Source organism: Domibacillus sp., from assembly GCF_031181085.1.
In the GTDB taxonomy this organism is placed as follows: domain Bacteria; phylum Bacillota; class Bacilli; order Bacillales; family Domibacillaceae; genus Domibacillus.
The window spans coordinates 114,788-172,458 of record NZ_JAPSLE010000007.1 but is presented as its reverse complement, the minus strand read 5'-3'; the positions used below and the strand labels follow the sequence as shown (position 1 = coordinate 172,458).

Sequence of the window (57,671 nt, the reverse complement as noted above, 5' to 3'; positions counted from 1 at the left end):
CAGATAGCACATCATCCAGCAGCAAAATCGGGTATTCACCAATTTCCGATTGAATCAGCTCGATTTCAGCAAGCTTTACAGCAAGCGCTGTTGTCCGCTGCTGCCCTTGTGATCCAAATGTTTGAATATTTTTTCCGTTCACATAAAAAAGGAGATCGTCGCGATGCGGACCGGTTAATGTCACACCCCGGTCTACTTCTCTCGCCCGGCTTCTCTGGAAAAGATCCAGCAAAGCCGATCTTATCTGCTCGTCACTCTGCTCCTCTTTTATCCCAGCTGCCGGCTCATACATAATAGCCAGCTCTTCAACCCCTCTTGAAATACCGGCATGAAGCGGACCAGCCCATTTTTGAAGCAGATGAATAAACTCAAAGCGCTTTTTTGTTACTTTTACCGCCAGCTCAACAAGCTGTTCAGTTAAAACCTCAAGCATCGTCAAGTCAGATGCTTTTTTTGTCTGCAGCTGTTTTAAGTAATGATTCCGCTGCTGCAGCACTTTATGATAAAGGCTTAGGTCATGCAGATACACAGGCGATACTTGACCGATTTCCATGTCAATAAACCGCCTTCTTACTTGCGGACTGCCTTTTACTAATGTTAAGTCTTCCGGAGCAAACATCACGACATTCATGTTGCCGATGTACTGGCTGAGACGCGTCTGCTCCAAATGGTTAACCTTGGCTTTTTTGCCTTTTTTGGAGATCAGAAGCTCAATCGGGAGCGATTGGTGCTTTTTCTGCACTCGTCCCTTTATTTTAGCATACTCCGCTTCCCAGCGAATTAAATCTTTATCATTTGAAGTCCGGTGCGATTTAGCCATAGCCAGCACATAAATGGATTCGATGATATTGGTTTTCCCTTGGGCATTTTCGCCAATGATGACATTTACAGTATTATCAAACTCAACGAGGAGTGATTCATAATTTCGGTAATTCTCTAAAGCCAGTTGTTCAATGTGCATGCAAAAACACCTTTCGACGGCCCTTAATCGCTTTCTTCCTCTGTTCCAAATCCCACTTCATATACGCCGTCTCCAGGAATTTCCACCTCATCCCCTTCATACAGCTTTCTTCCTCTTCGGTCATCAAGCTCTCCGTTGACGTATACCTCGTGTTCACTTAGATACCATTTTGCCTGGCCGCCAGTTTGAATAATGCCAGCCAGTTTCAGAAATTGGCCAAGGGTGATAAATTCCTCGTTTTCAGCTTTTTTTGTCATCATAATGTGGTTTCCTCCGTAAACATCTTAGTACTTTATTTTAACATAAATACAAAAAAAGCGGCGCAAATATGCCCCGCTTTTCCGGAGTTTGAATTAATACGTTCGCACCGGCAGGATCAACTGAAGTGTTGAATCATCGTGAAGCGGACGAATCACAAATGGACGCATTGCGCCTGTAAATTGAATTTCAATTTCGTTCCCCTCAATTGCTTTAAGTGCATCCATCATATATTTTGCGCTGAATGAGATTTTCAATTCCTCTCCCTCAGACGACAAGCTGTTTACCTGCTCGGTTACTTTTCCGATCTCTGGTGAGTTCGATGAAATCTCGACCATTCCGCTGTCCTCGCTGCTCATTTTCACAACGTTGTTCCGCCCTTCCCGCGCTAAGAGAGAAGCACGGTCTACCGCTTGCAGATATTCCTTTGTATTTAAATCAATTTTTGTTTTGTATTCATCAGGAATCAAGCGGGTTGTGTCAGGATAGTTGCCGTCAAGCAGCCGCGAGAAAAACAAAACATGCTTTGAACGGAACAACACTTGGTTTTCTGTCATGACGATTTCGACCGGCTCGTTTGTGTCATCTAAAATTTTGCTTAATTCCGTCAAGCTTTTTCCAGGAATCACGACATTGTATTCTGCTGATGGAAGCCCTTCTGCCGTTGTTTTACGAAGAGCCAGGCGATGGCTGTCTGTAGCGGTGCAAATAAGCGTGCCATTTTCAATTTTCCAGTTTACACCCGTTAAAATCGGCCGCGTTTCTGAAGTAGATACAGCAAATACCGTTTGCCGGATCAATGTTTTAACAAGATCAGCCGGCAGCTTAAAAACATTCTCGTCATCAATTTGCGGCAAATGCGGATATTCATCTGCGTCCTGACCGTTCAAGCTGAATTCCGCATGTCCTGAACGAATGATCGTTTGAAAAGAAGCGGACGTTTCAAATTCGATCGTCGAAGCCGGCAGCTTGCGGACAATCTCATTGAAAAAACGGGCATTTAAAACCACGCCCCCTGTTTGCTCGATCGAGGCAATAGATACATCCCCTTCTTCACTTGGAATAAACGATTCAATCGAAATATCGGAGTCGCTTCCTGTTAAGGTGATCCCCTCATCTGACGCATGAATTTTAATACCGGTCAAAATGGGAATAGTTGTTCTCGAGCTTACTGCCTTTAAGACATCTTGTACGCCGGCAGCAAGCCGGTCTTTTTGTATCGAAAATTTCATGGGGATCCCTCCGAAATTATTTTGATATAGCAATCCGCTTAACTGCGAATTTAATATTTTTATATTAAAAAAATAATAGACGTAGTAGTAGGCGCTGTTGATTTGTGGATAAGTATGCCAAAACGAAGAAATAACAGCCCATCCACATGTGGACAGACTGTTGATGAGCGCCCTTTTTTATTCACAATTTATTAAGCTTTTAAAATGGTGATAATTTCATTTATTTTTTGAGCGGCAGCAGGATCTGTTTCCATGAGCTTTGAAATTTTCTCATGGGCATGAATAACGGTCGTGTGATCACGTCCTCCAAACTCCTCGCCAATTTTAGGCAGTGAAAAATCCGTTAATTCGCGTGACAAATACATGGCTACCTGTCTTGGAAAAGCAACCGATTTTGTCCGCTTTCTGGCTGTAAAATCCTCCAGGCGGATGCCGTATTGCTCCCCGACTACCCGCTGAATATCCGGAATGGTAACAGATTTTGGACGAGCCCCCGGAATAATATCTTTTAAAGCATCTGCTGCTACTGTCGCGTTCACTTCTTTGTTGATTAAAGAAGAGTAAGCAACGACCCGGATCAATGCGCCTTCAAGCTCACGGATATTTGTATCAATTTGATTGGCGATATACAGCATCACTTCATTTGGCACATCAAGGTTTTCAGCGCGGGCTTTTTTGCGCAAAATGGCAATCCGCGTTTCAAGGTCCGGCGGTGTAATGTCTGTAATAAGCCCCCACTCGAACCGGGAGCGAAGTCGATCTTCAAGAGTCGGGATTTCTTTTGGCGGCCGATCGCTGGAAATGATAATCTGCTTGCTTTCTTCATGCAGTGTATTAAATGTGTGGAAAAATTCTTCCTGTGTTTGTTCTTTTCCGGCTAAGAACTGAATATCATCAATAAGCAGGACGTCAACATTGCGGTATTTATTACGGAACTCCACCGCTTTATTGTCTCGAATGGAATTAATGAATTCGTTCGTAAATTTCTCCGAGGACAGATACACCACTTTAGCGTCGGGATTATGCTCAAGAACGTAATGCCCGATTGCATGCATTAAGTGTGTTTTGCCCAATCCTACTCCCCCGTAAATAAACAGTGGATTATACGCTTTGGCCGGTGCTTCTGCTACCGCAAGAGAAGCTGCATGGGCAAACCGGTTGCCGGATCCGATGACAAACGTGTCGAATGTATATTTTGGATTCAGCATACTTTGGATGGTTGATTCCCCGCTTGGCTTTGGCGGTGGAGCCGGCTGTTCAGCCCGATGCGAGGGCGGTACATATGATTCCATGTCGTGAACATCTGGCGAAATAAAGTAAACATCAAGCTTTTCGCCTGTTAATTCATCAATAATTTCGGACGTTAAATGCGTATAATGCCCCTCAAGCCAATCACGATTAAAAAAGTTAGGTGCCGCTATTACAATAGCGTCTCCGTGAAGCGAATGCGCTTTGGTTGACTTCACCCACGTTTCGTAACTTGGCTTGCTAATCCGCGCCTGGATACGCTCCAGCACTTTATTCCATAAATCATCGATGTTCTCCATTGGCCCCTCCTTACTGACTGTCAGTGCAGTTTGTTTAATGTTTGTACAACCCATTTAGTTAAGAATTCATAATTATGCATGACAATGTTTGTGAATAAATATATAATAAGATAAAACTAGTTTTTCGACAAAATCTACAGGCTGTGGATAAAAATAAAAACACCCTGTTTATTGTTTTTCCACATATTATCCACAACTGTGGATAGATAATATGTCGAATTTAGTTATCCAGAGTGAAAACAAAATAATAATAGCAGAAAAAATGAGACTCTGCAATCACTTCAATGAATTATCCACAGGCTTTTTCTCCTTGTGAAAATGTTTGTCCACAGGGTGAGGACTTGTGAAAGAACCATCGAAGAAGTTGTGGATAATCGAAAATGCCGTCGATTGCTGTCCACAGATGGAAAATGGGGCAAGGTATGATACTTTTTGTATAACCTGCATTCCTTATCAAAAAGACAGTGAAATAATTTGGATCTTTGAGGCTTTTAAAAGGTGGTTGACAGGATGGACTCTGGTCCTTATAATTAACAAAGACTGTTTTGAAAATATGAATTCGAAAACCTCAGGGAGGTGTTTTAATATGAAAAGAACGTACCAGCCTAACAAACGTAAAAGAAGCAAAGTTCATGGTTTCCGTGCACGCATGAGTTCTAAAAACGGCCGCCGTGTTTTAGCAAGCCGCCGTGCTAAAGGCAGAAAAGTACTATCTGCATAAGACCACTGACCATTTCAGTGGTCTTTTTTTAGGATTGCTAGAAATGGTCCGCAAAGGCGGCGTGGCAGAAAGTTGTCAAATCCGCCTTTGTTCTATATGAATGAAAAGCCGGCAGGTGGCATAAATGAAAAAATCATTCCGCATCAAAAAAAACAATGATTTTCAAACGGTCTTCAGCAAAGGGAAGTCGTTCGCAAATCGCCAGTTTGTTGTATATATGTATAAAAAAGAGCAGAATGTTCCGTTCCGGATCGGCTTGTCTGTCAGCAAAAAGCTGGGCAATGCTGTGATGCGCAACCGCATTAAGCGCTGCATCAGACAGAGCTTTACGGAATTAAAAGACGAAATTCAGCCTGGCTGGGATTTTATTATTATTGCCCGTAAGCCGGCAGTGGACATGTCCTGCGCAGAAATAAAAACAAGCTTAATACATGTACTAAAACTGGCGCGAGCGCTTCAGCGAAAATAATCCAAATGAATAAGCAGAAATTCAGCCAATGACAGGGGGAGCAACCGCTTGAAGAAAAGAACGCTTTCATTCTTGATCGTGGCTCTTTTTTCCGTCCTGCTGGCAGGATGTACGGAAGTAAACCAAGAAATTACAGCAGAAAGTGAAGGATTCTGGAATGAATACGTCATTTATCCGCTCTCACAATTTATTACCGCTACATCTGACCTCGTAGGCGGCTACGGTCTTGGTATTATCGTTGTTACGATCATTATTCGGATCATTATTTTGCCGCTTATGATTAAGCAGACAAAAAGTGCTAAAGCGATGCAGGAGATTCAGCCTGAAATTAAGAAAATTCAAGAAAAATACAAATCAAAAGACGCGCAGACACAGCAAAAGCTACAGCAGGAAACGATGGCGCTGTTCCAGAAGCATGGGGTAAACCCGCTGGCTGGATGTTTCCCGATTTTAGTGCAAATGCCGATCATCATTGGGCTTTATCAAGCCATTATGCGGACGGGCGAAATTAAAAACCACACTTTTTTATGGTTCGATCTAGGCTCGCCGGATATTATTTTATCTGTTTTAGCTGGTGTTTTTACTTTTTTCCAGCAAAAACTAATGATGGCAGGACCTGCAAGTGATAATCCGCAGATGAAAATGATGCTGTACTTAATGCCGATCATGATCATCGTGTTTGGGATTACGCTGCCGTCGGCACTTGCTTTGTATTGGGTAGTCGGCAGTATTTTTATGATTATTCAAACGTTAATTATTGGCAGAAATAAGCCGGTTCAGGATGCTGGCCTTTAATAATGAGTAGAAGAAAAGACATTGCTAACATCGCAATGTCTTTTTTTATGTAGAAAAAGGGTTATATTTCCATACATAAACGTGCGTTTAAAGAAAAAAGTTATCAACATGTGGATGAACATATACCTTTTTTTCAGTGAACAGCTGTGATATTCTATTTATTTAGGGAATCAAATAAAAGCGAATAGGCAATCACATATATCAACATAAATATGAAAGAGGTGAACAACGTGGAATTTGATACAATAGCAGCTATTTCAACACCGCCGGGAGAAGGGGCTATTGCAATCGTTCGATTAAGCGGCGACCAGGCGATCTCCATTGCGGATAAAGTGTTTCGGGCACCTGGACAAAAGCAGTTGTCCACAGTTCCGAGTCATACAATTCACTATGGCCATTTAGTGGATCCATCCACAGGACGTGTCGCGGAGGAAGTGATGGTTTCTTTAATGAAAGGGCCAAAAACATTCACCCGCGAAGATGTCGTGGAAATTAACTGTCACGGAGGCATTACAGCCGTTAACCGTGTACTGCAGCTTGTTTTAAATGAAGGAGCACGTCTTGCCGAACCCGGTGAATTCACAAAGCGTGCTTTCTTAAATGGCCGTATTGATTTATCACAGGCAGAAGCTGTAATGGACTTGATTCGTGCCAAAACAGACAAGGCGATGAACGTGGCACTAAACCAAGTGGAAGGGCGGCTGTCCCGATTGATTGGGCGGCTTCGCCAGGAGATTCTTGAAACGTTGGCTCATGTGGAAGTGAACATTGATTATCCAGAATATGACGATGTGGAGGAAATGACGCACCGTGTGCTTCTTGAAAAATCACAGTTTGTTCAATCTGAAATTGAACGTCTGCTCCGGACAGCTGAACAAGGTAAAATTTTACGTGAAGGGTTGTCGACAGTTATTATCGGGCGTCCGAATGTCGGTAAATCTTCACTCTTAAATGCGCTCGTACAAGAAAACAAAGCGATTGTCACGGATATTCCTGGCACAACGCGTGATGTAATTGAAGAATACGTGAACGTGCGCGGCGTGCCGCTCCGTCTAGTTGATACGGCGGGTATCCGCGAAACAGAAGATATTGTGGAACGAATTGGTGTGGAGCGCTCAAGAAAAGTACTAAAAGAAGCAGATCTTATCTTGCTTGTATTAAACTATTCTGACGAGCTGACGCCGGAAGATGAAAAGCTGTTTCAAGCAGCAAGCGGCATGGATGTTATTGTCATTGTGAACAAAACGGATCTTGAGCCGAAAATAAATATGGACCGTGTAAAAGAACTGGCTGGCAGCAGCCGTCTTGTGACGACGTCGCTTCTTGAGGAAAAAGGAATTGATGAATTGGAAGAAGCGATTGCCGGTTTATTTTTCTCAGGTGCAGTTGGTGCGCAGGATATGACGTATGTGTCTAATTCCCGGCACATTGCCCTATTAAATCAGGCAAGCCGCTCTATAACAGACGCTATTCATGGAGTAGAAGCAGGCGTGCCAATTGATATTGTTCAAATTGATTTAACAAGAACGTGGGAGCTGCTCGGGGAAATTATCGGCGAAAGCGTCCATGAAAGCTTGATTGATCAGCTGTTTTCACAATTTTGCCTCGGGAAATAATGAACGGAAAGGAAGAAAAACGGCATGAATTACTATGAAGCAGGCGAATATGAAGTCATTGTTATTGGGGCGGGCCATGCCGGAGTAGAAGCAGGGCTTGCTTCTGCACGGACAGGCGCCAAAACGTTAATGATTACCATTAACCTTGATATGATCGCCTACATGCCATGCAACCCGTCTGTCGGCGGACCGGCAAAAGGAATTGTTGTCCGGGAAATCGATGCGCTTGGCGGCGAGATGGCCAAAAATATTGATAAAACACACATTCAAATGAGAATGCTGAATACAGGAAAAGGACCGGCTGTGCGGGCGCTGCGCGCGCAGGCGGATAAAGTGCTGTACCAGCAGGAAATGAAAAAAACGATTGAAAACGAGCCGAATTTAACACTCGTTCAAGGAATGGCAGAGCGGTTAATCGTAGAAGAGGGAGAATGCCGCGGTATCATCACGCAAACAGGTGCCGTTTACCGTTCAAAAGCTGTGATTATTACGAGCGGAACGTTTATGCGCGGTGAAATCATTCTCGGTGATTTAAAATATTCCAGCGGTCCGAACAATCAGCAGCCTTCTGTAAAGCTATCCGAGCATTTAGATGAGCTTGGCTTTGAACTTGTCCGCTTTAAAACAGGGACACCGCCGCGTGTCAACAGCCGGACAATCGACTATTCCAAAACGGAAATTCAGCCGGGTGATGATGTTCCCCGTGCATTCAGCTATGAAACAAAAGAATTTATCATGGATCAGCTGCCATGCTGGCTGACGTATACAAATGAAGAAACACATAATATTATCGGTGAAAACCTGCACCGTTCTCCGATGTACTCTGGCGTCATTAAAGGACGCGGACCGCGTTATTGTCCATCAATCGAAGATAAAGTAGTCCGGTTTAATGATAAGCCGCGCCACCAGATTTTCCTTGAGCCGGAAGGACGGAATACAGAAGAAGTATACGTACAGGGCTTTTCTACAAGCCTGCCGGAAGATGTACAATACCGGATGCTTCGGACAATCCCGGGCCTTGAAAAAGCACAGCTGATGCGTGCGGGCTATGCGATTGAGTATGATGCAGTTGTGCCGACACAGCTATGGCCGACACTGGAAACAAAACGAGTGAAAAACTTGTACACAGCTGGGCAGATTAACGGTACATCCGGTTATGAAGAAGCAGCTGGACAAGGTTTAATGGCCGGTATTAACGCTGCGTGCCGCGTGCTTGGCAAAGAAGAAGTAGTGCTGAGCCGTTCCGACGCTTATATCGGTGTTATGATTGACGATCTTGTCACAAAAGGAACGAGCGAACCATATCGCCTGCTCACTTCCCGTGCGGAATACCGCCTTCTTCTTCGTCATGACAACGCGGATCTTCGCTTAACAGAAATCGGCTATAAAATCGGCACGATTTCTGAAGAACGCTACGCAGCTTTCCTGGCGAAAAAAGAAGCGATTGCGGCTGAAATCGACCGGTTGAAAGCAACGATTATTAAACCGGACGAAAAAACACAGACGCTTATTCGTGAAGCGGGTGGAAGCGAGCTGAAAGACGGCATTCGAGGAGCAGACCTTCTTCGCCGTCCGGAAATGACGTATGAGGCAATCAAGCAGCTTATCCCAGCAGATGCTCCGCTTGATGAAGAAGTGGAAGAGCAAGTGGAAATTCAAATTAAATATGAAGGATACATTGAAAAGTCCCTTCAACAGGTGGACCGGATGAAGAAGATGGAAAACAAAAAAATTCCGGCTGACATTGATTACGATGCAGTGAGCGGTATCGCCAATGAAGCACGGACAAACTTAAAAGAAGTCCGTCCGCTTTCCATCGCACAGGCCTCACGTATTTCAGGCGTGAACCCGGCCGATATTTCCATTTTGCTTGTTTACATTGAGCAGGGCCGTATTGCACGGACCGTCAGCGAATAAGAAAGGAACGAAAACATGAAAATCGACCAATTTCAATCCGAACTTGCCAAAAACGGCATTGAGCTGTCTGAAGAACAGCTTGGCCAGTTTCAGCGCTACTATGAACTGCTTGTAGAATGGAACGAAAAAATGAATCTCACTGCGATTACCGAGCAGGAAGAAGTGTATATGAAGCACTTTTACGATTCACTTACAGCTGGCATCTATACCGATTTAACAAAACCAGCCCGGATTTGTGATGTCGGCGCCGGCGCCGGCTTTCCAAGCATCCCATTAAAAATTGCTTTTCCGAATTTGGATGTTACCATTATTGATTCATTAAACAAACGTATTACGTTTTTGAATCATCTGGCATCCGAGCTGAAGCTTGAACATGTTCAATTTGTTCACGGACGTGCAGAAGAAATGGGACGGAACCCGGAGCATCGCGAGCAGTATGACATCGTAACGGCACGTGCCGTTGCCCGCATGTCTGTCCTGTCTGAGCTGTGCCTGCCGTTTGTGAAAAAGGGCGGTACATTTGTTGCCATGAAAGCAGCGAGTGCGGCGGATGAAATGGAAACAGCTGCAAAAGCAATCGGAACACTTGGCGGTCAAACGGAAGAGGTTTTCTCTTTCCGCCTGCCGATTGAAAACAGTGAGCGGACGATTATCGTGATTCGAAAGAAAAAAGAAACGCCGAAAAAGTACCCGCGAAAGCCGGGCACACCGAATAAAACACCAATTGAATAGTTCTTAAGCAGGAACAGGGCGCCTCATGGCGAATACTATCAGAATGGAGAATGAAAAGGTGGTGTAAACATGAAGCGTCCTTTTTCCCGTCTGTTTGGCGGAAAAAGTGAAACAGCCATGATGTTTCCCGTAGATGAAGTCAAAGAAATACCGGTAGACTCTCTGGAACCGAACCAATTTCAGCCGCGTTTTATCTTTCAAGAAGAAAAAATAGCAGAACTTGCGTCAACTATTGCCGTTCATGGCATTATTCAGCCAATTGTTGTCCGGGAGATCGAGGAAGAAAAATATGAAATTATAGCAGGGGAGCGCCGTTTTCGGGCAGCCAAAAGCCTTGGGCATGAAACGGTACCCGTTATTGTCCGTCAGTTTACGGACGAGCAGACCGCTTCAGCAGCGCTGATTGAAAATATACAGCGGGAAGAGCTGTCTCCAATTGAAGAAGCAAGCGCTTATCAAAGCCTTCTTCATATAAATAATACAACCCAGCAGTCTCTTGCCCAAATGGTCGGAAAAAGCCAGTCGTTTGTTGCGAATAAGCTGAGGCTGTTAAAGCTGCCAGATGAAGTGCAGCAGGCGGTTGCTGAAAAAAAAATTACCGAACGTCATGCTCGGGCGCTGCTGCCGCTGAAAAAGCCTGAATGGCAGTGTGAGCTTCTGCGTATTGTGCTCGATAAAGGATTGAATGTAAAACAAACAGAAGACCGCGTGGTCAAAATGCTTGAAAAAGAACCGCCTCGCCCGCGCACAAAAGCGGTCAGCCGTGATATTCGCATTGCGTTAAATACGATTCGCCAGTCTCTTGTGCTTGTAGAGAAAAGCGGTATCCACGTGGAACAAGATGAAGAAGACCATGAAGATTTCTATCGGATTACGATTCAAATTCCGAAAAAACCAAAGCAATCATAAACAATGCCGTTTTGATAAAAAACGGTTCAGGCTGCCTACAAACGTCCGCGTTCGGCGTCACTTGCCGTCTGCGAATGCTCATAACCTAAAAAAGGTCACTCCGCTTCTCAGCCGGCGGCGTTCATGGAAAGAGCAGGCGTTTTCAATCAGCCTGCTTTCTTACTTTGTCTACACTCTCAGCCGTTTTGATAAAAAGCGGCTTTTTTTTTACGGCGTAAAAGCCAAAACGCGCCAATTTTGATAAAATAAAAAACAGATAACACCGACAGACGAAAGCAGGTGGCTTCTTTTGGGAAAAGTAATTGCGGTCGCCAATCAAAAAGGCGGCGTTGGAAAAACAACAACATCAGTAAATTTAGGGGCATCACTCGCCTCTCTTGACAAGAAGGTGCTTCTTCTTGATATTGATCCGCAGGGAAACGCAACAAGCGGTGCCGGCATTGAAAAAAAAAGCGTAGATCAATGCATTTATGACGTCATTGTGGATGATGTGGAACTGACTGATGTCATTAAGCCTACAACAGCGGAAGGCATGTTTGTCGCACCGGCAACCATTGCTCTCGCGGGTGCTGAAATTGAACTTGTATCTGCCATTTCCCGCGAGCTTCGAATGAAAAGGGCACTCGAGCCGCTCCGTGAAAGCTTTGATTATATTATTATCGACTGTCCGCCATCGCTTGGTTTGTTAACGATCAATGCGCTGACGGCAGCGGACTCTGTTTTAATTCCAGTTCAATGTGAATATTATGCGCTTGAAGGATTAAATCAGCTGTTAAATACAATACGGCTCGTTCAAAAGCATTTAAATAAAGACCTTTACATAGAAGGTGTTCTATTAACCATGTTTGATGCCCGGACCAATTTAAGTATTCAAGTGGCAGAAGAAGTGAAAAAGTATTTTCATGACAAGGTGTACCAATCTGTCATACCGCGTAACGTCCGATTAAGTGAAGCACCGAGCCACGGCAAACCGGTTTTACTGTATGATGCCCGTTCACGCGGTGCAGAAGTGTATCTTGATTTTGCGAAAGAGGTGGCAGCACATGGCTAAAGGGCTCGGCAGAGGTTTGGATGCACTTTTTAAAGATTTGGGCGCTGATGATAAAAACAGCACTGTGCAGGATATTTCCGTTAAAGAGATTCGCCCGAATCCGCATCAGCCGCGGAAAAAGTTTAAAGAAGAAGCAATTGAAGAATTAAAGCAGTCTATACAGTCACACGGCATCCTGCAGCCAATCGTGCTTCGAAAAAGCATAAAAGGATACGAGATTGTAGCCGGAGAACGGCGTTACCGGGCTGCTAAAGCGGCTGGCATGAAAGCTGTGCCGGCGATCATTAAAGAATTAACAGAAGCTCAAATGATGGAACTTGCTCTGCTGGAAAACCTTCAGCGCGAGGATTTAACCGTAATGGAAGAAGCGGCAGCTTATCAGCTGATTATGGACAAGCTTAACGTTACACAGGCAGAGCTTGCCACGCGGATCGGCAAAAGCCGTCCTCATATTGCCAACTACGTCCGGCTGCTTGATTTGCCAGGTGAGATTCAAGATATGATTTCAGATGAAAAACTATCGATGGGACATGCCCGGGCGCTGCTCGGTGTAAAGCCGAAAGCAAAGCAGTTAAAGGCAGCTGAAAAAACAGTTTTAGAAAACTGGACCGTCCGCCAGCTTGAAAGTTGGATCCGAGAAGAAAAAGAAAAAGTTTCACGTGAAACAAAGCCGGTTAAAAAAGATATTTTTATTTTAGATCAAGAAGAAGTCCTTCGGGAGCGGTTCGGTACATCCGTGCAAATACGCCAATCTAAAAACGGCAAAAAAGGCAAAATTGAAATTGAATATATGTCTACTGAAGACTTAAACCGCATCTTGGAAATGCTTGATAACAGAGGTTAAACGATGTTTATAACAGGTTCGCTCGTGAATGGAATTGCCATTGGCGCCGGTGCATTGCTCGGCGCCTCTATGGCACGGATTCCAGAAGGAATAAAAGGAACAGTCATGCACGCGATTGGGCTGGCGGTAGTAGTGCTTGGCTTACAAATGGGATTGAAGGGCGAAAATTTTCTGCTCGTGATTCTGAGTCTTACAGCTGGCGCTGTACTGGGCGAGCTGCTTAAAATTGATGAACGGCTGAATGATCTTGGCAATTGGCTTGAGCAAAAAGTAGGGTCAAAAGGAAGCGGCAGCATTTCACAGGGGTTTGTAACGGCGACCCTTATTTTTGTCATTGGGGCAATGGGTGTTATTGGCGCGCTTGACAGCGGCATCCGGGGAAATCATGAAGTGCTGTTTACAAAATCACTGATCGATGGGATAACGGCTCTTATTTTAACGACTACACTTGGCATCGGTGTTTTATTTTCCGCTGTCCCTGTTCTCCTATATGAAGGGCTTATTGCCCTGTTTGCGACGCAAATTGACCGTTTTGTTTCGCAGGAATGGATGGATGCCTTTATTCTAGAAATGACGGCAGCCGGGGGGATTATGATTTTTGCCATCGGTCTGAACTTGCTTCAAATTACCAATATACGCATTGCCAATCTGCTGCCAGCAATTGCCTTCGTCGCCTTGTTTGTAACGATTTGGCCGTAAGCTTCTCTTCGGAGGAGCTTTTTTCATTTTTCAAAAAACTCATTGACACCTGCTCCTTCCCATGTAATAATCCTAGTTATTACATAAGAATTATAAGGTTATTGAAATGGAAGGGGGCAGCACAGGATAGTCTGTGCGGATTCAATGAAGTTAAAACAAACATTAGGCCTTTCGGCTGTAGCGCTTTCACTTTTTCTAGCAGGCTGCGGCGGCGAAAATGCTTCATCAGGCGGAAACCATACACCTGTTGAAAACGTACCCGAGCAGGTAAACGGAGAAGATCCGGTTAAAATTAAAGTAATCCGCAAAATTGGCGGTGACGACCATACGGCCCAGTTTTTAGCGGGCGCACAAAAAGAAGGCGAATCGCTTGGATTTCAAGTAGACACATTCACCGCTAACGGTGACTCTGCTAAATTCCATGATGCGATTAATCAAGGGCTCACACAGGATTACGACGGCTTTATTATTTCACACGGAGATGATGCAGCAACAGTCAGCGAAGTGAAAAAGCTTGTGGAAGCAGGAAAAAGCGTCGTTACATTTGATTCCAATGAGGAACTAAAAAATGTGAAAGGCGTGACCCTGACATCCCAGGATGACGAAGCACTGGCAACACTGGCTCTTGACCAATTGATTAAAGATACAAAGGGCAAGGCAAACATTGCTTATTTATGGGTGGACGGGTTCCCGCCAATGGTACGCCGCAATGCCGTATACGAGCAAAAGCTAAGCGAAAACCCAGGTATTAAGGAAGTGGACCGTTTCGGTGTAGCCGCTGCTGATACGACGGTTCAAACACAAAATGCCGTGCAGGCCATGCTGAAAAAATATCCAGAAGGCAAACTCGATGCTATTTTTGCAACATGGGATGCTTTCGCTATCGGTGCCGCACGCGCCGTGCAAGAAGCAGGACGGGATGATGTAAAGATTTATGGTATTGACGTTTCCAATGCAGATTTGCAGGAAATTCAAGATCCAAAAAGCCCTTGGCAGTACACAGCTGCCGTAGACCCGGCACTAATTGGTTCAATCGATATGCGTATTCTGGCGAAAAAGATCGCTGGTGAAGAAACACCACAGGAATATGCGCTTGAGCCATCGCTTATTTCAAAAGAGCAGCTTCAATCCGCTGATGGCGCAGTGAACATGGAAAGCCTGTCCGATGTTGTGGAAGGCTGGGGACAGTCGGATGAATTCACAGAAGACTGGATGAAAACGTTAAAAGAACATTATGCAAAATAAGAACAGAACCCGAGGAAATCTCTTTAAAAGAGATTTCCTCCTTTTCTGTCATCGAAAGGAGGATACAAGATGACTACAACACTTGATATGAAAAATGTTTCGATTTCCTTTCCCGGTGTAAAAGCGCTGAACAGAGTGGATTTTCAGGCGCAGACAGGGAAAGTTCACGCATTAATCGGCGCAAACGGAGCCGGGAAATCAACGCTTATGAAAATTTTATCCGGTGCCTACGGCCATTACGAAGGAGAGCTGTCGATAAACGGAGAGCTTATTCATGTCCGTCAGCCGGCTGATGCAAAAAAGTATGGTATTCAAATGGTTTATCAGGAAGTAGATACAGCACTTATTCCTCATTTAACCGTTGGTGAAAATATTATGATGGATCAGCTTGTAAACGGCAAAGGGGAAAGCGGATGGATCCACTGGAGGAAGCTCCGGGAAAAGTCCGCTGCGCTGCTGGAAAGAATGAACCTTTCTCTTTCTCCAAAAAAGCAGGTAAGTGAGCTGACACTGGCAGAAAAGCAGATGGTGCTGATTGCCCGGGCCATTTCAAATGACTGCCGCTTTTTAATTTTAGATGAGCCGACCGCTCCGCTCAGTCAGGCAGAAACTGATGAATTATTCCGGCTTGTGCGGCAGCTCAAGCAAGAGGATGTAAGCATCATTTTTATTTCACACCGCCTTCCAGAATTGTTTGAAATCTGCGACGACATTACGATTATGCGCAACGGGGAGCTTGTTTCAAAAAAACGCATAACAGACACGACGCAAAATGAAGTAGTCGAAAACATGCTGGGCCGGAAAATGGACGAGCAGTTTCCAGTCCGCAAATCTGACAAAGGAATGGTACTGCTTCAAGCATCCAGCCTTTCAGCAGCCGGTGTAAACGGTGTGAATATAACCGTTCACGCCGGAGAAGTGGTCGGTTTAACGGGGCTTGTCGGTGCCGGCAAATCGGAGATATGCAAAGCGCTGTTTGGGGAATCCAAAGTGGAAGCGGGAAACATTCAAGTAAAAGGAAAGCCGGCATCGCTTCGTTCGCCTTACGATGCAGTCCGCAGCGGCCTTGTACTTGTGCCGGAGGAACGGCGCCGTGAAGGTGTATTTGTGTCAGAATCCGTACGCTCAAACATCACCGTCACCACGCTGAAGTCGATGCTGAGAGCGGGTGCCTGGATTGATTTTAAAAAAGAAAAAGAAACGGCTGTTTCTGTTATCGAGCGCCTGGATGTGCGGACACCGTCTCCTGAAACGAAGGTCCGCCACCTGTCAGGCGGAAACCAGCAAAAAATTGCGATTGGAAAATGGCTGCTTGCCGAAGCGGATGTATATATCTTTGACGAGCCGACAAAAGGCATTGATGTCGGGGCGAAGCGGGAAATTTTTGACTTAATCGCCGAGCTTGCCGCGCGCGGAAAAGGCATTTTGTACGCATCAAGTGAACTGCCTGAAATATTCGGTATGACAGACCGGCTGTATGTGATTTACGATGGACAGGCCGTGATGGAAAAAGAAACCGCGCTTACGGCAGAAGAAGAAGTTATGTATTATTCAACAGGAGGAAAATAAAGTGTTTCAGAAAAAACCGTTTCAGTTATTTGATTTTTTTTATAAATACGGCACGATCTTAACCATTATTGTGTTAATTGCTGTTTTTACCGCCCTAAATCCTGCTTTTATAAGCAGCGACAATGTTTTGAATATTTTACGCTCGATTTCCATTGTCACGATTATTGCTGTAGGGGTTACAGTGTCACTTTCGATAAATGGATTTGATTTATCGGTCGGCTCATCCGCTTCCCTGGCAAGTGCTGTGGTGATCTCTATGTTTGTCTGGTTTTCGCAGAGCTTTGTGGTGGCGCTGCTGGCAGCCCTTCTCGGTGCTGTGCTCATCGGTATATTAAACTCTATTATGATCGTTAAACTGAAAATTCCAGATATGCTGGCTACATTGGCGATGATGTTTATTATTCAAGGCGTGGCTCTAACATATACAAAAGGAGCAACCATTTCTGAAAATATGGTTATGGCTGATGGATCTTATGCAGAAGGCGTGATCAGCCCTGTTTTTGCCAAGCTTGGACAGCTTCCCTGGATTATCGTCATCATGGTCGTAGTCGTTTTAGCCGTTCAAGGATTTCTTTCACTGACAAAGCACGGCCGGTTTATGTATATGATCGGCGGCAATCAAGAAGCTGCTCGCTTGTCCGGCATTCCTGTGAACAAGTACAAAGTAGCCGCTTATATTTTGTCAGCACTTTTAGCCGCGCTTGGCGGTATTGTATTAGCATCCCGCGTGATGACGGCTGAAATTAACGCAGGCGGCCCTTACTTAATGGATGCGGTAGCCGCTGCGTTCATTGGATTATCCGTTCTCGGTGCCGGTAAGCCGAACGCGCTCGGCACCTTTGTTGGTGCGGTATTAATCGGTATTTTGCAAAATGGGCTCGTGATGATGTCTGTCCCTTATTATGCGATGGATATTGTAAAAGGGTCCGTTCTTGCTTTTGCCCTGGCGCTCACTTACTATAAGCGGACACACGCATAATTCAATTTTCTGTGAAAAAGTGTTTTCTCCTGTTAAAATGGAAACGACTTATGTAAACCAGCAGAAGGAGGGCTTTTTTTGGACGATCAATCATTATCAACCTATCAGCGCGCCCTCGAATCGTTGTGGAGAAAGTTTACCAATGAAGAAACGTGGCTTGCGTTCGGAGAAGGCGCTATTAAAATTATCCTGACGATTCTGGTGGCGTGGTTTATTGTAAAAGTTGGGAAAATCGCCATCCGCAATTTTTTTGCTCTTCGCTCAAAAGCACCATTGACGTTTTCTGAGCGGCGGGAAAACACATTGCTCAAATTGATTGAAAATGTGCTGGCTTATGTGGTGTACTTTATCGCGCTTGTGAATATACTTGGGGTTCTAACCTTTGATGTAAAAGGACTCATCGCTGGAGCCGGGGTGCTCGGGCTTGCGATTGGTTTTGGCGCTCAAAGCTTGGTAAAAGATGTGATCACGGGCTTTTTTATCATTTTTGAAGACCAGTTTTCAGTAGGAGATTTTGTCCGAATCGGCCAGTTTGAAGGAACCGTTGAGGAAATTGGCCTGCGCACAACAAAGCTGAAGGTATGGACGGGTGAAATTCATATCTTGCCAAACGGAAGCATTATAGAAGTCACGAACTTCTCTCTTCATAATAGCGTGGCCGTCGTTGACATCAGTATTGCCTATGAGGAAAATGTGGAAAAAGCCGAGAAGGTGATTAACGAGCTTCTTAAGACATTAAAAGACAAGTATCCTGAAATTGTCGATACACCGAAGCTGCTCGGCATTCAAATGCTGGGACCGTCAGATGTGACTCTTCGGATTACAGCGGAAACAACGCCGATGAATCACTGGTATGTGGCTCGAATGATGCGCAAAGATATCAAGGAATGTCTGGATGCGAACGGAATTGAAATTCCATATCCGCGCATGGTGATGTACTCAAGAACGGAGCAGGAAGCACAAGCAGGCTCAAAACAGGCAAAAAGCGGGGGAACGGCATAAATGGAAGAGAAACAGTTTGCGTTGCACGATGTGGTAGAAATGAAAAAAGCCCATCCTTGCGGAACAAACCGCTGGAAAATCATTCGTCTTGGCATGGACATTCGAATCAAGTGTGAAGGGTGCGGACACAGTGTCATGCTGCCGCGGCGTGAATTTGTGAAAAAAATGAAAAAAGTAGTAACCGAGAGCGGCGAGTAAGCCGCTCTTTCTTTTGGAGCAAAAAGACGTTTTAGAATAGAAGATGTTTCCCCTGATATTTCGTCCTGACCTTGGGCTTGCGCTTTTCTTACGTTGCCTTTTTCCGCCTTAGTCCATATAATGGGGAAAGGTTTAGAATACTATGTACGTGTTTACAGAAAACAAGGAGTGAACCAATTATATGGCATTAACAGCAGGAATCGTCGGTCTTCCAAACGTGGGAAAATCGACTTTGTTTAACGCAATTACAAAAGCAGGTGCCGAATCAGCCAACTATCCATTCTGTACAATTGATCCGAATGTCGGCATCGTGGAAGTACCGGATGAGCGTCTGGCGAAACTAACGGAAATGGTAACACCGAAAAAAACCATTCCAACGGCGTTTGAATTTACGGATATCGCCGGGATCGTAAAAGGTGCCAGCAAAGGTGAAGGTTTAGGAAACAAGTTTTTGTCCCACATCCGTGAAGTAGACGCGATCTGTCAGGTCGTACGCTGCTTTGATGATGAAAACATCACGCACGTATCTGGAAAAGTAGACCCGATTGATGATATTGAGGTTATTAACCTTGAGCTTATTTTGGCAGATCTTGAATCGGTGGACAAACGTCTTACGCGCGTGGCAAAGCTTGCTAAGCAAAAAGATAAAGATGCTGTTGCCGAGCATGACGTGCTTGTCTTGGTGAAAGAAGCGCTTGAGTCTGACAAGCCTGCCCGTTCTGTGGAATTCACTGAAGAGCAGCAAAAAATCGTTAAGCAGCTTCACTTGTTAACAGCTAAACCAATGTTGTATGTGGCCAATGTGAGCGAGGAAGAAATCGCGGACCCATCAGGCAATGAGCATGTACAAAAAGTGCGTGAATACGCGGCTGGTGAAGGCTCGGAAGTCATTGTGATCAGCGCGAAGGTAGAAGAAGAAATCGCCGAGCTTGACGATGATGAAAAAGCCATGTTCCTTGAAGAGCTTGGCATTGAACAATCCGGCCTGGATCAATTGATTACAGCTGCGTACTCGCTTTTAGGGCTTGCAACGTACTTTACAGCGGGCGTGCAGGAAGTACGTGCCTGGACGTTCCGTAAAGGCATGAAGGCACCACAGTGTGCCGGCATTATCCATTCGGATTTTGAGCGGGGCTTTATCCGTGCTGAGACGGTTTCGTACGATGACCTTGTTGAGAACGGCTCGATGACCGCGGCGAAAGAAGCCGGCAAAGTCCGTCTTGAAGGAAAAGAATACGTCATGAAAGACGGAGATGTTGTTCACTTCCGTTTTAACGTTTAAGCGATAAGCAAAAGCGTTTGGAAGGAGCGCGGCATGTAAAAGCCAGACAGGTTTATCATCCCGCAGGCCTAAAACATCTGCAGCTAGATAAGTACAATGACTCCACCAGATAACCGGTGGAGTTTTTTTGTAGGAGGTGTTTGGATTGAAAGATATCAGTTATGCAGCCCTGCTGGCCGCTTTTTTATTTATGCTTATTCCGTTTTGGCTTTCGTACAAACAAAAACTTGGTATTTCAAAAGAAATGATGATGGCCTCGGTTCGGGCTTTTGTTCAGCTGACGGTGATCGGGTATATCATTACATTTGTTTTCTCGATTGAAAACCCGGTTTTGTTTTTATTTATTACTTTTATTATGATTGTCATTGCCTCCCGGACATCCGCCAAGCGGGGGGATGCCTTTGAACGTTCCCTCTGGATTGCCTTCGCTGCGTTAGTAGCATCGGAAGCGGCTTCTGTTGCAATCTGGGTAACATTTGATATTGTAGATTTTGAAGCCCAGTACATTCTGCCGATGAGCGGGATGATTATCGGCAGTTCTATGGTGGCTGTCAGTCTCGTATTTGACAGGCTGAAGCGGGAATTTGATTCGACGAAAGAATTGATCATGGGAAAGCTGGCGCTGGGTGCTACGCGCCGCCAGGCATCACAGGAATTGATTGAGGCAACAGTCAGAGCCGCTTTGATTCCGAGCATGGAAGGAATGAAAACCATCGGCCTTGTGCAGCTTCCAGGCATGATGACAGGAGCCATTATCGCCGGTGCTTCACCTGTTGTCGCTGTAAAGTATCAGCTTGTCATTGCCTTAACCACATTTGGCAACACAGCGATTACGGCTATGATTGTTTCTTTTCTTGCATACCCTGCTTTTTTCAAGCAAAGAATGTTTTAAACTTGCACATTTCGAACATACATTCTATAATAGGGGAGTATCACCTGAATCGCCATAAGTCCCTTTTTGTTTTATTGTATTGCGAAAAATATTGCGCTGTTGAGAGATGCATGTTATAATTTCAACTTGTGAGTAATGAAAATTTGCTCCTTGCTGTCGAGCCCGTAAAGGGAAGGCGACAGCCGCATAGTCCACGAGGAGGTGAACAAAGATGAGAAAGTACGAATTCATGTACATTATCCGCCCGAACATTGAAGATGAGGCGAAAAAAGCGCTAGTTGAGCGTTTTGACAACATCCTTACTTCAAACGGTGCTGAAATCATCGATTCAAAAGAATGGGGTAAACGCCGTTTAGCGTACGAAATCAACGATTTCCGCGAAGGTTTCTACCAACTTATTCATGCTAACGCTGAAGATGCAGCTGCAGTAAATGAATTTGACCGTCTTGCGAAAATCAGCGATGACATTATCCGTCATATCATTGTTAAAGAAGAAGCAAAGTAATTGAAACGCACTAAATATACATCTTTTTCATCATGTTTCAAGCTGAAACATTTTAAAAGAAAAGGAGTTGATTCTGATGATAAACCGAGTGGTTTTAGTGGGCCGTTTAACGAAAGATCCTGAACTTCGCTATACGCCAGCTGGTGCAGCTGTTGCAACGTTTACGCTCGCGGTGAACCGCGCGTACACGAATCAGCAAGGCGACCGGGAAGCGGATTTTATTAATTGCGTGATTTGGCGTCGTCCGGCTGAAAACGTGGCAAATTTCCTCAAAAAAGGAAGCCTTGCCGGCGTAGAAGGGCGCATTCAAACACGCAGTTATGAAGGCCAGGACGGAAAGCGTGTATACGTGACAGAAGTCCAGGCAGACAGTGTCCAATTTCTTGAACCAAAATCCGGAGGTGGTGGAGGCGGCCAGCAGTATGGCAATGCTCCCCAGCAGCAAGGTGGCGGTTATGGCGGCCAGCAAAGCAATCAGGACTTTCCATTTGGTCAGCCACAGCAGAATCAACAGCGCGGCAATAACAATGCCGGTTATTCTAAAATGAATGAAGATCCGTTTGCAGATAACGGACAGCCGATCGATATTTCAGACGACGATCTTCCATTCTAATTCAAGCAAGGAGGGGAAACTCATGGCAGGACGCAGAGGTGGACGTAAGCGTAAAAAGGTTTGCTATTTCACATCTAACGGTATTACACATATCGACTATAAAGATGTTGATTTACTTAAAAAGTTCGTATCTGAACGTGGAAAAATTCTTCCACGCCGTGTAACAGGTACAAGTGCTAAATACCAACGCCGTTTGACAATTGCAATCAAACGTGCGCGTCAGGTAGCACTTCTTCCATTCGTTGGAGATGAAAGATAAGATCTTTTATATAAGAAAAAGCACAGTTCTGATTATTCAGGATTGTGCTTTTTTTGTGTATGAATATGGAATAAATAGGAAGAAAATATTATTTTTTAATGAAATAAAATAAAAGTCTAGATATTTATTCATTAATAGGTAAAATAAGCATAGGGTATTTTTACTATAGAAGGAGGCATAAAGTTGAAAGGCATTCAATCTATTCGCACGAAACTGCTCATTCCTATTATTGCGGCGCTTGTTTTGGCGTTTGCTTTTATCATTATATTTATCAGCTGGCAAACAGAAAACAGTGTGGAAAAAAGCGTGATCGATCAAAGCGAAGGCACAGTAGAAAGTTTATCGGGTACGGTAAAGTCATTTTTGGACCAACATGAAAAAAGCATTGATTTGCTTGTTTTCGATGATACGATTCAATCTTACGGAAAAAATGAATTAGCCCAAGACAAAGCGAGCCGCCAGTCAATAGAAAATCTTTTTACTAATTACCTGGATACGTATCAGGATGTGTCGAGTATTTATTTTGGTTCAGCAGATGGAACGACTATTATTTCCCCGGTAATTGAGCTTCCTTCAGATTTCGATCCCCGGGAAAGAGACTGGTATACACAAGCTGAAAATAAAAAAGCGGCGGTTTGGAGCGAACCGTATGAAGACCAGGCCACCGGTTCTTCTGTCGTAACGGTGTCGAGAGCCCTTTATGACAATAATGACCGGTTCCTTGGCGTGATTGGGGCTGATATTGATTTAACCGTCCTAACAGAACGGGTCAAACAAACAGATCTTGGCTATCAGGGCTACCCCGTTGTGTTTTCAGCAGCAGGCATGGGTATTGTTCATCCGGATAGACAGGGAGAAGATTTAACGAAGATTCCGGTTATTAAAAGTATTATTGATGGTTCCTCTCCATCCGGCAGGAAGTACTATCAGCTGGACGGGGAAAACCGTATTATCGTGTTTAACAATGTGCCCGGTGTGAATTGGACGACAGCAGCCATTTACAACCAGGCCGACTTACTCGGTTTGTCTCAATCCATTGGTAAGTCTCTGCTTTGGACCGGCATTGTGCTGCTTTTGTTGATCAGTGCCGTAATGCTGTTTGTAATCTCAAAAATCGTGAACCCGCTCCGCTATTTGGAACGATCTGCTTCTCAAATCGCTGAAGGTGACTTGACGGTGCAGGTGCCGGTCACAACGAGGGATGAAGTGGGACAGCTATCCGAAGCATTTAATAAAATGACCGCCAACATGCGGAACATTTTACAAAAAGTAAATGACTCGGTACAGGATGTAAAAGCATCTGCTGAAAGCTTAAGTGCGGTGTCAGAAGAAACAAGTGCATCCAGTGAACAAATGACCCATGCGATCAATGAAATTACCTTGGGGGTTTCCCGTTCGGCAGAAGATTCTGCTGAGGCGACTGAGCGCTCAAACAGCTTAGGCAGCCAAATCGATGTGATTACCGGCCAGGCAGGAGACATGGCGCACGCCGCTTCCCAGGCTGAGCAGGCAAACCAAAAAGGAGCCGGGCAAATTGAACAGCTTCGCGCTTCAAACAATGAAACGAAAACATACATTTCCGGTATGCAAATGGTGATTGAAGAGCTGGAATCGAAAATGAACTCGATCGAGGCTGTGATTGGAGCCATTACCGACATTTCTGCGCAGACGAATCTGCTGGCGCTCAATGCGTCGATTGAAGCGGCAAGAGCTGGCGAGCACGGCAAAGGATTTGCTGTGGTGGCAGAAGAAGTCCGTAAGCTGGCAGAGCAGTCCAGTGAAGCAGCAGATGAAGTAAGACGAACGATTCTCGACATTCAATCCGGTTCTCGTACAGCCGTTGAGCAAATGAAAAAAACACGCAGCAATTTCGATGAGCAAACGGAAGCGGTAGAAGAAACAAGCAAGGTTTTCCACCAGCTTTCGTCTCTTGTCAGTACGATTGATTCGTCCATTGCCACAATCAATGAGGAAATCAAAGAAGTAGGAGTCACAAAGGATGAAATGATCCATACGATGACCGGCATTGCCGCGGCCAGCCAGCAGTCTGCCGCTGCAAGTGAAGAAGTCAGCGCCTCGGCCGAAGAGCAATTAAGAGCGGTTCGAACTGTGACCGATTCCTCTGAGCAGCTGATGGAGTTAAGTGCGGAATTAAAAGGAATTGTAGATCAATTTAAACTGTAAAAGGGATGCCGGCTAGTACCGGCGTCCTTTTTTTAATAAATTTTTTACATTACCTTAACACTGTGTTAGGACTATGAAACTATAATGGGGGTTGTACATAGGGAGAAAGGTGTAGTGAAATGAAATCGATTCGAATGAAATTTATGCTTCCCATTGCGATTATTCTAATCAGTGCCTTTACTTTTGTTATTTTTTTTACTGGGTTAAAAACAGAACAGCGGATTGAAAAAAATGCAGCCGCCCAAACAAAAGAGTTTGTAAAAGAATTAAACAATTCTGCGGATGCCTTTTTGCAAAAGTACGAAGAAAGTACTCTGCTTTTATCCGAAAGCGCACAAGTACTCGAATATGCCCAGCTGGCACAGTCGGATAAACAGCCGGACGGTGAAGCAGACAGGGAGCTGCAGGCTGTGTTTAACCGGTACACCGATATTTATAAAGAAACACTAAGCGTTTACTACACATCAGCAGCCGGAACCTTTAAAATGGCACCTGCCGCATCGCTTCCAAAAGATTTTAACCCGTTAGAGGAGCCCTCCTATAAGCAGGCAGCCAAAAGCGGGCAGCCGGTGTGGAGCGAACCGTATCAAAGCGAAACAGGGGACGATATTATTACAGTTTCCAAAGCTATTATGAGCGGCTCAGAGGTGCTCGGCGTCATTGGGATTGATATTAACTTAACGAGCATGACCAATCGAATGAACAAGCTGAACGTCGGCTACGAAGGGTACCCGGTTGTCCTATCCGAGCAAGGAAGGGCACTTGTTCACCCATCTCAAAAAGGCAAAGATGTATCAAAAGATGCGCTGATGGGAGCGATGTTAGCTGGTGAAAAAAGCGGCATTTTAGAAAAAGAAAACCAGCTGGTTGTTTACGATACAGCTGCACAGACCGGCTGGAAAATCGGGGCGGTCTACGAAAAGAGCCATTTGTTCAGCGTTTCAGACGAAATGAAAAAAATTCTGGCCCTTACAGCGCTGCCGGCACTTGCGATTGTGATGCTTGTTGTGTTTTGGCTGACATCAACCATTACAAAGCCGCTTCAAACATTGAAAGCCTCTGTAAAACAAGTGGCAGAAGGCAACTTGCAAACACATGTTTATGTTTCAGGAAGGGATGAAACAGCGGAACTAAGCCGCAATTTTAATGAAATGGTCGTGAAAATGCGCAGCATTGTCGGAGTTACAGAAGATGCAGCGAAAAATGTAAGGGAATCCATTGAGAATTTAAATATTGCCGTACAGGAAATCAATGAATCCGGAACAGCGGCAGCGTCTGCGCTGGATGAATTAACTCATGGAACGGAAAGATCCGCAAACGGCTCGCAAAAAGCGGCGGATCGTTCACGGGAGCTGGGCACGTTAATCAGCTCCATATCAGGTGAAGCAGATGCCATGACCCAGCTTGCTGGCACGGCAGCCCAGGCAGCTGAAACAGGAGCAAGGCATGTGACGGTGATGGCAGAATCTATGAGTGCTTCTGCTGAAAGAATGGACGCAGCGTTGAAGTCTATTAGCATACTGGCAGAGGACATTAAACGCATTGAAGATATTGTGCATGTGATTGAAGAGATATCCGCTCAGACAAACCTGCTCGCGCTTAATGCATCGATTGAAGCAGCGCGGGCAGGCAGCCACGGCAAAGGCTTCGCAGTGGTTGCCCAGGAAGTGAGAAAGCTTGCTGAGCAGTCGGGCAAGGCGGCCGGTGAGATACATAAAAAAATTGCGGCGGTACAGGAAGGGTCCGTTCAGGCGATCCAGACGGTAACGGAAGCAGGCGGATACATTACCGCGCAAACAGAAGCGGTACAGGAAACCGAGGGAGTATTTGTTCATCAGGAAGAAGTTGTGCAGAAAATGAAGGCAGCGATTGCCGAAATGGTCAAAGGGATTCATACAGCCGATCAGGAAAAAGATACAGTTGTGTACACGGCCGGTCAGCTGGCGGAAGAAGCCAAAGTTTCAGCTTTTTCCTGTGAGGAAGCCCAGGAAAGAACGCGGACGCAGCTGTTGGCCATTGAGGGCGTAGCGGCAGCTTCTGAACAGCTGTCTTTGCTTAATGAAGAATTGATTCAAGCGATACGCCAATTTCAAATATGAAAAATAAGTGAAAAAGTCCGATCTTTTGTTCGGACTTTTTTGTTTTAAAGTTGAATGGGGGACTAAAGGAATGTAGAATAAGGGGGGAGAATGCCGAAATGCTTGGTAAATGAACGGAGTGTTAAAGTGGAAAGAACAAAAGTCATAACAGAAGGAGCAAGGATGCTCGCCATCTTTGCAATTCTACTGGCGGTCTCCGTCTACGTACCGATTATCTCTATTGTCGGCGCGCTTTTTTTACTGCTTCCTTTTTTGATATACAGTGCTAAATATCCGGCCGGGCCGGCTTTTGGGCTGCTTGCTTGTGCGGTAGCACTGTCCTTTATAATAGGAGGCGTAATCTCTGTGCCTCTGGCGATTATGTACGGAACAACCGGCTTGATGATGGGGGCACTCATCCGCAGGCAGTCAGATGGCTGGATTGTTTATATGGGCGGAAGTCTCGTGTTTTTATTAAATTTGATTGTGCAGTATGCGGCAGCCATGTGGCTTTTTGATATTTCGTTTGCAGACGAATTCAGTAAAGCCTTTAAGGAGTCAGCAGCCGAAACAAGCCGCGTGCTCGGACAGGAAGTGCCTTACACAGACGAGGAAATCAATACGCTGATTGACTATATGAACGCTATTTTACCAGCGATTCTCACAGCGCTGGCTTTTCTTACGGTGCTGCTTTTAAGAACGGTGAATTACCCGATTGCCAAACGGCTCGGCGTCAAAATAAAACCGCTTCAGCCATTCCGGACAGTACGTCTGCCCCGGACAATCCTTTGGTATTATCTCCTTTTAATGGCAGGAGCTATTTTTGTTCAGCCGGAGCCCGGTACAAGCTGGTATGATATTTATGTGAACGTGCTGTTTATTTTGCAGGCATGCTTGTATATACAAGGTTTGTCTTTTGTTTTTTTCTTTGCCCACAGCAAAAAATGGCCAAAAGCCATCCCGGTTTTAGCGGCCCTTTTATCAATTCCTCTAATTCCGCTTCTTTATCTTATCCGATTATTAGGTATAATTGATTTAGGGTTCGACTTAAGACAACGGATGCAAAAAAAGCGGTAAGATGCTTTTTAAAATTGGCTCCATCGGGCACAAAAGGTGGAGCTTTAGAACGAGGAGCTGAAGCGAATGCTTTCGTATTATAACAGGCGGATGATTCAAGTACCGATCATTGTCATTACGCTTGTGCTTGTGGCCGCGTCGGCCTGGCTGTTCTCCTACAATTGGGCTGCCGGCGCCGGCTTGCTTACATTGACGATTTTTCTGCTCCTCTTTTTATATTTGGCAGAAAGAAAAATGCATGAAGATGTACAGAAGTATGTGGCCACTTTATCGTACCGCCTTCAAAAAGTCGGTGAAGAAACGCTTCAGGAGCTGCCGATTGGCATTCTGCTTTATAATAAGGAGTATACAATTGAATGGGCGAACGCTTTTTTAACCTCTTACTTTCAAGAGGAGAACCTTGTTGGCGAATCGCTTTATGAAGTAGCGGAACCTTTGCTTTCGGCTATTAAAAGCGGCAAAGAAGCCATGCTTAATTTAAACGACAAAACCTTTCGTGTGGCGTCAAAACCAGATGAACGGCTTCTTTACTTTTTTGATGTGACCGAGGAAGAACGGATCGCACGCCAGTTTAGGGAAGAAAAAACCACACTCAGCATCATCTTTCTCGATAACTATGATGATTTAACACAGGGGATGGATGATCAAACAAAAAGCAGCTTAAACAGCTTGGTTACTTCTATGCTCAATGGCTGGGCGAAAAAACATGGCATGTTTTTAAAACGTGTGTCGTCCGAGCGCTTTTTTACTGTGATGAACGAGCGCATTTTAGCCAAGCTTGAAGAAGATAAGTTTTCCATTTTGGACGAAGTGCGTGAAGAGACGGCTAAGCATTATGCCCCGCTGACATTGAGCATTGGGATCGGACAGGGAGTTGTTCCGCTGCCGGAATTGGGCGATCTCGCTCAATCAAGTTTAGATCTGGCTCTTGGACGCGGCGGTGACCAGGCTGCCATCAAGCAGGGAGACGGGAAAGTAAAGTTTTACGGGGGGAAAACAAATCCAACCGAGAAACGGACACGGGTGCGTGCCCGCGTGATTTCACACGCGCTTCGTGACATCGTAACTGAGAGTGACAAAGTGATCGTGATGGGCCACAAGTATCCAGATATGGATGCAGTCGGTGCTTCAATGGGGATTCGCCATGTTGCAGAATTAAATGGGCGGGAAGGTTATATTGTCGTTGATCCCGCACAAATTGATACGGCAGTGAAACGACTGCTTAACGAGCTGAAAGAACAGAATCCTGAACTTCATTCAAGAATTATTACACCAGAAGAAGCGCTTGAAATTGCAACGAATCGAACCTTGCTTGTTGTGGTGGATACCCATAAGCCGTCGCTTGTCATTGAAGGAAGGCTGCTTTCCAGAGCGGAACGAGTTGTCGTGATCGATCACCATCGGCGCGGAGAAGAATTTATTAAAAACCCGCTTCTTGTTTATATGGAGCCCTATGCTTCTTCTACGGCAGAGCTTGTCACAGAGCTGTTGGAATATCAGCCGAAAACAAAAAAAATATCGATGCTTGAGTCAACGGCCCTGCTTGCTGGTATAATTGTCGATACAAAAAGTTTTTCACTGCGGACTGGAGCCCGCACGTTTGACGCAGCTGCTTATTTACGTACGAACGGTGCGGATACGATTTTAGTTCAAAAATTTTTAAAAGAAGATATTGGCACCTACATTCAGCGCAGCCAGCTGATTGAAACGGTTTATTTTTATAAAGACGGCCTGGCGATTGCCAAAGGCAGTGATGATTATGTATATGATTCTGTCTTGATTGCTCAGGCAGCGGATACGATTTTGACCATGAACGGAGTCCAGGCATCGTTTGTGATTGCCCGCCGGTCCGAAGAAACGGTCGGGATCAGTGCCCGCTCACTTGGCGAAGTCAATGTACAGATCATTATGGAGCAGTTGAACGGAGGCGGCCATTTAACAAATGCTGCAACGCAAATTCGGGACGCTTCTGTAGAAGACGCTGAAATGGAGCTGTGCCGCGTTATTGATGAAGTCACTGAAGGAGGAAATGAAGAATGAAGGTAATCTTTTTAAAGGACGTAAAAGGCAAAGGCAAAAAAGGCGATATTAAAAATGTAGCCGACGGCTATGCACACAACTTTTTAATTAAAAACGGTTATGCAGTTGAAGCAACATCGGGCAACCAAAACGCGCTTGATGCTCAAAAGAAAAAACAAGCAGCTCTTGCAGCAGAAGAGCTGGAGGAAGCAAAGCGCCTGAAAGAAACGATCGAAGCACTGACTGTTGAATTACACGCTAAAACAGGTGCAGGCGGCCGGCTTTTCGGTTCTGTAACAGCTAAACAAGTGGCAGATCAATTAAACAAAACACATAAAATTAAGATTGATAAACGGAAGATCGATCTTCCGGACGGCATCCGCGGTCTTGGCTACACAAACGTACCGGTTAAGTTGCATAATGAAGTCACAGCTACACTTAAGGTACATGTAACAGAAGAAAAATAATAGAAAAACATGTGGTCGGAGTTCTCTGATCACATGTTTTTTTCGCGAGGAGGGTAACAATGAGCGATGTATTAACGGACCGTGTACCGCCGCAAAATATTGAAGCAGAACAGGCTGTGCTGGGGGCGATCTTTTTGGAGCCGTCCGCGTTAACAGTCGCTTCGGAAATATTAATTCCGGAAGACTTTTACCGGAATGCCCACCAGCAGATTTATTTAACGATGCTGAAGCTCAGCGACCACGGAAAAGCAGTGGACGTGGTGACGGTCACCGAAGACCTGGCCGCTCATAAATTGATTGAAGATGTCGGCGGTATTTCGTATTTGAGTGAATTAGCGGCAGCCGTCCCAACAGCGGCTAATATTGAATATTATGCTCGCATCGTAGAAGAAAAATCGCTTCTGCGCCGATTGATCCGCACGGCGACTACCATCGCCACGGACGGGTACGAGCGTGAGAATGAAGTGGAAGGCTTGCTGAGCGAAGCGGAAAAAAGCATTATGGAAGTGGCCCAGCGAAAAAATGCGGGTGCCTTTCACAATATTAAAGACGTGCTTGTGCGCACGTATGATAATATTGAGCTTCTTCACAACCGAAAAGGTGATGTAACCGGCATTCCAACCGGATTTGCCGAGCTGGACCGGATGACCGCAGGATTCCAGCGAAATGATTTAATTATTGTTGCTGCACGTCCGTCTGTCGGGAAAACGGCATTTGCTCTTAATATTGCACAAAACGTCGCAACGAATACGGACGAAACGGTTGCGATCTTTAGTCTTGAGATGGGGGCAGAGCAGCTGGTTATGCGGATGCTCTGCGCAGAAGGAAATATTAATGCACAAAGCTTGCGGACAGGCACCCTGACAGACGAAGACTGGCGCAAGCTGACAATGGCAATGGGCAGCTTGTCTAATTCAGGTATCTATATTGATGATACGCCGGGTGTACGCATTGGAGAAATCCGCTCCAAATGCCGTCGGCTGAAGCAGGAGCAGGGACTGGGCATGATTTTGATCGACTACCTGCAGCTCATTCAAGGGAATGGGCGCTCCGGCGAAAACCGCCAGCAGGAAGTATCGGAAATTTCCCGTTCCTTAAAAGCGCTCGCCCGTGAGCTGGAAGTGCCGGTTATTGCGCTCTCTCAGCTTTCCCGTGGCGTGGAGCAGCGGCAGGACAAGCGTCCAATGATGTCCGATATCCGGGAATCTGGATCGATTGAGCAGGATGCCGATATTGTAGCTTTCTTGTACCGGGATGATTATTACGATAAAGAAACCGAAAACAAAAATATGATCGAGATCATTATTGCCAAGCAGCGGAACGGCCCGACTGGAACAGTCGAGCTCGCTTTCGTGAAGGAATACAATAAATTCGTAAATGTGGAACGGCGAATGGATGAAATGGGAGCGCCGCCCGGAGCATAAAAAAGCCAGCGATTGCTGGCTTTTTTGTTTTTATGCGTTTTCAAGCATTCTCTCACTTGAAGCAACCGGTACTTTTGGAATAAAAACGAATAAAAAAATCTGATTAAGTTTAAAATGTTCGTCTTTTAGTTTGACGGCTCCGTTTTCTGCTGGTAAAATAAACGTGTTTGATAAAACGTTTTTCATGAACCTTCGGAGGTGCAAAAAATGTCATCAGTAGTTGTAGTAGGAACGCAATGGGGCGATGAAGGAAAAGGGAAAGTAACCGATTTTCTTTCTGAAAACGCAGAAGTCGTAGCCCGTTACCAAGGCGGTAACAACGCAGGTCATACAATTAAATTTAACGGTGTTACATACAAACTTCACTTGATTCCATCTGGTATTTTTTATTCGGATAAAATTTGTGTAATCGGCAACGGTATGGTTGTAGATCCAAAAGCGCTTGTCCAAGAGCTGGAATATCTGCATGGACATGGCGTGTCAACAGATAACCTGCGCATTTCAAACCGTGCGCACGTGATTTTGCCATACCACTTGAAAATTGATGAAGTGGAAGAAGAGCGCAAAGGCGCCAATAAAATCGGTACAACAAAAAAAGGCATCGGCCCTGCTTACATGGATAAAGCTGCACGGATGGGAATCCGCATGGCTGACCTTTTGGATCGCGAAACATTTGAAGAAAAGCTGACGCATAACATTGCAGAAAAAAATCGCCTGCTTGAGCGCTTCTACGAAACAGAAGGCTTTAAAGTGGAAGATATTCTGGACGAATATTATGAGTACGGACAGCAAATCAAAGACCTTGTCTGTGATACATCCGTTGTCCTGAACGATGCGCTTGATGAAGGCCGCCGCGTTCTATTTGAAGGCGCCCAGGGCGTTATGCTTGATATCGACCAGGGAACATACCCGTTTGTTACTTCTTCGAATCCAGTTGCCGGCGGTGTAACAATTGGTTCGGGTGTCGGCCCATCTAAAATTACACACGTTGTTGGCGTATCCAAAGCTTATACAACTCGTGTCGGCGATGGTCCGTTCCCAACGGAGCTGAACAACGAAATCGGAGATCAAATTCGTGAAGTGGGCCGTGAGTACGGTACAACAACAGGCCGTCCGCGCCGTGTTGGCTGGTTTGACAGTGTTGTTGTACGCCATGCGCGCCGCGTGAGCGGAATCACAGATCTTTCATTGAACTCAATCGACGTACTAACAGGAATTGAAACGTTGAAAATTTGTACAGCGTACCGTTACAAAGACGAGCTAATTACAGAATACCCAGCGAACCTTCGCGTACTTGCAGAGTGTGAGCCGGTATATGAAGAGCTTCCAGGCTGGACAGAAGATATTACAGGTGTGAAAGATTTAAGTGAGCTTCCGGCAAATGCACGTCATTACATCGAGCGTGTGTCGCAGCTGACTGGTATCCCATTGTCTGTTTTCTCAGTAGGCCCAGACCGCAACCAGACAAATATAGTCCGCAGTGTGTGGAGTTAAATAATAAAAAAAAGCTGTCTTAAGATAGGGCAGCTTGAGACTGACGACTTTATCGTCAGTCTTTTTTTATGAAAGTTTTCGCCGCTGAAAATGGGCAGGACACTATCATTTCTAAAAAAAAGGGCCGATAGGGAAGCTGCAAAGTGCACTTTTACCGCTTTGGTGATAGGGCATGTGTTCTATTAACCTGTGCCGCCTTACCGGCTCTCATCTGAACTGCCGCACTTCTTGGGAAAAAGAAACAAAGAGATACTTTGCTAAAAGATTTTATTTTTCTAAGTTTTATCCTGTTTTTTTCTATCTATCTATGTCAATGGTCCTCCCGCAAATCCTCCCTATATAAGATAAAAATGTATGATTTTGTATTCATTTCCTTAGAATGTTTGGGAAAAGGCATGAAATTGTCGAAATTTCACTATTTTGTTCGTTTTTTTCGACAAATATGGTGAAAATGTATTGTCACCCTTCCCCCCATATGATACTATTAACAACGTTGCTGGGAAACAGCACTCAAAGTGGTCCGGTAGTTCAGCTGGTTAGAATGCCTGCCTGTCACGCAGGAGGTCGCGGGTTCGAGTCCCGTCCGGACCGCCATTTTTACTTTACTTTAACCTATCTATCGTTATGTTCTTGATGGCGGCCGTCCGCATCTTTGAATTGTCCTTCACGAAAAAACGGCCGCTGTGTTTTTTGAAAATTTAGTCTTCATGCACTTCTGGCAGTAAAAACGTAATAACCTATGTATAAACATGTTGTTTAACTCCGGCTCAGTAGCTCAGTTGGTAGAGCAAAGGACTGAAAATCCTTGTGTCGGCGGTTCGATTCCGTCCTGAGCCATAGAAAAAGCATCGCGGTGATTTCGCTCCCGTGGTGCTTTTTGTTATTTTTAACGCCTATTGCCGGATGCCGCAGTCTTCCTGGCATGGTAAAGTAAAGAAAAGCGTAAAGGGCGAAAATGTGATAAAATATAGTATTTGAAGCCATCTTTTATTCTGTGAAACTAAAAGTGAGGGACATACATGATGCAAAAGAAAATATTGGTTGTCGATGATGAAAGACCCATTGCAGATATTTTGCAGTTTAATTTAAAAAAAGAAGGATATGACGTGCAATGCGCATACGATGGCGACCAGGCAGTTGAAATGGTGGAGAACATGCAGCCGGATTTGGTGCTGCTTGATATCATGCTTCCGGGCCGTGATGGGATGGAAGTATGCCGGGAAGTGCGCAAAAAATACGAAATGCCGATTATCATGCTGACAGCGAAGGATTCCGAGATTGATAAAGTGCTTGGACTGGAACTCGGAGCGGATGATTATGTGACAAAGCCGTTTTCTACACGTGAACTGATTGCAAGGGTAAAAGCAAATCTTCGCCGCCATCAAGCAGCACCGGCGCCGGAAGAAGAAGAAGTTGATACAAACGAGATTGCGGTAGGGGCTTTAACGATTCATCCGGATGCCTACATCGTTTCAAAACGCGGGGAAACAATTGAGTTAACCCACCGTGAATTTGAACTTCTTCATTACTTGGCCAAGCATATTGGACAGGTAATGACACGCGAGCACCTCCTGCAGACGGTTTGGGGATATGATTACTACGGAGATGTTAGGACAGTAGATGTAACAGTCAGACGCCTTCGTGAAAAGATTGAAGACAATCCGAGCCATCCATCCTGGATCGTAACACGAAGAGGCGTTGGCTACTATTTACGCAACCCTGAACAGGAGTAACGTAAATGAAACGGGTAGGTTTTTTTCGTTCGATACAAATGAAATTCGTGCTGATTTACGTGCTGCTTATTTTATTCGCAATGCAGATTATCAGCGTTTATTTTGTTAATTCTCTTGAAGAAAAATTCACGAATAACTTTAAAGAGTCTTTGGAGCAGCGGGTTGAATTGCTGGAATATAACGTGCGTGAAGAAATATTAAAAGAGCGGGATGAAGAGTCGAAGACGCTCGAGCAGGATGTACGTCGTATTTTAGAGGATTTTTCAGCGGGTGACGTTATTGAAGTGCGAGTGATCGATGTGAACAGCCGCATTATCGGTACGTCTGATACGAATAAACGCGACCTCGTCGGCCAGCGTATGCCGGCGGATATTTCCGTGAAACGGGCACTGTCAGCAGGAGCCACAGAAGATAAAATGTATGTGGATGAAAACAACGGTAAGCGTGTCTGGGTACGGACCTCACCGATTTTGTCCAACAGCGAAGTGAAAGGTGCCATTTATCTCGTTGCAGATATTGAAACGGTGTACGGCCAGCTCGATGACATTAATGAAATCTTGTTTTCAGCTGCCATTTTGGCACTGGCGATTACTGCTGTTTTAGGGATCACACTAGCACGGACCATTACTCGGCCGATCACCGATATGAGAAGGCAGGCGGTAGCGCTCGGGAAAGGAAACTTCTCCCGTAAAGTAAAAGTGTATGGCCAGGACGAAATTGGTGAACTGGCCGTTACCTTTAATAACTTAACGAAACGGCTTCAGGAAGCCCAGGCTACAACAGAAGGAGAACGCCGCAAGCTGTCATCGGTTCTTTCTTATATGACGGATGGCGTAATCGCGACCGACCGGCGCGGCCGGGTGATTTTAATTAATGAGCCGGCATCCAAAATGCTGAATGTTTCACGTGAAACAGTTATTTCACAGCCGATTGTTTCATTGCTCAATCTGGAAGAGGACTATTCCTTTGATGATTTACTGAATGAGCAGGATTCCGTAATTTTGGACTACAGTACGCACGACCGGCCTTATGTGCTGCGCGCGAACTTTTCTGTCATTCAAAAAGAAACAGGCTTCGTGAACGGGCTTATTACCGTTTTGCATGATATTACCGAGCAGGAAAAAATCGAAATGGAGCGCCGCGAGTTTGTAACGAACGTTTCACATGAATTGCGGACACCGCTGACAACGATGCGAAGCTATCTCGAAGCACTCGCGGAAGGTGCCTGGCAGGACCCGGACATCGCACCGAATTTCCTTGAGGTCACCCAGACGGAGACGGAGCGGATGATTCGGCTTGTGAACGATTTGCTGCAGCTTTCAAAGTTTGACAGCCAGGAATACAATTTAATGAAAAAGGACACTGATTTTATTGAGTTTTTCAATAAAATTATTGACCGCTTTGAGATGACAAAATCTCAGGAAGTAACGTTCCGGCGCAAGCTGCCGCGCTATCCGATTTATGTAACGATCGATCAGGATAAGCTTACCCAGGTGATTGATAATATTATTTCTAACGCGCTGAAATATTCACCGGAAGGCGGCCTTGTTTCTTTTAAAGTAGAGGAACATGGAGATACCATTCAAGTCAGCATCAGTGACCAGGGGATGGGGATTCCGAAAAAAAGTTTGGAGCGTATTTTCGAGCGCTTTTACCGGGTAGACCGGGCTCGTTCAAGAAAAATGGGCGGCACCGGCCTGGGGCTCGCCATTGCGAAAGAACTCATTACCGCGCACGGCGGCCATATTTGGGCGACAAGTATGGAAGGGAAAGGGACGACGATTTTCTTTACACTGCCGGCGGATCTTTCCGAAGAGGATGATTGGGAATGAACTATGAAAAAATCAAATCGGCAGCGCTTGCGCTGCTGGTCTTGATCAGTCTGGCGTTTACATGGGGCATTTGGAACTACCAGCCTTCCTATCAAACTATTACAGATAGTGCGGATAAAAATATCGTAACAGAAGTGAAAATAGGCGAGGAGCGCAAACTTTCCGATTTATTAAAGCCTTCCCGGCTGATCTCCCATCAGGAGGAAAGCCACTATGGAACCATTGCCAAGCAGGATTTGGACTGGGTGATGAAGGAAATGAGGGAATGGACGTTTATGGAGCCCGAAAACATATCCAACTCCTTAAATGAAGCGGAATTTTCGAAGCTCCTGTCGAGTAATTCACATGTGGAACTGTTTTTTTCTTCGTCTATCCCATTCAATACATTTAAAACGATGGTTTCATTTAACGATAAAACCGTTCCGAATGCGGTATTCAACCGGATGGTTATTACGGAAGCAGAGCAAAAAAACAAAGCGTTTGTTTATTTTGTTTCGGTTAAAGAAAGACTTGTGTTCAAAAGCGAGGTTCAAACCGGTTCTTTGCGCGAATTCAAGCAGCGCTACGTAGAAAACCATGATCGTCTGGAGCCATATATCTCTTATCAAGTTCCTGATGGGACTCGTTTATACGTGCGCAAAGAGCCGCCTGTTTTAACCGTTCAAAGCTATTTGCCAGAGCAGATTGACGCAGATACGTTTAAACGGGCGCTTTTTAATGATCCAAGCTACGTACAGCGGAGTTCAAGCGGCGAAGGAGAAGGATATACAACAGACGGAACGAGCTTTATGCGAATCAACAGCAGTACGGGCACAGTACAATATGTAAATCCGTCTGTTGTACCTGAACCAATGCCGCTGGACCAGCTTATTGAAAAAAGCATTGATTTTGTGAATGAGCACCATGGCTGGGTAGACAGCTACCGCCTGTTTCAAACAAAACCAGGGTCAACAGAAATCAGCTATCGTTTGTTTTTGGGAGACTTCCCCGTGTTTAGTCCACAGGAAATGGCCAGCATGACGGAGCTTTCACAAATTTGGGGCCGGGAACGTATTTATCGATACGACCGTTCTTCTTTTATTGTGGAGCTGGACAAACCGTTTCCTTCAGGAACAGGAACTGTAGAACTAAAAAGCGGCCAGGAAGCGCTCAATGAAGTATTAAACCTGGAAACAGTAAACCCGAAGCTGTTGACAGATATGCGGATTGGATATGAAATGACTGTAAAACAGGAATCACCAAAAGTAGTGGTGGCATTCGAACCGTTCTGGTACTACCAGTATGATGGGACTTGGCAAAAGCTTGTCACGGATGAAGGGAGACGAGTGAATGGATTGGAGTAAAACAAAAACCATTTTTATCGCCGTGTTTCTCGTCCTGGATATTTTTCTGGCCGTGATGTTTTTTAATAAGTACAGTACTTCCCGGTTTGAAGTGATCAAAAAAACATCCATTGAACAAAAGCTGCAAGAAGATGGGGTTAAACATGAAGAAATGCCTGATGACTCAGGTGAACGCTCCATGATCGTCGCGAAGCCAAAAACATTTACAGAGAAAGAGCTGTTTTTTATAACGAAACAAAAATGGACGATTGAAAAAAATGGAACGGAAATTGTCAGCCTGCTCGAAGAACCATATGAAACCGATGGAGCAGCACGCAGCAAATTAAATGCCTTTGTGAAAAACAATGTGCTGCATGGCGGGGAATACGCTTATTGGAAACGAAATCAAGAAGCCAACACCGTTATCTACTATCAAAAGATTGCCGGGAAAAAACTGTTTGAAAATGCAGCCGGCATGCTGACTGTGCAGCTTAATAACGATAAAGATATTGTGAGTTATTCTCAAACGATGCTTTCAAGTGTCGATGAAAATCGGAATAAGGAAACGATCCTGCCTGCCCTGCAGGCCATTGATTCGCTTTATAAAAACGGGCTTGTTCAGCTTGACAGTGAAATCAGCGACGCAGAGCTTGGATACTACACCGTTGTGCGGATTGATGAGTCTCAGCAAATGCAGCTCGACGAATCGAAGGTACAGCAGGTACTGTCACCGACCTGGTATTTTCAGCTTAAAAAGGGTGATAAAATTGAAGAAGTATATGTAAATGCGTTTGACGGGTCGATTAATCCACAGCAAAAAGAATCGTAGCAATCTAACTGGAGTGAATAGCATGACAATGCAATTTAGTGTACTGGCAAGCGGAAGCACCGGCAATGCGGTTTTCGTAGAATCAGAGGGCCATTCCTTTCTTGTGGATGCCGGCTTGTCCGGCAAAAAGATGGAAGAGCTTTTTTCATCGATTGGGCGAAAGATAGCCGATTTATCGGGTATCTTTATAACCCACGAACATAGCGACCACATTAAAGGACTTGGCGTACTGGCGAGAAAATACAAGCTGCCGGTTTACGCCAACCAAAAAACATGGCAGGCGATGGACCGACTGACCGGTACAATTGACGACAGCCAGAAATTTGTCTTTGAAACGGAAACAGTGAAAACATTCGGCGCTGTGGATATTGAATCTTTCGGTGTTTCCCATGACGCGGCCGAGCCGATGTTTTATATTTTCCACAACAACGGCAAAAAGCTTGTTTTAATCACGGATACAGGGTACGTAAGTGATCGGATGAAAGGTCTGATTTCCAATGCCGATGCATACGTTTTTGAAAGCAACCATGATGTTGGAATGCTTCGGATGGGCCGCTATCCCTGGAGTGTTAAGCAGCGCATTTTAAGCGATGTAGGACACGTATCAAACGAAGATGCGGCGCTTGCGATGACAGATGTAATCGGCCCGCAGACAAAGCGTATTTATCTAGCACATTTAAGTGCAGATAATAATATGAAGGAACTTGCAAAAATGAGTGTCACGCAGACGCTTGAACAAAAAGACACAGGAGTCGGCCATCAGTTTCACCTGTATGACACGGACCCGAAAGTGCCAACACCGCTTGCGGTTATTTAACCCACACCCGTGGCAGACAGCTGCGGGCTTTTTTCTGCCGGCTTTTGATTTCTTTCAACCTTTTCTATTTGCCTGTCTTACGCAGCAGGCGGCATATGAGTTGCCCTTCTTTTTGGCAAAAGCGTATAATTTTTTAGAATAGATGAAAGAAATGGTGAAACAATAAGTTGGCAGAAAGGATGAATCGTATTGGGCTATTATGATGAAGGGCGCACAGGAAGAAACAAGCGAAGCGGCAAAGGCGGCTACTTTTTATCAGGACTTGCCGGTGTGGTGATCGGGGCTGGTCTTGTAGTCGGCACACTTCCATCTATTGTGGAGTATCAAAACAAAGAAGGCGTTTCTGTTTCTGAGAATGATTCTGTCCAAAATGAAAACGCTGAGCAGGTATCACTTGATGTAACAACGGACGTAACGAAGGCTGTGGATAAAGCCAAAGACACGGTAGTCGGGATCACCAATATCCAGGCTTCTATGGACTTTTTCGGATCAGAATCTGGTCCTCAGGAAGCTGGAAGCGGCAGTGGTGTCATTTATAAAAAAAGCGATGATACGGCTTTTATCGTGACGAACTATCACGTTATCGAAGGTGCCCAGCAGCTTGAAGTAACCTTGGCGGATGGTACAAAAGAACCGGCGGAACTGCTTGGTGGCGACGTATGGACGGATCTTGCCGTTTTAACAATTAAAGGCGCCAATGTGAAAAAAACAGCCGAATTCGGGGATTCGGGAGCGCTAAAAATCGGTGAACCAGTCATTGCGATTGGGAATCCGCTTGGACTTGAATTTTCCGGGTCTGTTACACAAGGGGTTGTGTCAGGACTGGAGCGGGCTATTCCCGTTGATTTAAATGGAGACATGGTGAATGACTGGCAGGCAGAAGTCCTGCAGACAGATGCAGCGATTAATCCAGGCAACAGCGGCGGCGCGCTGGTTAATATTGCAGGCCAGGTTATTGGGATCAACTCTATGAAAATTGCCGAGAGTGCAGTAGAAGGCATTGGCTTGTCCATTCCGATTGATACGGCTTTGCCTATTATCAAAGACCTTGAATCATATGGCGAAGTAAAGCGTCCGGCAATGGGTGTTACCCTGCAGAATGTAAGCGAACTGCCATCTTATCATCAGGAAGAAACATTAAAGCTGCCTAAGGATATTAAAGAAGGCGTCATTATTGAGCAGGTGTTAACAAACTCTCCGGCAGCAAAAGCGGGCATGCAGGAGTATGATGTAATCACAGCTCTTGACGGCAAGCCTGTTCAGGATGTTATTGCCCTGCGCAAATATATGTACAACAATAAACAAGAGGGCGACACTGTGAACGTAACCTACTATCGTGATGGAAAGCAGCGGGAAACAAAGATGACGCTCGTTGCGGAGAGTGATTTGTAATGGAGAAAAAAGAAATAACATGCTGTCTGGAGCACGTAGAACTGGCGCTTGATATAGCCGTGGATGAATGGGAAACGGCGCCGGTTATGCAAGAAGCAGAAGAACCTGCATTCTGCGAATTTTGTCAAAACGTGGCTCTATATGTTGTGGGCAACTAATCATTTCCTTCAAAATGTGGATTAATTCTGTGGGTATGTGGATAAAGTCAGAAAATTCCCGTTATCAACATGTTGATAACGGGAATTTTTTCTTTATTTTACCACTAATTCAATTGGCTGGGAGACAATTCGCCATTCTTGTCCAAGCATGTTAAATGTATGCTGGGCAAAAACGTAAAAAGTGCCCGTTTGTACCGCTTGAATGGTATTTCTGCTAATGATTACGCCATCATGTGGAGAAAAAAGAGTAGTTTCAATATTTTCCTTCTTCTCTGTACGGTAATTAAGAAAGGCTTTTGCTTGAATTTCTGTAGTCTGTCCGACACGCAAATGTCGTTTTTGAATCGGTGTTTCAATCCGAATCGGTGCATCGGTCAGCCACTGTGTATAATCCGTAATCGGTCCAATCATGCCGTTTTGCAGCTGGCTGCCAAAATCTGCTTCATTGCGGAATGTCCAATGAAAACTGATCATGCCGCGCTGGCGAAGATAAGATGTAAATTCCGGCGATAAGCTGCTGTAGCTGGCGTTAAGCGTTGCATTGATACGCGAAGCATATTGAAGCATGCTCCGGGCATCATTAAGCCGTGCTGCTTCCCCGCCCGGAACAGATGAAGAGTACAAGTAGCCCGATGGTATATGCGGTGCAGAAGCCACTGACTGGGTAACGCTGTTTAAATGAAAACTTTGCAGGACAACTTGATCCGCCATTCCCTCTTCGTTAATGATCCGAATCGTATCTTCCGCAATGCCATCTGCTTTTAGCTCCACTAAAAGAATGACATTTTTCCCCTTAAACTCCTGAAGGAATTCACGGAAGGCCGGCACGCGTTCACCAGCAAATTGGCTGCTAAAATAAGAGCCCGCATCAAGAGACTGAATTTCTTTCAAGGTCAAATCTTTTACATTACCTGTTCCGTTCGTCGTCCGGTCGACTGTATAGTCGTGCATAATGACGATTTCGCCGTCTTTCGTTTTCTGCACATCTGTTTCAATTAAATCCGCGCCAAGTTCATACGCCATTCGGTAGCCGGCCATTGTATTTTCTGGGGCTAATGACGGGATACCGCGATGCGCTGCAACAATGGGGCGCTGAACGAGCGTGTTTTCCGGGTAACGGCTGAATGCAGCCGTTACCGGTGTGGTATCACCCGCAATCATGCCGTCGACTCCTGCATGAATAAGGGCATGTGCAGCCAGCTCTGATGCACCTTCCATCTCTCCCCAAACCGCCACAGCACGGCGGTGAAACTCATGAACAAGGTCCGCTGAAAGCAGTTTTTGCGGCAATACCGCTGTTTTAGCGCCAGACGTGTGAATGGACTGAATAAAGCGGTTCACGTCGTGATTATTAAGCGAAGACCGGTTATAAAGGAGTGCGCCGCGTGTAGACGGAACTGTTTCTCGAACGACTTTTAACACATCTGGCTGACTAGAAAGAATATGTACGTCCTGGATGGACAACTCCTGAAGCAATTCGGCTGTTTTCTCAGCCGTTTCGGCTTTTTCCAGTCGAATGACCGGAATCGTTTCGCCTGCCATTTCTTCTAAGTAAGTGCGAAGTGGTATATCCTTCACCTTCAAATCAGCTCCTGGCTGAAGCAGCATAGATGAAACACCCTCGATTTGTTGGAGCTGAGGCACTGACGAAATCACGGTCGGTGCATTAAGCAGGTTGGTTTCCGGCTGATCACCAAGAAAAGCACCGCTTTCGGCCAAAGAAGGAAGCTCTTCCGTTTGTTCAGTAATGCGGATGTGATCAAATTGAACAGTGGCACCCGATGCCTGAAAACCGATTCGGCCGTTTTGAAGCGCTGTTGCCGAATCTGTGTCAATAACGAGCTGGCCATTTATAAATTGCTGCACGCGGTTTCCTTTTGAAATGATTTTCAGCTTGTACGTTTCGTTGTAAGCAAAAGCCTCGCTGTAAGGGGTTTTGTTCAGCACAGACCATTGATTGTTTTCATTACGAAGGGCAAATTCAACGCCATTTAGCGCCTGGGCACCGCGGCGGACAGCCATTTGATAATAAGGATAGTCATTGCCCTGTGCACGATACATAATCGATGCCCAGCGCGTATCTTCAACAGCGGATAAAAACATCATATCGGCTTCAATCACATAGTCACCGCCAGAAACAGACGAAGGTGCAAGCACACGAGCGGGCTTTGAAGAAGAAGGGGATGATAAAACAAGAGCACCGTTTTGAACAGAAGCTTGCCCCTGAATCACTTCCCAGCCAGCGGGCAGTGAAGATGTATCGAAGGATTCCTGTAAAACAGGCTCTGCTGCCAGCGTGTGGACAGGTGCCCCTCCATTTGCGCTTAATAAAAAACCAGAAGCTAAAAACAATGGGACCATTTTTTTCTTTTTCATCCTAATCCCTCCTCAAATAAACTGCTTCTTTATTTTGTCAGGGGATTATTAACAGAGTGTGAAGGAAAAAATAAGTTATCAAAAAAGACGAAAAATTCGTTCTTTTTTCCTGGTAAATAAAAAAAGAAACGCCGTAGGAAAAGATATTCACATGTGGATAGTATGATAAAATAAGGGTGAGCAAAAGGAATGTTAATATGTGGATAACTTCTGTGGATAAGCTGTTTGTAAATTGTTTGTAAGGTGGGGTCAAATTGTGAATATCTCGATTATAACAGTAGGAAAACTAAAAGAGAAGTACTTGAAGCAAGGCATAGATGAATATGTGAAACGATTATCTGCTTATGCAAAAATCGATATCATCGAAGTTTCGGATGAAAAAGCGCCGGAAATATTAAGTGACGCGGAAATGAAACAGGTGAAAGAAAAAGAAAGTGAGCGCATTCTTGCCAAAATCGGCCAGGACACCTACGTGATCGCCTTGGCCATCAATGGAAAAATGAAATCTTCTGAACAGCTTGCTGCCGATCTTGATAAGCTCGCCACTTATGGCAAAAGCAAGATTGCTTTCGTGATCGGCGGGTCGCTCGGACTGAGTGATGCCGTTTTAAAACGGGCAGATGACAAGCTGTCATTTTCTCCGATGACTTTTCCACATCAGCTTATGAGACTCGTTTTGGTTGAGCAGGTATACCGGAGTTTTCGGATAAACCGCGGTGAACCATATCACAAATGATAGTAAGCGGAATGCAGGAGTTACATTCGACAACGAGCTGCTGTAAAGGTTTTATACTGGAACCACAGCTTACAGAGGCTATTTTGATGCTGGCAGCACAATATAACGAGAATAAAAAATGCTTGGATAACTGTTCCAAGCATTTTTTATTCTAATCAATAACAAACCATGAGTAAACCATTTTCGATATAATTGTTCTTTTTAGAGGCAGAAATAAAATCCTTGCTTCATTATGTAGTTAATTTTTATTTAAGTAAGAAGGTCGCAACAGATCATTGGCTTGAATCAATGATACAAATGATGCTGACATTTAAAATGAGATACAGCAGTTAGAAGAGTGGAGAACCCTGCCATAAATAAAAACAAAATAGATAAACAGGATGAAACAAAAAAGCTGGCTCTTTCAGGCCAGCTTTTTTATTACGGTGTATAAATTAAAATGTACTCACCCGGCCCGATTAAAGCGACGCCAATGGCTGCTGCAATCAAAACGAGATTGTATTTAAATCCGCCGTTTGTTATCCAGTAGCCGTTTTTGCCATGAAACGCAAAAATGGCATCAATCATTACAATGACAATCATAATTGCGCCGAGCCGGGAGGAAAGCCGGCAGCAAACAGCAGACCGCCAATGAATTCAAACAGCCTTGCCAGGGTAGCCCACACTTTTGCGCCCTCTTTGATGCCATTTGACTCGAGCCAGCTTCCCGTTCCGGTAACCGTACCTCCGAACCAGCCAAACAGCTTTTGGGCACCATGTCCGACAAAAGTTAATCCAATCACAAGTCGAATGATTAATAGTCCAAGACCTGCCGCTATACTTCTTCCTTCTTCCGATGAATATATTTGTAAATTAATTTTCTTATTTTCACAAGAAATATATATATCGCTTATGCAGGAAAATAAAAATGTTTTATTCTGAATGAACTAAAAAAGAAAACTGGGTCATACATGATGATAAGGCAGAAAGGCGAAATATCAAACCGCTTGAAAGATCCCTCCTCAAGCGGTTTAGTTCATGTAAGATCAGCCTTTTTTAGTCAATCCACTGAACAATATCCTTCATGTCTTTTCTAGTTTTTGGACGCGGCTCGTTCTTGCGGTAGCCGAATGCGACCATAACAGAAATCGCTAAATGATCATCTTCAAGCAGATTTTCCTCTTTAAGCAGCTTCTGTACTTTTTCAAAATGGAAACCTTCAATCGGACATGAATCAATGCCAATCAAAGCGGCAGTCGTCATCATATTGGCCATCGCAATATACGTTTGTTTCCCAGCCCAGTCCAGCATGGTGCGCTCGTTTTCTAAAAGGTTAAGATCTTCTTCCTGAAAAGATTTGTACCGTTCTTTAATTTTGTCAAAGAGCTCAGGCGGAAATTTCTTTACGTTCAGCATTTGATTCTTCACATAGTCTGAATCATACTTTGTATCTTTGATCGTTCTTGCCAAAATCACGACAAAGTGGCTTGCGGTCGGCAGCTGCCCTTGTGCCCCCCAGGAAACTTCACGCAGTCTTTCACGCAGCTCTGGATTTTGGATCACTAAAAACTTCCAAGGTTCATAGCCGACAGAGCTTGGAGATAAGCGGGCTGCTTCTAAAATCAGCTCAAAATCTTCTTTCGGTATTTTTTTCGTTGGATCAAATTCTTTTGTGGCATGTCTAAATTCGAAAGCCTTTAAAATGTCCTGGTGTGTAATAGAAGAGTGGCTCATATACTTGAATACTCCTTTTTATAGCATGTTTTTTACCCACATATTGTGCCCGTGGGCGAATGGATTATGACGATGATCAGTATAAATAATGAACGGGCGAAAGGAAAATAGTTTGCTCAAAAGAGAAGGTATGGAAAGGGAGGACGGAGAAAAGAAAAGGAGTGGGCTGTCAGTATCTTTTGGCGTAAATTTCCTTGTGAAAACAAAAGAGAATATAAGTTTATGTCCACAGAAAAGAGGGTAGGTAAAGACAGGCCTGTTTTACTCAATCAAGGACAGGCTTACAAGCGTTATAGACTGAAAAAGGACGTGGAAACGTGTCAGAGACCGATATGTCAAAATACGAGAAAAAAATTATCGTGCGAAATATACGTTATGAAGATATTGATGAAATCATGAAGCTTTGGGGCCGCTGCTTCCCGGGTATGGAGCCATGGAAGCGGGAGCAGCTGGAAAGCCATATCCACATTTTTCCTGAAGGCCAGTTTTGTGTAGAATATGAGGATAAAATTGTGGGATCCTGCTCAAGCTTGATTGTTAATTTTGACGAGTACGATGACCAGCACACGTGGAACACGATTACAGACAATGGATATATTACAAACCATGATCCCAATGGTTTTAACTTATACGGTATTGAAGTGATGGTAGATCCTGAATACCGCCGGATGAAAATCGGGCACCGTCTTTATGAAGCGCGGAAAGAGCTCGCCCGCCAGCTAAATCTTCAAAGTATCATTATCGGAGGGCGAATTCCGAATTATCATAAACACAAAGCGGAGATGACACCGCGTGAGTATGTGGCGGCGGTTGAAAAGCACAGCATTTATGATCCGGTTTTATCTTTCCAGCTTCTTGAAGGATTTACGATTAAGCGTATTAATACGCGATATCTTCCTGACGATGCAGCGTCCGATTCTTTTGCTACATTAATGGAATGGAACAACATTGATTACCTGGCCAAGTCGCGGCGTGTATACCGCGCGTCTTTCCCGGTAAGAATTTGCGCGATTCAATATATGATGAAAAAAATTGATTCCTTCGAGGATTTTGCCCGACAGGTAGAGTACTACGTAGATGTGGCTGCTGATTTCGGGTCTGACTTCGCTGTTTTTCCGGAGCTGTTTACGACACAATTAATGTCGTTTCTCGAAGAAAAGCGGCCGGACCGCGCTGTCCGCCGTCTGGCTACGTACACAGACCAGTACATCGAATTGTTTACGGAACTGGCTGTCCGCTATAACGTAAACATTATTGGCGGCTCCCACTTCGTTGAAAGCGAAGGCAATATTTATAACGTAGCTTATTTATTCCGCCGCGACGGAACCATTGAAAAACAGGAAAAAATTCATGCGACGCCAAATGAGCAAAAGTGGTGGGGAATTGCGGAAGGAAACAAAATTGAGGTATTCGATACGGATTGTGGAAAAATTGCGATTCAAATTTGTTATGATATTGAATTTCCGGAGCTTGCCCGCATTGCCGTCGACCAGGGAGCCAACATTATTTTTGTTCCATTCTGTACAGACGACCGCCAAGGATATCTTCGTGTCCGCTATTGCGCCCAGGCGCGGGCTGTCGAGAACCAGGCCTACATTTGCATCGCCGGAACGGTCGGCAACTTAACGCATGTAGAAAATATGGACATTCAGTACGCACAATCGGCCATTTTCTCCCCTTCTGATTTTGGATTCGCAAGAGATGGGATTGTAGGAGAATGCGACGCGAACGTGGACACGGTCGTCGTTGGAGATGTCGATCTTGAAAAGCTGAGAAGATCTCGGAACGCTGGATCGGTAAGGCAATTACGCGACCGGCGCCGTGACTTGTACCGAATTGAACTGAATCAATTAGAATCAGAATAAGCGTAACAGATATCGCTGCTTATAAAAAGCACTGTTCCTTCAATGAAAAGGAACAGTGCTTTTTTCGTTATAGCGGCTTTTCTCTTTTTTTACGTCGAGAATGCACTATGGAACGTATGTCTTTTAAAAAAGAAACGCTCATTAAAACAATTACAACAGCAAAAGGCAGAGCGGCGATGATAAGCATATTTTGTAAGCCCTGCGTTCCGCCAAAATACATGACAACTGCAGCTATTGCCGATTGAATCAATCCCCATGTAATTTTCACCGAGTTGCCCGGGTTTAAAAGACCATTTGTAGTCAGCATGCCAAGTACGAATGTAGCGGAGTCGGCAGAAGTAATAAAGAAAATAGCAATAACAAAGATCGTCAGAATGGACATAAATGTACTAAGCGGATACTCAGCCAGGACCCCAAATGTGGAGGTCTCCAGTGAAAGTTTAGAAATAGCCGCAATGCCTAGCTGCTCCAGCCGCAGCGCGGAAACACCAAATACGGCAAAAAAGATAAAACATAACAGCGATGGAAGCAGTAATACGCCGAAGAGGAATTCCTTCACCGTTCGTCCTTTTGAAATTCGAGCAATAAAAATGCCAACGAACGGCGCCCAGGAAATCCACCAAGCCCAGTAAAAGATCGTCCAGTTGTTAATCCAGTTCCGGCTTTCTTGATCGAGAGGAGCCAGCCTTAAACTCATGGCAAAGAAGTCCGAGAGATAGCCGCCGAGTGTGTGAGTAAACATATTCAAGATGTACATGGAAGGCCCTAAAATAAACAAGAGAACGAGCAGAAGAGCGGCTAATCCCATGTTAATATTACTCAAATACTTAATGCCACGGCCAATACCAGACCAAGCTGACCAAATAAATAAAACGGTGGCAACAGCGAGTACAATCAGCTGGACAAGGAAATTATTTGGTACATCAAACAAAAAAGAAAGTCCGCCTGTGATTTGGGCGGATCCGAACCCAAGCGTAGCGGCTACGCCAACGACGGTGGCAAAGACGGCCAGCACATCAATCCATTTGCCCAGCGCTCCGCTCATCAGTGAGTGACCGAATAAAGGCGTTAATGTTGCACTAATAAGACCAGGAGCCCCACGGTTAAATTTAAAATAAGCTAAAACCAACCCGACAATTCCGTAAACCGCCCAAGCATGCACCCCCCAATGAAAAAAAGAATATTTCAGTGCGTCCCTTATCGCTGCATCGGTTCCTTCTTCAGCTAAAGGGCTGCTGACAAAAGCATGAGAGATCGGTTCAGCTGTTGTCCAAAAGACTAAGCCCATTCCCATGCCGGCACTAAAAAGCATCGCAAACCAGGACGACCGGCTGAATTCGGGCTTTTCATCTGGCTTCCCTAACTTCATTTGACCGAAGCGGGAGAACATTAAGTACACACAAAAAAGAAGAATAGCGATCACGACAAGTAAATAAAACCATCCAAACGTCATTAAGATGCGGCTGGTTACAGCAGATGTAAAAGCGTTTAAATTTCCTGGAGCAGCCACTCCCCAAATCACAACCATAAATGAAATGGCGAGAGCATACCAAAATACTTGTGTTGTTTGTTTCATGTTTCACCTCTTGGTAGAATGCCTAGTATGTGTGGTGCTTTGTTTTTAGTTAGTGATTTTTGCAATAAATTGTGTAAACAATAAAATGATTTAACTGATGAATAATATGTACGTTATAAGTGTTTGAATGGAGGTCCTGATTCATTCATGCAAAAAGGGGAAATTTAAGTTTCGAGAAGTTTATTTTTAAAAACTTTCAATTTATCTTTTCTGCAAGCGCAGCAAGCTGATCATTGTTCAGTTAGATCTATTGTTTAGCTGAAGCAACCCAGCGATTACAGCTAGAATCACAGATTTGAGTTCCATATAAATACATTTAACCCATCTAATTACCTCCTTCTTCTATCGTTATAATGAATTAGCGTCCTAAAAGATTTCCCTAACTGCGCGATCACTAAACTGGTACTAAAGATACAACTAGTTATTTATCCTTCAAATAAGTAATCATTCCTGCTAATAAATATATTTAATATTGTAAAAAAAGAATGGGATAGAATTAACCATAAAAGGGACCAATTTACTGAATTTTCTATCAAAATTGACTCTGGTAGTTTTTATGATTAGAATAAACAATTATTATATACATTTACATTTACATATGAGTAAAAAAAAGGATAAAAATACTTGGTATACATACAAACTCTTTTTTTTGTGACAGGATTTTGTCTGGAAAAGTCTTTACTGCCTGTTATCAGGCGTAAAAAATAAACAGCCAGGAGGTTCTTTTATGAAAAAGTTGTTTTATGTTCTCTCCGTGTTTCTTTTGTTTTCGCTGCCAAACGGAGCTGCTTCTGCTCAAGCTTTGAATGCAGCAGATCTTCATTTCAGCTCCACCGTTGTGGATGGCCATAATGATACGATGATGAAAGTGGTGGCCCCCGATACATGGCTGCCGGTCACGAATATTCGAAACAGCACAGATTTTCAAGTAGACATTCCTAAAATTCAAGCGGGCGGCTTGGACGTGCCGTTTTTTGCAGCTTATACGTCTGGCTATTATGGAAATACCCCGCGCAGTCTCAGCAGAACGCTGGCGCTCATTAACGCTCTTTACTGGACCCAAAAACAAAACAGCGATGTTATGCACATTACTTCATCTTTCAAGGATATTCAAGCAGCGGTCAAAGGAGGAAAAATTGCGGCTTTCCCTACGATTGAGGGGGCATATTCTCTTGAAGAGAAAAACGCTATTGAATTGCTGCACCAATATTATGATTTGGGAATTCGAGCGGTTGGCTTCACATGGAATTACTCGAACGCGCTCGGAGAAGGAGCCAACAAAGTCTACGGAGATCCAGCCAGAACCCCTTCCTCAGGCGGCTTAACGGAGCTTGGTGAAGAAGTAGCACGGGAAATGAATAAACTTGGTATGATCATCGATGCTTCCCATATGTCTGAAAATACATTCTGGGATGTAATCAAGGTGTCCCAAGCACCGATTATTGCCAGCCATTCCGGTGCTTATTCATTAAGAAATCATCAGCGCAACTTGACGGATGATCAATTAAAGGCGCTGGCCAAAAATGGTGGTGTCGTAGGAGTCGTCCTTTACCCGGAATTTTTAACAGACCGGTACCCGAATGAACCAGCTTCTATTAAAGACTATGTGGATCACATTGACCACGTTGTAAAGGTGGCTGGCATTGATCATGTGGCCCTTGGATCCGATTTTGACGGCGGACCGCTGCCGGCCGATTTAAAAGATTCTTCCGAGTTATCTAAAATCACAGAAGAACTAGTAAGCCGGGGTTATTCCAAGCAGGACCTTCAAAAATTGCTTGGTGAAAATATGCTGCGTGTTTTAAGAGAAGTAGAAAAAGCAGCAGATTATAAGCCGGCAGACGATAGCAAAAACCTGAAATTGGTTCCTTCCCTGCAAATGGGTGAAACCATCGCAAGTAATACGCCTTTGTTAACAGCGAAAGTGGAAGGAAAGCAGCTTGCACAAATGAAGGGAGAAAGCCTGCGGATTGTGGTGGATGGCATTCCATCTACTCCACATTTTGATCCGGAAACATCGACTGTTTCAGTCCAGCTTCAAGAACCACTCAAAGAAAAATTCCATGTGGTAACATTTGAAGTAAAAGCGAGCACGGGGAAAGCCGCAAAAGAAACAAGAATTTTTTATATCAATCAATAAATAACATAGTCCTGGCGATGAAAAACGAAACCTCGAATGACTGGCTTTTGATAAGTCTCATTCGGGGTTTTTTGCTTTTTTATAAACAGGGCTCAAAAAAACTTGTTAGATTTTCTAACATAGAAAGTGACGATTTATCAGAATTTTTATACGATAAATGAAAGAATAACCAGTAGGTGAAGAACGGTGAATGCCTCTTTTAAAAAACAGTTGTCCCAGCTGTACAATGAAGTGAATCAAGAAATTTACAGTACAGGCGTAAGCAAGCAAAAAATAGACGTTGTAGAAAACCGCATTGTCATTTTTGCTCAAACAAAACGTTCGCCTTTGATTTCCGCTTTAGGCAGGCGCTATCCGGAGTTAACACTGTCTGTCGACGGGGCTTTAGCGATGGAATACAAACACAGCTTAAAAGAACGGATTGAAGAACAATTTGGACTGACAGTGACAGCTATTTTTAAAGATTACGACGCGGTAAGCCAGCATGCCTGCACCGTCATTTATGTAAAAGAACCACTTGATACATCCCATAAATAAGGAAACTGCTGGAGAAATTTGATTTATCATTTTTCTTCACCAGCATTCTTTTAAAAAGTCGGAAGCTTACATGTCGTTATACGTCATATAAGAGCCGTAGAAACAGAAGGAGAAGTCTCCTTTTATTTCTACGGCTCTTTTTATAGAAAAGGAGGAGCAACAAATGAATTCAAAAGTCATATCGTTAGGATTTCAGCATGTAATGGCCATGTATGCAGGAGCAATTCTCGTTCCATTGCTGGTCGGAAGAGCGTTAAATCTTTCTTCAGAGCAGCTGGCTTATCTCGTAGCCATCGACTTATTAACGTGCGGCATCGCTACACTGCTGCAGGCATGGAAAAACAAGTATTTTGGAATCGGCCTTCCTGTCGTGCTTGGTGCTTCTTTCGTCGCTCTTTCGCCCATGATTGCCATCGGTTCTGAGTACGGCCTTCAGGCTGTTTATGGATCGATTATAGCGGCAGGCCTTTTTATTCTTCTGTTTGCCCGTTATCTTGGCAAGCTCGTCAAGCTATTTCCACCTGTTGTAACCGGAACAGTGGTAACCATTATCGGTTTGTCACTCATTCCATCCGGCATTCGAAACATGGCGGGCGGTGCAGGAAGCCCGGACTTTGGCAGCCTGGAAAACCTGGTGCTGTCCATGGGTGTTATCGGCGTCATTCTTTTGGCTAACCGCTTTTTAAAAGGCTATCTCCGCTCTCTTTCTGTACTGCTTGGCATTTTGGCAGGCACCATAGCCACAGTTCTTATGGGAAGAGTTCATTTTCAGGAAGTAGCAGAAGCGTCCTGGTTTCACTTACCGCAGCCCTTTTATTTCGGTATGCCTGTCTTTGAAATCGGACCGATTTTGACAATGCTCATTGTCGGCCTGGTCATTATTGTGGAATCAACAGGCGTCTTTTTCGCTTTAGGAAAAATTTGTGATCGACCCGTTACGCAGGAAGACCTTGCCCGGGGATACCGGGCAGAAGGCCTGGCGATTATGATTGGCGGAATCTTTAATGCTTTTCCATACAATACCTTTGCTCAAAATGTAGGGCTTGTACAGCTGTCAAGGAACAAATCAGCAAATGTCGTTGTGGCAGCGGGCTTTATTCTTGTTTTGCTTGGATTAATTCCGAAAGTAGCAGCCCTGGCCACGATTATTCCTGCTCCTGTGCTGGGCGGCGCGACGGTTGTGTTGTTTGGAATGGTCGTCTCCTCCGGCATTAAAATGTTGAGTTCAGTGGATTTTAGCGATCAGCAAAACGGACTGATTGTCGCCTGCTCGATTTCGCTGGGGCTTGGGGCGACGGTTGTACCCGAGTTGTTCAGCCAGCTGCCCAACGTACTGCGCATTCTAGTGAGTGATGGTGTGATAACTGGCAGCCTGTGCGCTATTTTGTTGAATGTGTTTTTTCATTTCCGGAGCGTTTTAGGTTCAGGCGCTGCCCGCCAAGAGGAAGCGGATAAAGCACGCATTTCATAACAAAGAAAAGGACGGTAGGAAGAAATGGTAACCATAGAAGCGTTAAACAACATGTCAAAACGGGTGTTTACCGAAACATTAAAAGACTTGGCTGAGCACTCCCCATGGGTGATTCAAAGAGTCGGAGAGCGTCGGCCGTTTGAATCCCGCGAAGCTCTTTATCAGCAAATCGTGACGATTATTCAAACAGCGGATGAAGAAGAAAAAATAAACTTAATTCAAGCACATCCTCATTTGGGAACACGAAAAAAAATGACCTCGTTTTCCGAAAGTGAGCAAAAAGGCGCCGGGTTAAATGAGCTGTCGGAAGCTGAATACGAGCAGTTGCTGGAATTAAACAAAGCGTATGTTGAGCGGTTTGCTTTTCCTTTTATCCTGGCAGTCCGGGGCAAAAACAAAGAGGAGATTTTTGCCTCTATACAAGAAAGGCTGCAGCATTCAAAGAAACAGGAACGCGACCGGGCACTGGCCGAGATCAGCCACATTATCCGCTTTAGAATAGAAGACCAAATAAAAGAAGAAGGAAGCTGACTCAATGACTGGATTAACCACCCACATACTAGACCTGGCGCATGGCCGCCCTGCTGAGAGTGTAAAGATTGAGCTTTTTGAACTTAACGGCTCCGAAAAGCAGTTTTTAAACTGTGCACAGACCAACTCAGACGGTCGTCTGGATGCTCCGCTTCTTTCCTCGGACAGCATGCGGACAGGAGAATATGAACTGTTGTTTTGGATTGGTGATTATTTTAGAAAAAAAGGGCTCGAGCTGCCGCAGCCTGCTTTTTTGGAAAAGGTCTCCGTGCGAATCGGGCTCGATCATTCATCGCCGCATTATCATGTTCCTCTGCTTGTTTCGCCATGGGGCTATCAAGTGTATCGCGGAAGCTGACGATTTCGTTTTAATTATTTAAAGGAGATGAGAACCATGAGTATAGAAGCGTTGAATAAACGAGTAAAAACAGATCTTTCTTATTTGGCATTTGGCAGAGAGGGCTGGGTGCATCCGTCCCGTCACTCTGAAGGCCACGTGTATGATGTTGTCATTGTGGGCGGCGGGCAAAGCGGGTTAGGGATTGCTTTTGGCCTTTTGCGCGAGCGCATCTCTAATATTTTGATTATCGACGAAAACAAAGAAGGATATGAAGGACCATGGGTCACATATGCGCGGATGATGACACTGCGGACACCGAAACATTTAACATCCATTGACCTTGGCGTTCCTTCTTTAACGTTCCGTTCCTGGTGGGAAGCGCAATTCGGGCCGGAGGGCTGGGAAGCTGTCAATAAAATTCCCCGAAGCGACTGGATGAATTATTTACGCTGGTACCGGAAAGTTTTGCAGCTGCCTGTGATAAACGAAGTCAAGCTTAAGCTCATTGAGCCAATGGAGGAAGGAATTCACCGGATACATATTGAAGGTGCCGGCGCCCCTTCAAGCGCCATGCTCGCGCGCAAAGTTATTTTAGCGACGGGGATTCAAGGAGGCGGTGAGTGGCATGTGCCGCCGATGATTTCTGAGAAGCTGCCCCCTAATCTTTATGCCCATACGTCCCAAATAATTGATTTTAACGCACTGAAAGGAAAGAAAGTAGCCGTTTTAGGAGGCGGTGCTTCTGCTTTTGATAATGCAAACTTTGCTTTGACGGAAGGAGTGGCCGAGGCTCATATATTTGTCCGCCGTAAAGAAATGCCAAGAATTAATCCGATTCGCCAGATGGAGGGGTCCGGGATCATTGAGCGCTTCCATGCGTTATCGGACGAACAAAAGTACGCAGTGATGGCTCATTTTTTCAAGCATAATCAGCCGCCGACCAACGATACATTCCAGCGTGCCGCTTCATGGCCGGGATTTCATTTGCATCTTGAATCACCCTGGCTTGAAGTGGAAAGCAAAGAGAACAAAGCATTGGTCACAACACCGCATGGCACGTTTTCGTTTGATTATTTGATCATCAGCACCGGTCTTGTGACCGATCCGGCGCTGCGCCCGGAGCTGAAGCTCGTTGAAAACGGAATTGCCCGCTGGAGCGATTATTATAAAGCGCCTGCTGAACGCGCAAACCCGCTTATTGATGCGCATCCGTATCTCAGCCCCGGCTTTGCGTTTACGGGACGGGATGAAGAAGCACAAAAAAAGCTGCACGGCCTTTTTGTTTTTAATTATGCAGCGTTAATCAGCTGCGGTATTTCAGCTTCTGCTCTTTCCGGTATGAAATATGGGATTCCTAAAATTATCTCCGCGGTAGCTGATCAGCTTTTTCTTGATGATCAAGACACGATTTTAAAACGCTTTTTTGCTTACGATGAAGTGGAATTTACAGGAGAATGGACCGGAAAAACAGTGCTGGAAGCGTAAACCGCTTAAGGAAATAGAAGAAATGATTTCAAAGCTTCTCTTTTGGGCCGGAAAACGTTCCGGTATGGCCGGATTCTCTTTTTCCGACCATTATCAGCTTAAAATCCGGCCGTAAAAAAGGAGGTCTCAGCAGTCGGTTTTTCCGGCTTAGAGACCTCCTTTTTTGCGTGTTGGTTTAAATTTGAAAAAGCCAGACGACAATTGGCCCAAACAGGGAGCCCAGCACAGCGCTGAGCGTCATAGAGACCGAACTCATGGACACGGCAAGTTCCCCGTATTCAAATGCTTTTGAAGTGCCTAAAGCGTGAGAGGCGCTTCCGAAGGCGATCCCCTTTCCCAACGAACTGCGAATACGCACCCACTTTAAAACCATCGGTCCGAGCAAAACACCGGAAAATCCAGCAATCATCACAAATACAACGGTCATAGATGGCACACCGCCAATTCCGGCGGCAATTTGAATCGCAACGGGTGTGGTAATAGACTTCGGTATAATCGAAAGAATTAAATCACGGTCCACTCCGAGTACCTCGGCAAATAAAAGCCCGCTGATCATTCCTGAAAAAAGTCCGACCAGTACGCCCCCGAAAATGGGAAAGCCGTATTGAAGCAGCACATGACGCTGTTTGTAAAGTGGATACGCAAGGGCCACAATGGCTGGGCCGAGCAGGGAACTAATCCACTGGCCGCCGACCATATAGCCGTTATACGAGATGTGAAACGCTGTCAGCAGCATAATAATCAACACGGTCGTTGTTAGGACTGGGAGAAAAAATGGATAAGGAAACCGCTGATACACCTTCATCATTACTAAATAAGCAGCAACGGTAAGTAAAATGATCAGGACTGCGAGAAAGAATTGCGGCATGTTTTTTTCTCCTTTCGTTTATTGGCCCGCGTTTCCAGCAGCTGGCTGACAATTCCTGCTGCGGCCATGGTAACGATTGTGCTCAGCACTACAACGAAAAGAAGCACAGCGCCGCTTCTGGAAAAAAGAGACGGATAATTGATGACACCCGTCATAGCCGGAATAAACAAAAGAGGAAGAAACGATAACAAAAAACCAGCGCCATTTTCAATCATTTTAACCGGGATAATGTTAAAAATTAAACAAAGAAGCATCAGCACTAAACCAATAATACTTCCTGGAATCGGTATATGAAACAGCTGATGAATGGTTTCCCCGAGTATGGAAAAGACATATAAAATGGCGATCTGCAACACAACTTTTATAGCTTTCAATGTAAGATGCTGCTCTTTAGATGAAGAACAACGTCCTCCTTTCCGGCCGTCCGGGCCTTTGAATTATAATGTGAGAATTTTCTTTACTTTCTGTTTATTTACTTGTACGATACAAATATATATAGTTGCATTATACAACTATATAACACTTTGTCAACGAAGGGAAAGCCTGTATACTCAGGGAGGGAAGTGAAGAAAAGTGGAAAAGCGAAACCCGGTTGAACGCATCGAGTACGAACTGACTACATTTATTCGGCGGGCGGTTTATCTCGATAACTCGGAAAAGAAAATCGGAAACCTGGAGCGGTCTGCTTACTTATTATTAAGGCACTTGGATGAGTTTGGTCCGGCACGTGTAAAAGAGCTGGCAGAATCATTTAAATTAGATATTTCAACCGTTTCAAGGCAGGCAGCGGCTTTAGAAGCAAAGGAGCTGATCATCCGTTTTTCGGATCCTTCAGACGGGAGAGTCAGTTTATTTACGGTTACCAAGCTTGGCAAGCAAAAATTGAAAGCGGATAAAAAAATGCGGCTGAAA

Annotated in this window: 52 protein-coding genes, 2 tRNA genes and 1 pseudogene (2 of these 55 running past the window's edge); 45 read left to right on the top strand and 10 right to left on the bottom strand. The window is 44.8% G+C overall.

What is annotated here, in order from left to right:
* The 4 genes from recF to dnaA form a co-directional block, all read right to left on the bottom strand.
* Positions 1 to 961, bottom strand: the 5' portion of a protein-coding gene (recF, locus tag RIN81_RS12325; protein WP_309090566.1) for a DNA replication/repair protein RecF. Its footprint begins 158 nt before the window's first position; 961 of the gene's 1,119 nt are visible here — the first part of the coding sequence; its start codon is at positions 959 to 961; the stop codon falls past the left edge of the window.
* Positions 962 to 984: 23 nt separating this feature from the next.
* Positions 985 to 1,221 (bottom strand): S4 domain-containing protein YaaA, encoded by a 237-nt coding sequence (gene yaaA, locus RIN81_RS12320; protein ID WP_050180215.1) that lies wholly within the window; start codon positions 1,219 to 1,221, stop codon positions 985 to 987.
* Positions 1,222 to 1,314: 93 nt separating this feature from the next.
* Positions 1,315 to 2,451, bottom strand: a complete 1,137-nt coding sequence (gene dnaN / locus RIN81_RS12315) for a DNA polymerase III subunit beta (protein ID WP_309090563.1) — start codon at positions 2,449 to 2,451, stop codon at positions 1,315 to 1,317.
* Positions 2,452 to 2,642: 191 nt separating this feature from the next.
* Positions 2,643 to 3,998, bottom strand: coding sequence for a chromosomal replication initiator protein DnaA (gene dnaA / locus RIN81_RS12310; RefSeq protein WP_242232475.1), 1,356 nt, complete (start codon positions 3,996 to 3,998; stop codon positions 2,643 to 2,645).
* A gap of 586 nt (positions 3,999 to 4,584) precedes the next feature.
* On the opposite strand from dnaA, the gene rpmH reads away from it, so the two are divergent.
* The 36 genes from rpmH (at position 4,585) to RIN81_RS12130 (ending at position 41,121) form a co-directional block, all read left to right on the top strand.
* A complete protein-coding gene (rpmH, locus tag RIN81_RS12305) occupies positions 4,585 to 4,719 on the top strand; it encodes a 50S ribosomal protein L34 (protein WP_046180646.1) in 135 nt (44 codons plus the stop codon).
* 124 nt (positions 4,720 to 4,843) lie between these two features.
* Positions 4,844 to 5,188 carry a ribonuclease P protein component gene (gene rnpA, locus RIN81_RS12300; protein WP_242232476.1) on the top strand — a complete coding sequence of 115 codons (345 nt, stop codon included), beginning with the start codon at positions 4,844 to 4,846 and terminating at the stop codon, positions 5,186 to 5,188.
* 48 nt (positions 5,189 to 5,236) lie between these two features.
* A complete protein-coding gene (gene spoIIIJ, locus RIN81_RS12295) occupies positions 5,237 to 5,983 on the top strand; it encodes a YidC family membrane integrase SpoIIIJ (RefSeq protein ID WP_242232477.1) in 747 nt (248 codons plus the stop codon).
* Positions 5,984 to 6,213: 230 nt separating this feature from the next.
* Positions 6,214 to 7,599, top strand: a complete 1,386-nt coding sequence (mnmE, locus tag RIN81_RS12290; protein WP_309090559.1) for a tRNA uridine-5-carboxymethylaminomethyl(34) synthesis GTPase MnmE — start codon at positions 6,214 to 6,216, stop codon at positions 7,597 to 7,599.
* Between the two features lie 24 nt (positions 7,600 to 7,623).
* Positions 7,624 to 9,516: a tRNA uridine-5-carboxymethylaminomethyl(34) synthesis enzyme MnmG gene (mnmG, locus tag RIN81_RS12285; protein ID WP_309090557.1), complete on the top strand. Its 1,893-nt coding sequence runs from the start codon at positions 7,624 to 7,626 to the stop codon at positions 9,514 to 9,516.
* 15 nt (positions 9,517 to 9,531) lie between these two features.
* On the top strand, positions 9,532 to 10,248 hold the full coding sequence (gene rsmG, locus RIN81_RS12280; RefSeq protein ID WP_251271146.1) for a 16S rRNA (guanine(527)-N(7))-methyltransferase RsmG: 717 nt from the start codon (positions 9,532 to 9,534) through the stop codon (positions 10,246 to 10,248).
* A gap of 69 nt (positions 10,249 to 10,317) precedes the next feature.
* Positions 10,318 to 11,157 carry a nucleoid occlusion protein gene (noc, locus tag RIN81_RS12275; RefSeq protein ID WP_375164540.1) on the top strand — a complete coding sequence of 280 codons (840 nt, stop codon included), beginning with the start codon at positions 10,318 to 10,320 and terminating at the stop codon, positions 11,155 to 11,157.
* Positions 11,158 to 11,446: 289 nt separating this feature from the next.
* Complete coding sequence (locus tag RIN81_RS12270) at positions 11,447 to 12,208, top strand: ParA family protein (RefSeq protein ID WP_309090555.1); 762 nt, start codon at positions 11,447 to 11,449, stop codon at positions 12,206 to 12,208.
* A complete protein-coding gene (locus RIN81_RS12265; protein ID WP_309090553.1) occupies positions 12,201 to 13,052 on the top strand; it encodes a ParB/RepB/Spo0J family partition protein in 852 nt (283 codons plus the stop codon). The genes RIN81_RS12270 and RIN81_RS12265 overlap by 8 nt, the downstream gene beginning before the upstream one ends.
* A gap of 3 nt (positions 13,053 to 13,055) precedes the next feature.
* Positions 13,056 to 13,751 (top strand): DUF554 domain-containing protein, encoded by a 696-nt coding sequence (locus RIN81_RS12260; protein WP_309090551.1) that lies wholly within the window; start codon positions 13,056 to 13,058, stop codon positions 13,749 to 13,751.
* A 144-nt stretch (positions 13,752 to 13,895) separates the two neighbouring features.
* On the top strand, positions 13,896 to 14,996 hold the full coding sequence (locus RIN81_RS12255) for a sugar ABC transporter substrate-binding protein (RefSeq protein ID WP_309090549.1): 1,101 nt from the start codon (positions 13,896 to 13,898) through the stop codon (positions 14,994 to 14,996).
* A gap of 69 nt (positions 14,997 to 15,065) precedes the next feature.
* Positions 15,066 to 16,565 carry a sugar ABC transporter ATP-binding protein gene (locus RIN81_RS12250; protein WP_309090547.1) on the top strand — a complete coding sequence of 500 codons (1,500 nt, stop codon included), beginning with the start codon at positions 15,066 to 15,068 and terminating at the stop codon, positions 16,563 to 16,565.
* Between the two features lies 1 nt (position 16,566).
* Complete coding sequence (locus RIN81_RS12245) at positions 16,567 to 17,544, top strand: ABC transporter permease (protein WP_309090545.1); 978 nt, start codon at positions 16,567 to 16,569, stop codon at positions 17,542 to 17,544.
* A 78-nt stretch (positions 17,545 to 17,622) separates the two neighbouring features.
* A complete protein-coding gene (locus RIN81_RS12240) occupies positions 17,623 to 18,546 on the top strand; it encodes a mechanosensitive ion channel family protein (protein WP_309090543.1) in 924 nt (307 codons plus the stop codon).
* The gene (locus tag RIN81_RS12235) at positions 18,547 to 18,744 is read left to right on the top strand and encodes a DUF951 domain-containing protein (RefSeq protein WP_309090540.1); all 198 of its coding nucleotides are present in this window, start codon (positions 18,547 to 18,549) and stop codon (positions 18,742 to 18,744) included.
* A 181-nt stretch (positions 18,745 to 18,925) separates the two neighbouring features.
* Positions 18,926 to 20,026, top strand: coding sequence for a redox-regulated ATPase YchF (gene ychF, locus RIN81_RS12230; protein WP_242232489.1), 1,101 nt, complete (start codon positions 18,926 to 18,928; stop codon positions 20,024 to 20,026).
* A gap of 145 nt (positions 20,027 to 20,171) precedes the next feature.
* On the top strand, positions 20,172 to 20,918 hold the full coding sequence (locus RIN81_RS12225; protein ID WP_309090536.1) for an ABC transporter permease: 747 nt from the start codon (positions 20,172 to 20,174) through the stop codon (positions 20,916 to 20,918).
* Between the two features lie 211 nt (positions 20,919 to 21,129).
* On the top strand, positions 21,130 to 21,423 hold the full coding sequence (gene rpsF / locus RIN81_RS12220) for a 30S ribosomal protein S6 (protein ID WP_242232491.1): 294 nt from the start codon (positions 21,130 to 21,132) through the stop codon (positions 21,421 to 21,423).
* A 76-nt stretch (positions 21,424 to 21,499) separates the two neighbouring features.
* Complete coding sequence (ssb, locus tag RIN81_RS12215) at positions 21,500 to 22,036, top strand: single-stranded DNA-binding protein (RefSeq protein ID WP_251271159.1); 537 nt, start codon at positions 21,500 to 21,502, stop codon at positions 22,034 to 22,036.
* A gap of 22 nt (positions 22,037 to 22,058) precedes the next feature.
* On the top strand, positions 22,059 to 22,295 hold the full coding sequence (gene rpsR / locus RIN81_RS12210; protein ID WP_309090534.1) for a 30S ribosomal protein S18: 237 nt from the start codon (positions 22,059 to 22,061) through the stop codon (positions 22,293 to 22,295).
* 183 nt (positions 22,296 to 22,478) lie between these two features.
* Positions 22,479 to 24,479, top strand: a complete 2,001-nt coding sequence (locus tag RIN81_RS12205; RefSeq protein ID WP_309090532.1) for a methyl-accepting chemotaxis protein — start codon at positions 22,479 to 22,481, stop codon at positions 24,477 to 24,479.
* 119 nt (positions 24,480 to 24,598) lie between these two features.
* Positions 24,599 to 26,578 carry a methyl-accepting chemotaxis protein gene (locus tag RIN81_RS12200; protein WP_309090530.1) on the top strand — a complete coding sequence of 660 codons (1,980 nt, stop codon included), beginning with the start codon at positions 24,599 to 24,601 and terminating at the stop codon, positions 26,576 to 26,578.
* A 90-nt stretch (positions 26,579 to 26,668) separates the two neighbouring features.
* Positions 26,669 to 27,634 carry a YybS family protein gene (locus RIN81_RS12195; RefSeq protein WP_309090529.1) on the top strand — a complete coding sequence of 322 codons (966 nt, stop codon included), beginning with the start codon at positions 26,669 to 26,671 and terminating at the stop codon, positions 27,632 to 27,634.
* Positions 27,635 to 27,700: 66 nt separating this feature from the next.
* The gene (locus RIN81_RS12190; RefSeq protein WP_309090527.1) at positions 27,701 to 29,674 is read left to right on the top strand and encodes a DHH family phosphoesterase; all 1,974 of its coding nucleotides are present in this window, start codon (positions 27,701 to 27,703) and stop codon (positions 29,672 to 29,674) included.
* Positions 29,671 to 30,120 (top strand): 50S ribosomal protein L9, encoded by a 450-nt coding sequence (gene rplI, locus RIN81_RS12185; RefSeq protein ID WP_242232497.1) that lies wholly within the window; start codon positions 29,671 to 29,673, stop codon positions 30,118 to 30,120. The genes RIN81_RS12190 and rplI overlap by 4 nt, the downstream gene beginning before the upstream one ends.
* 59 nt (positions 30,121 to 30,179) lie before the next feature.
* Positions 30,180 to 31,544 carry a replicative DNA helicase gene (gene dnaB, locus RIN81_RS12180; protein WP_309090525.1) on the top strand — a complete coding sequence of 455 codons (1,365 nt, stop codon included), beginning with the start codon at positions 30,180 to 30,182 and terminating at the stop codon, positions 31,542 to 31,544.
* A 207-nt stretch (positions 31,545 to 31,751) separates the two neighbouring features.
* Positions 31,752 to 33,038, top strand: a complete 1,287-nt coding sequence (locus RIN81_RS12175) for an adenylosuccinate synthase (protein ID WP_242232499.1) — start codon at positions 31,752 to 31,754, stop codon at positions 33,036 to 33,038.
* 517 nt (positions 33,039 to 33,555) lie between these two features.
* Positions 33,556 to 33,632, top strand: a tRNA-Asp gene (locus tag RIN81_RS12170).
* A gap of 170 nt (positions 33,633 to 33,802) precedes the next feature.
* Positions 33,803 to 33,875, top strand: a tRNA-Phe gene (locus tag RIN81_RS12165).
* Between the two features lie 185 nt (positions 33,876 to 34,060).
* Complete coding sequence (gene yycF, locus RIN81_RS12160; RefSeq protein ID WP_242232813.1) at positions 34,061 to 34,771, top strand: response regulator YycF; 711 nt, start codon at positions 34,061 to 34,063, stop codon at positions 34,769 to 34,771.
* A 5-nt stretch (positions 34,772 to 34,776) separates the two neighbouring features.
* Entirely contained in the window at positions 34,777 to 36,603 is a 1,827-nt protein-coding gene (gene walK, locus RIN81_RS12155) for a cell wall metabolism sensor histidine kinase WalK (protein ID WP_309090522.1), read from the top strand.
* Positions 36,600 to 37,946, top strand: coding sequence for a YycH family regulatory protein (locus tag RIN81_RS12150; RefSeq protein ID WP_309090520.1), 1,347 nt, complete (start codon positions 36,600 to 36,602; stop codon positions 37,944 to 37,946). The genes walK and RIN81_RS12150 overlap by 4 nt, the downstream gene beginning before the upstream one ends.
* Positions 37,933 to 38,754: a two-component system regulatory protein YycI gene (locus RIN81_RS12145; RefSeq protein WP_309090518.1), complete on the top strand. Its 822-nt coding sequence runs from the start codon at positions 37,933 to 37,935 to the stop codon at positions 38,752 to 38,754. Before RIN81_RS12150 ends, RIN81_RS12145 begins: the two co-directional genes overlap by 14 nt.
* A 22-nt stretch (positions 38,755 to 38,776) precedes the next feature.
* Positions 38,777 to 39,571 (top strand): MBL fold metallo-hydrolase, encoded by a 795-nt coding sequence (locus RIN81_RS12140; protein WP_309090516.1) that lies wholly within the window; start codon positions 38,777 to 38,779, stop codon positions 39,569 to 39,571.
* Positions 39,572 to 39,760: 189 nt separating this feature from the next.
* On the top strand, positions 39,761 to 40,963 hold the full coding sequence (locus RIN81_RS12135) for a S1C family serine protease (RefSeq protein ID WP_309090514.1): 1,203 nt from the start codon (positions 39,761 to 39,763) through the stop codon (positions 40,961 to 40,963).
* Positions 40,963 to 41,121 (top strand): CxxH/CxxC protein, encoded by a 159-nt coding sequence (locus RIN81_RS12130; protein WP_309090512.1) that lies wholly within the window; start codon positions 40,963 to 40,965, stop codon positions 41,119 to 41,121. The genes RIN81_RS12135 and RIN81_RS12130 overlap by 1 nt, the downstream gene beginning before the upstream one ends.
* Positions 41,122 to 41,214: 93 nt before the next feature.
* Here RIN81_RS12130 and RIN81_RS12125 read toward each other — a convergent pair whose 3' ends face one another.
* Complete coding sequence (locus tag RIN81_RS12125) at positions 41,215 to 43,497, bottom strand: glycerophosphodiester phosphodiesterase family protein (protein WP_309090510.1); 2,283 nt, start codon at positions 43,495 to 43,497, stop codon at positions 41,215 to 41,217.
* Positions 43,498 to 43,753: 256 nt separating this feature from the next.
* Here RIN81_RS12125 and rlmH point away from each other — a divergent pair, with 256 nt between their 5' ends.
* Entirely contained in the window at positions 43,754 to 44,233 is a 480-nt protein-coding gene (gene rlmH, locus RIN81_RS12120) for a 23S rRNA (pseudouridine(1915)-N(3))-methyltransferase RlmH (protein WP_309090508.1), read from the top strand.
* 420 nt (positions 44,234 to 44,653) lie between these two features.
* Here rlmH and RIN81_RS12115 read toward each other — a convergent pair.
* Positions 44,654 to 45,051, bottom strand: a pseudogene (locus RIN81_RS12115) (DoxX family protein).
* Between the two features lie 217 nt (positions 45,052 to 45,268).
* On the bottom strand, positions 45,269 to 45,946 hold the full coding sequence (locus RIN81_RS12110) for an NAD(P)H-dependent oxidoreductase (RefSeq protein ID WP_309090506.1): 678 nt from the start codon (positions 45,944 to 45,946) through the stop codon (positions 45,269 to 45,271).
* A gap of 317 nt (positions 45,947 to 46,263) precedes the next feature.
* On the opposite strand from RIN81_RS12110, the gene RIN81_RS12105 reads away from it, so the two are divergent.
* Positions 46,264 to 47,811 carry a GNAT family N-acetyltransferase gene (locus tag RIN81_RS12105; RefSeq protein WP_242232517.1) on the top strand — a complete coding sequence of 516 codons (1,548 nt, stop codon included), beginning with the start codon at positions 46,264 to 46,266 and terminating at the stop codon, positions 47,809 to 47,811.
* A gap of 67 nt (positions 47,812 to 47,878) precedes the next feature.
* Here RIN81_RS12105 and RIN81_RS12100 read toward each other — a convergent pair whose 3' ends face one another.
* Positions 47,879 to 49,387 (bottom strand): BCCT family transporter, encoded by a 1,509-nt coding sequence (locus RIN81_RS12100; protein ID WP_309090503.1) that lies wholly within the window; start codon positions 49,385 to 49,387, stop codon positions 47,879 to 47,881.
* Positions 49,388 to 50,114: 727 nt separating this feature from the next.
* Between RIN81_RS12100 and RIN81_RS12095 the strand changes: the two genes are divergently transcribed.
* From RIN81_RS12095 to RIN81_RS12070, 6 genes are all read left to right on the top strand, one after another.
* Positions 50,115 to 51,527 (top strand): dipeptidase, encoded by a 1,413-nt coding sequence (locus tag RIN81_RS12095; protein WP_309090501.1) that lies wholly within the window; start codon positions 50,115 to 50,117, stop codon positions 51,525 to 51,527.
* 186 nt (positions 51,528 to 51,713) lie between these two features.
* A complete protein-coding gene (locus tag RIN81_RS12090) occupies positions 51,714 to 52,064 on the top strand; it encodes a Na-translocating system protein MpsC family protein (RefSeq protein ID WP_309090499.1) in 351 nt (116 codons plus the stop codon).
* Positions 52,065 to 52,227: 163 nt separating this feature from the next.
* A complete protein-coding gene (locus tag RIN81_RS12085) occupies positions 52,228 to 53,535 on the top strand; it encodes a nucleobase:cation symporter-2 family protein (protein ID WP_309090497.1) in 1,308 nt (435 codons plus the stop codon).
* A gap of 24 nt (positions 53,536 to 53,559) precedes the next feature.
* On the top strand, positions 53,560 to 54,066 hold the full coding sequence (gene uraD, locus RIN81_RS12080) for a 2-oxo-4-hydroxy-4-carboxy-5-ureidoimidazoline decarboxylase (protein WP_309090495.1): 507 nt from the start codon (positions 53,560 to 53,562) through the stop codon (positions 54,064 to 54,066).
* Positions 54,067 to 54,070: 4 nt separating this feature from the next.
* A complete protein-coding gene (gene uraH / locus RIN81_RS12075) occupies positions 54,071 to 54,424 on the top strand; it encodes a hydroxyisourate hydrolase (protein WP_309090493.1) in 354 nt (117 codons plus the stop codon).
* A 36-nt stretch (positions 54,425 to 54,460) separates the two neighbouring features.
* Entirely contained in the window at positions 54,461 to 55,891 is a 1,431-nt protein-coding gene (locus tag RIN81_RS12070; RefSeq protein WP_309090491.1) for an NAD(P)/FAD-dependent oxidoreductase, read from the top strand.
* 175 nt (positions 55,892 to 56,066) lie between these two features.
* Here RIN81_RS12070 and RIN81_RS12065 read toward each other — a convergent pair whose 3' ends face one another.
* Both RIN81_RS12065 and RIN81_RS12060 read right to left on the bottom strand, forming a co-directional pair.
* Complete coding sequence (locus tag RIN81_RS12065) at positions 56,067 to 56,759, bottom strand: LrgB family protein (protein WP_309090488.1); 693 nt, start codon at positions 56,757 to 56,759, stop codon at positions 56,067 to 56,069.
* Positions 56,732 to 57,133, bottom strand: a complete 402-nt coding sequence (locus RIN81_RS12060) for a CidA/LrgA family holin-like protein (RefSeq protein WP_309090486.1) — start codon at positions 57,131 to 57,133, stop codon at positions 56,732 to 56,734. Before RIN81_RS12060 ends, RIN81_RS12065 begins: the two co-directional genes overlap by 28 nt.
* Positions 57,134 to 57,332: 199 nt before the next feature.
* On the opposite strand from RIN81_RS12060, the gene RIN81_RS12055 reads away from it, so the two are divergent.
* Positions 57,333 to 57,671: the 5' portion of a MarR family winged helix-turn-helix transcriptional regulator gene (locus RIN81_RS12055; RefSeq protein ID WP_309090484.1), read on the top strand. 93 nt of this gene lie beyond the right edge of the window; 339 of the gene's 432 nt are visible here — the first part of the coding sequence; its start codon is at positions 57,333 to 57,335; its stop codon lies beyond the right edge, outside the window.

What these genes read in the sequence shown, in the direction of transcription:
- rpsR (WP_309090534.1), top strand. Translation starts at nt 22,059, where the DNA reads ATGGCAGGACGCAGAGGTGGACGTAAGCGTAAAAAGGTTTGCTATTTC.
- dnaA (WP_242232475.1), bottom strand. Translation starts at nt 3,998, where the DNA reads ATGGAGAACATCGATGATTTATGGAATAAAGTGCTGGAGCGTATCCAG.
- uraH (WP_309090493.1), top strand. Translation starts at nt 54,071, where the DNA reads ATGACTGGATTAACCACCCACATACTAGACCTGGCGCATGGCCGCCCT.
- RIN81_RS12095 (WP_309090501.1), top strand. Translation starts at nt 50,115, where the DNA reads ATGAAAAAGTTGTTTTATGTTCTCTCCGTGTTTCTTTTGTTTTCGCTG.
- RIN81_RS12175 (WP_242232499.1), top strand. Translation starts at nt 31,752, where the DNA reads ATGTCATCAGTAGTTGTAGTAGGAACGCAATGGGGCGATGAAGGAAAA.
- rsmG (WP_251271146.1), top strand. Translation starts at nt 9,532, where the DNA reads ATGAAAATCGACCAATTTCAATCCGAACTTGCCAAAAACGGCATTGAG.
- RIN81_RS12130 (WP_309090512.1), top strand. Translation starts at nt 40,963, where the DNA reads ATGGAGAAAAAAGAAATAACATGCTGTCTGGAGCACGTAGAACTGGCG.
- rpmH (WP_046180646.1), top strand. Translation starts at nt 4,585, where the DNA reads ATGAAAAGAACGTACCAGCCTAACAAACGTAAAAGAAGCAAAGTTCAT.
- dnaB (WP_309090525.1), top strand. Translation starts at nt 30,180, where the DNA reads ATGAGCGATGTATTAACGGACCGTGTACCGCCGCAAAATATTGAAGCA.
- RIN81_RS12145 (WP_309090518.1), top strand. Translation starts at nt 37,933, where the DNA reads ATGGATTGGAGTAAAACAAAAACCATTTTTATCGCCGTGTTTCTCGTC.
- yaaA (WP_050180215.1), bottom strand. Translation starts at nt 1,221, where the DNA reads ATGATGACAAAAAAAGCTGAAAACGAGGAATTTATCACCCTTGGCCAA.
- noc (WP_375164540.1), top strand. Translation starts at nt 10,318, where the DNA reads ATGAAGCGTCCTTTTTCCCGTCTGTTTGGCGGAAAAAGTGAAACAGCC.
- walK (WP_309090522.1), top strand. Translation starts at nt 34,777, where the DNA reads ATGAAACGGGTAGGTTTTTTTCGTTCGATACAAATGAAATTCGTGCTG.
- rplI (WP_242232497.1), top strand. Translation starts at nt 29,671, where the DNA reads ATGAAGGTAATCTTTTTAAAGGACGTAAAAGGCAAAGGCAAAAAAGGC.
- RIN81_RS12200 (WP_309090530.1), top strand. Translation starts at nt 24,599, where the DNA reads ATGAAATCGATTCGAATGAAATTTATGCTTCCCATTGCGATTATTCTA.
- mnmG (WP_309090557.1), top strand. Translation starts at nt 7,624, where the DNA reads ATGAATTACTATGAAGCAGGCGAATATGAAGTCATTGTTATTGGGGCG.
- RIN81_RS12195 (WP_309090529.1), top strand. Translation starts at nt 26,669, where the DNA reads ATGCCGAAATGCTTGGTAAATGAACGGAGTGTTAAAGTGGAAAGAACA.
- ychF (WP_242232489.1), top strand. Translation starts at nt 18,926, where the DNA reads ATGGCATTAACAGCAGGAATCGTCGGTCTTCCAAACGTGGGAAAATCG.
- RIN81_RS12235 (WP_309090540.1), top strand. Translation starts at nt 18,547, where the DNA reads ATGGAAGAGAAACAGTTTGCGTTGCACGATGTGGTAGAAATGAAAAAA.
- RIN81_RS12110 (WP_309090506.1), bottom strand. Translation starts at nt 45,946, where the DNA reads ATGAGCCACTCTTCTATTACACACCAGGACATTTTAAAGGCTTTCGAA.
- dnaN (WP_309090563.1), bottom strand. Translation starts at nt 2,451, where the DNA reads ATGAAATTTTCGATACAAAAAGACCGGCTTGCTGCCGGCGTACAAGAT.
- RIN81_RS12070 (WP_309090491.1), top strand. Translation starts at nt 54,461, where the DNA reads ATGAGTATAGAAGCGTTGAATAAACGAGTAAAAACAGATCTTTCTTAT.
- RIN81_RS12255 (WP_309090549.1), top strand. Translation starts at nt 13,896, where the DNA reads ATGAAGTTAAAACAAACATTAGGCCTTTCGGCTGTAGCGCTTTCACTT.
- RIN81_RS12260 (WP_309090551.1), top strand. Translation starts at nt 13,056, where the DNA reads ATGTTTATAACAGGTTCGCTCGTGAATGGAATTGCCATTGGCGCCGGT.
- RIN81_RS12085 (WP_309090497.1), top strand. Translation starts at nt 52,228, where the DNA reads ATGAATTCAAAAGTCATATCGTTAGGATTTCAGCATGTAATGGCCATG.
- RIN81_RS12150 (WP_309090520.1), top strand. Translation starts at nt 36,600, where the DNA reads ATGAACTATGAAAAAATCAAATCGGCAGCGCTTGCGCTGCTGGTCTTG.
- uraD (WP_309090495.1), top strand. Translation starts at nt 53,560, where the DNA reads ATGGTAACCATAGAAGCGTTAAACAACATGTCAAAACGGGTGTTTACC.
- rpsF (WP_242232491.1), top strand. Translation starts at nt 21,130, where the DNA reads ATGAGAAAGTACGAATTCATGTACATTATCCGCCCGAACATTGAAGAT.
- RIN81_RS12250 (WP_309090547.1), top strand. Translation starts at nt 15,066, where the DNA reads ATGACTACAACACTTGATATGAAAAATGTTTCGATTTCCTTTCCCGGT.
- RIN81_RS12265 (WP_309090553.1), top strand. Translation starts at nt 12,201, where the DNA reads ATGGCTAAAGGGCTCGGCAGAGGTTTGGATGCACTTTTTAAAGATTTG.
- ssb (WP_251271159.1), top strand. Translation starts at nt 21,500, where the DNA reads ATGATAAACCGAGTGGTTTTAGTGGGCCGTTTAACGAAAGATCCTGAA.
- yycF (WP_242232813.1), top strand. Translation starts at nt 34,061, where the DNA reads ATGCAAAAGAAAATATTGGTTGTCGATGATGAAAGACCCATTGCAGAT.
- rnpA (WP_242232476.1), top strand. Translation starts at nt 4,844, where the DNA reads ATGAAAAAATCATTCCGCATCAAAAAAAACAATGATTTTCAAACGGTC.
- RIN81_RS12100 (WP_309090503.1), bottom strand. Translation starts at nt 49,387, where the DNA reads ATGAAACAAACAACACAAGTATTTTGGTATGCTCTCGCCATTTCATTT.
- RIN81_RS12140 (WP_309090516.1), top strand. Translation starts at nt 38,777, where the DNA reads ATGACAATGCAATTTAGTGTACTGGCAAGCGGAAGCACCGGCAATGCG.
- RIN81_RS12190 (WP_309090527.1), top strand. Translation starts at nt 27,701, where the DNA reads ATGCTTTCGTATTATAACAGGCGGATGATTCAAGTACCGATCATTGTC.
- RIN81_RS12125 (WP_309090510.1), bottom strand. Translation starts at nt 43,497, where the DNA reads ATGAAAAAGAAAAAAATGGTCCCATTGTTTTTAGCTTCTGGTTTTTTA.
- RIN81_RS12065 (WP_309090488.1), bottom strand. Translation starts at nt 56,759, where the DNA reads ATGCCGCAATTCTTTCTCGCAGTCCTGATCATTTTACTTACCGTTGCT.